This window comes from Gemmatimonadales bacterium (assembly GCA_035502185.1).
GTDB lineage: Bacteria > Gemmatimonadota > Gemmatimonadetes > Gemmatimonadales > JACORV01 > Fen-1245.
Map to the genome: position 1 here is coordinate 1 of DATJUT010000018.1, position 57,671 is coordinate 57,671.

Annotated in this window: 51 protein-coding genes; 28 read left to right on the top strand and 23 right to left on the bottom strand. The window is 72.2% G+C overall.

The window, feature by feature from the left end; translation table 11 throughout:
- Nucleotides 1–213 precede the first annotated feature (213 nt).
- Nucleotides 214–1,203 (bottom strand): AraC family transcriptional regulator, encoded by a 990-nt coding sequence (locus VMF70_02355; protein HTT66847.1) that lies wholly within the window; start codon nt 1,201–1,203, stop codon nt 214–216.
- A gap of 329 nt (nt 1,204–1,532) precedes the next feature.
- Here VMF70_02355 and VMF70_02360 point away from each other — a divergent pair, with 329 nt between their 5' ends.
- The 8 genes from VMF70_02360 to VMF70_02395 all read left to right on the top strand — a co-directional run bounded on the left by VMF70_02360 (nt 1,533) and on the right by VMF70_02395 (nt 10,157).
- Nucleotides 1,533–3,887 carry a PAS domain S-box protein gene (locus tag VMF70_02360; protein ID HTT66848.1) on the top strand — a complete coding sequence of 785 codons (2,355 nt, stop codon included), beginning with the start codon at nt 1,533–1,535 and terminating at the stop codon, nt 3,885–3,887.
- Nucleotides 3,888–3,938: 51 nt separating this feature from the next.
- Nucleotides 3,939–4,307 carry a response regulator gene (locus VMF70_02365; GenBank protein HTT66849.1) on the top strand — a complete coding sequence of 123 codons (369 nt, stop codon included), beginning with the start codon at nt 3,939–3,941 and terminating at the stop codon, nt 4,305–4,307.
- A gap of 510 nt (nt 4,308–4,817) precedes the next feature.
- Nucleotides 4,818–5,063, top strand: coding sequence for a response regulator (locus VMF70_02370; protein HTT66850.1), 246 nt, complete (start codon nt 4,818–4,820; stop codon nt 5,061–5,063).
- A gap of 367 nt (nt 5,064–5,430) precedes the next feature.
- Complete coding sequence (locus VMF70_02375; GenBank protein ID HTT66851.1) at nt 5,431–6,633, top strand: hypothetical protein; 1,203 nt, start codon at nt 5,431–5,433, stop codon at nt 6,631–6,633.
- 45 nt (nt 6,634–6,678) lie between these two features.
- Nucleotides 6,679–7,716 (top strand): cytochrome c peroxidase, encoded by a 1,038-nt coding sequence (locus tag VMF70_02380; GenBank protein HTT66852.1) that lies wholly within the window; start codon nt 6,679–6,681, stop codon nt 7,714–7,716.
- 597 nt (nt 7,717–8,313) lie between these two features.
- Nucleotides 8,314–8,739 (top strand): cupin domain-containing protein, encoded by a 426-nt coding sequence (locus VMF70_02385; GenBank protein HTT66853.1) that lies wholly within the window; start codon nt 8,314–8,316, stop codon nt 8,737–8,739.
- A 96-nt stretch (nt 8,740–8,835) separates the two neighbouring features.
- Complete coding sequence (locus tag VMF70_02390) at nt 8,836–9,825, top strand: SCO family protein (GenBank protein ID HTT66854.1); 990 nt, start codon at nt 8,836–8,838, stop codon at nt 9,823–9,825.
- Nucleotides 9,822–10,157, top strand: a complete 336-nt coding sequence (locus VMF70_02395; GenBank protein HTT66855.1) for a hypothetical protein — start codon at nt 9,822–9,824, stop codon at nt 10,155–10,157. The genes VMF70_02390 and VMF70_02395 overlap by 4 nt, the downstream gene beginning before the upstream one ends.
- A gap of 361 nt (nt 10,158–10,518) precedes the next feature.
- Here VMF70_02395 and VMF70_02400 read toward each other — a convergent pair whose 3' ends face one another.
- From VMF70_02400 to VMF70_02410, 3 genes are all read right to left on the bottom strand, one after another.
- Nucleotides 10,519–12,474 carry a DUF3857 domain-containing protein gene (locus tag VMF70_02400; protein ID HTT66856.1) on the bottom strand — a complete coding sequence of 652 codons (1,956 nt, stop codon included), beginning with the start codon at nt 12,472–12,474 and terminating at the stop codon, nt 10,519–10,521.
- Nucleotides 12,475–12,789: 315 nt separating this feature from the next.
- Nucleotides 12,790–15,030 carry a hypothetical protein gene (locus tag VMF70_02405; GenBank protein HTT66857.1) on the bottom strand — a complete coding sequence of 747 codons (2,241 nt, stop codon included), beginning with the start codon at nt 15,028–15,030 and terminating at the stop codon, nt 12,790–12,792.
- 353 nt (nt 15,031–15,383) lie between these two features.
- Nucleotides 15,384–16,763, bottom strand: a complete 1,380-nt coding sequence (locus tag VMF70_02410) for a hypothetical protein (GenBank protein HTT66858.1) — start codon at nt 16,761–16,763, stop codon at nt 15,384–15,386.
- A gap of 222 nt (nt 16,764–16,985) precedes the next feature.
- Between VMF70_02410 and VMF70_02415 the strand changes: the two genes are divergently transcribed.
- A complete protein-coding gene (locus VMF70_02415) occupies nt 16,986–18,665 on the top strand; it encodes a diguanylate cyclase (protein ID HTT66859.1) in 1,680 nt (559 codons plus the stop codon).
- On the opposite strand, the gene VMF70_02420 is transcribed toward VMF70_02415, so the two are convergent.
- Entirely contained in the window at nt 18,662–19,408 is a 747-nt protein-coding gene (locus VMF70_02420) for an SH3 domain-containing protein (protein ID HTT66860.1), read from the bottom strand. The two genes, VMF70_02415 and VMF70_02420, sit on opposite strands and share 4 nt — an antisense overlap.
- 194 nt (nt 19,409–19,602) lie before the next feature.
- Between VMF70_02420 and VMF70_02425 the strand changes: the two genes are divergently transcribed.
- Entirely contained in the window at nt 19,603–20,982 is a 1,380-nt protein-coding gene (locus VMF70_02425) for a hypothetical protein (protein HTT66861.1), read from the top strand.
- Between the two features lie 72 nt (nt 20,983–21,054).
- Here the strand turns inward: VMF70_02425 and VMF70_02430 are convergent, their stop codons facing one another.
- Entirely contained in the window at nt 21,055–22,359 is a 1,305-nt protein-coding gene (locus VMF70_02430) for a DUF4147 domain-containing protein (protein HTT66862.1), read from the bottom strand.
- A 102-nt stretch (nt 22,360–22,461) separates the two neighbouring features.
- On the opposite strand from VMF70_02430, the gene VMF70_02435 reads away from it, so the two are divergent.
- From VMF70_02435 to VMF70_02445, 3 genes are read left to right on the top strand one after another with little or no spacing between them, the layout of a single operon-like run.
- Nucleotides 22,462–23,331 (top strand): substrate-binding domain-containing protein, encoded by an 870-nt coding sequence (locus tag VMF70_02435; protein HTT66863.1) that lies wholly within the window; start codon nt 22,462–22,464, stop codon nt 23,329–23,331.
- Between the two features lie 27 nt (nt 23,332–23,358).
- Complete coding sequence (locus VMF70_02440; protein HTT66864.1) at nt 23,359–24,003, top strand: ABC transporter permease; 645 nt, start codon at nt 23,359–23,361, stop codon at nt 24,001–24,003.
- A 1-nt stretch (nt 24,004) separates the two neighbouring features.
- Nucleotides 24,005–24,694 (top strand): ATP-binding cassette domain-containing protein, encoded by a 690-nt coding sequence (locus tag VMF70_02445; GenBank protein HTT66865.1) that lies wholly within the window; start codon nt 24,005–24,007, stop codon nt 24,692–24,694.
- Nucleotides 24,695–24,701: 7 nt separating this feature from the next.
- Here VMF70_02445 and VMF70_02450 read toward each other — a convergent pair whose 3' ends face one another.
- Genes VMF70_02450 through VMF70_02465 form a run of 4 tightly spaced genes read right to left on the bottom strand, consistent with a single transcriptional unit; the run spans nt 24,702 to nt 27,828 of the window.
- Nucleotides 24,702–25,775, bottom strand: coding sequence for an ABC transporter ATP-binding protein (locus tag VMF70_02450; GenBank protein HTT66866.1), 1,074 nt, complete (start codon nt 25,773–25,775; stop codon nt 24,702–24,704).
- Complete coding sequence (locus VMF70_02455) at nt 25,753–26,589, bottom strand: ABC transporter permease (GenBank protein ID HTT66867.1); 837 nt, start codon at nt 26,587–26,589, stop codon at nt 25,753–25,755. The genes VMF70_02450 and VMF70_02455 overlap by 23 nt, the downstream gene beginning before the upstream one ends.
- A 20-nt stretch (nt 26,590–26,609) precedes the next feature.
- Entirely contained in the window at nt 26,610–27,440 is an 831-nt protein-coding gene (gene modA / locus VMF70_02460; protein ID HTT66868.1) for a molybdate ABC transporter substrate-binding protein, read from the bottom strand.
- A gap of 4 nt (nt 27,441–27,444) precedes the next feature.
- Nucleotides 27,445–27,828, bottom strand: coding sequence for a TOBE domain-containing protein (locus VMF70_02465; GenBank protein ID HTT66869.1), 384 nt, complete (start codon nt 27,826–27,828; stop codon nt 27,445–27,447).
- A 193-nt stretch (nt 27,829–28,021) separates the two neighbouring features.
- On the opposite strand from VMF70_02465, the gene VMF70_02470 reads away from it, so the two are divergent.
- Nucleotides 28,022–28,408, top strand: coding sequence for a DUF488 family protein (locus VMF70_02470; protein HTT66870.1), 387 nt, complete (start codon nt 28,022–28,024; stop codon nt 28,406–28,408).
- A gap of 30 nt (nt 28,409–28,438) precedes the next feature.
- Here VMF70_02470 and VMF70_02475 read toward each other — a convergent pair whose 3' ends face one another.
- Nucleotides 28,439–29,386, bottom strand: a complete 948-nt coding sequence (locus VMF70_02475) for a M48 family metallopeptidase (protein HTT66871.1) — start codon at nt 29,384–29,386, stop codon at nt 28,439–28,441.
- Nucleotides 29,387–29,650: 264 nt separating this feature from the next.
- Here VMF70_02475 and asnB point away from each other — a divergent pair, with 264 nt between their 5' ends.
- The gene (gene asnB / locus VMF70_02480; protein HTT66872.1) at nt 29,651–31,318 is read left to right on the top strand and encodes an asparagine synthase B; all 1,668 of its coding nucleotides are present in this window, start codon (nt 29,651–29,653) and stop codon (nt 31,316–31,318) included.
- On the opposite strand, the gene VMF70_02485 is transcribed toward asnB, so the two are convergent.
- Entirely contained in the window at nt 31,254–32,315 is a 1,062-nt protein-coding gene (locus tag VMF70_02485) for an alkaline phosphatase family protein (protein ID HTT66873.1), read from the bottom strand. The genes asnB and VMF70_02485 overlap by 65 nt on opposite strands.
- Nucleotides 32,316–32,443: 128 nt before the next feature.
- Nucleotides 32,444–33,220: a response regulator gene (locus VMF70_02490; protein HTT66874.1), complete on the bottom strand. Its 777-nt coding sequence runs from the start codon at nt 33,218–33,220 to the stop codon at nt 32,444–32,446.
- Nucleotides 33,221–33,391: 171 nt separating this feature from the next.
- Between VMF70_02490 and VMF70_02495 the strand changes: the two genes are divergently transcribed.
- Entirely contained in the window at nt 33,392–34,132 is a 741-nt protein-coding gene (locus VMF70_02495; GenBank protein ID HTT66875.1) for a hypothetical protein, read from the top strand.
- A gap of 3 nt (nt 34,133–34,135) precedes the next feature.
- Here VMF70_02495 and VMF70_02500 read toward each other — a convergent pair whose 3' ends face one another.
- The 4 genes from VMF70_02500 to VMF70_02515 form a co-directional block, all read right to left on the bottom strand.
- Nucleotides 34,136–35,917 (bottom strand): FtsX-like permease family protein, encoded by a 1,782-nt coding sequence (locus tag VMF70_02500; GenBank protein HTT66876.1) that lies wholly within the window; start codon nt 35,915–35,917, stop codon nt 34,136–34,138.
- 1 nt (nt 35,918) lies between these two features.
- On the bottom strand, nt 35,919–36,959 hold the full coding sequence (locus tag VMF70_02505) for a DUF933 domain-containing protein (protein ID HTT66877.1): 1,041 nt from the start codon (nt 36,957–36,959) through the stop codon (nt 35,919–35,921).
- A gap of 53 nt (nt 36,960–37,012) precedes the next feature.
- Nucleotides 37,013–38,446 (bottom strand): efflux transporter outer membrane subunit, encoded by a 1,434-nt coding sequence (locus tag VMF70_02510; protein ID HTT66878.1) that lies wholly within the window; start codon nt 38,444–38,446, stop codon nt 37,013–37,015.
- 190 nt (nt 38,447–38,636) lie between these two features.
- The gene (locus VMF70_02515; GenBank protein ID HTT66879.1) at nt 38,637–40,577 is read right to left on the bottom strand and encodes an AMP-binding protein; all 1,941 of its coding nucleotides are present in this window, start codon (nt 40,575–40,577) and stop codon (nt 38,637–38,639) included.
- 201 nt (nt 40,578–40,778) lie between these two features.
- On the opposite strand from VMF70_02515, the gene VMF70_02520 reads away from it, so the two are divergent.
- The 5 genes from VMF70_02520 (at nt 40,779) to VMF70_02540 (ending at nt 45,265) form a co-directional block, all read left to right on the top strand.
- The gene (locus tag VMF70_02520) at nt 40,779–41,564 is read left to right on the top strand and encodes a hypothetical protein (GenBank protein HTT66880.1); all 786 of its coding nucleotides are present in this window, start codon (nt 40,779–40,781) and stop codon (nt 41,562–41,564) included.
- 80 nt (nt 41,565–41,644) lie between these two features.
- Nucleotides 41,645–43,318 (top strand): M1 family metallopeptidase, encoded by a 1,674-nt coding sequence (locus VMF70_02525; protein ID HTT66881.1) that lies wholly within the window; start codon nt 41,645–41,647, stop codon nt 43,316–43,318.
- Between the two features lie 96 nt (nt 43,319–43,414).
- Entirely contained in the window at nt 43,415–44,143 is a 729-nt protein-coding gene (locus VMF70_02530; GenBank protein HTT66882.1) for a HAMP domain-containing sensor histidine kinase, read from the top strand.
- A complete protein-coding gene (locus VMF70_02535; protein HTT66883.1) occupies nt 44,140–44,769 on the top strand; it encodes a response regulator transcription factor in 630 nt (209 codons plus the stop codon). The genes VMF70_02530 and VMF70_02535 overlap by 4 nt, the downstream gene beginning before the upstream one ends.
- Nucleotides 44,770–44,884: 115 nt before the next feature.
- The gene (locus VMF70_02540; GenBank protein ID HTT66884.1) at nt 44,885–45,265 is read left to right on the top strand and encodes a hypothetical protein; all 381 of its coding nucleotides are present in this window, start codon (nt 44,885–44,887) and stop codon (nt 45,263–45,265) included.
- A 207-nt stretch (nt 45,266–45,472) separates the two neighbouring features.
- Here VMF70_02540 and VMF70_02545 read toward each other — a convergent pair whose 3' ends face one another.
- A complete protein-coding gene (locus VMF70_02545; protein ID HTT66885.1) occupies nt 45,473–45,991 on the bottom strand; it encodes a DUF4440 domain-containing protein in 519 nt (172 codons plus the stop codon).
- 276 nt (nt 45,992–46,267) lie between these two features.
- Between VMF70_02545 and VMF70_02550 the strand changes: the two genes are divergently transcribed.
- Complete coding sequence (locus VMF70_02550; protein HTT66886.1) at nt 46,268–47,587, top strand: hypothetical protein; 1,320 nt, start codon at nt 46,268–46,270, stop codon at nt 47,585–47,587.
- Between the two features lie 84 nt (nt 47,588–47,671).
- Here the strand turns inward: VMF70_02550 and VMF70_02555 are convergent, their stop codons facing one another.
- The 5 genes from VMF70_02555 to VMF70_02575 form a co-directional block, all read right to left on the bottom strand.
- The gene (locus tag VMF70_02555; protein HTT66887.1) at nt 47,672–48,595 is read right to left on the bottom strand and encodes an EamA family transporter; all 924 of its coding nucleotides are present in this window, start codon (nt 48,593–48,595) and stop codon (nt 47,672–47,674) included.
- Nucleotides 48,596–48,677: 82 nt separating this feature from the next.
- Nucleotides 48,678–49,277, bottom strand: a complete 600-nt coding sequence (locus tag VMF70_02560; GenBank protein HTT66888.1) for a methyltransferase domain-containing protein — start codon at nt 49,275–49,277, stop codon at nt 48,678–48,680.
- A gap of 155 nt (nt 49,278–49,432) precedes the next feature.
- The gene (locus VMF70_02565) at nt 49,433–50,110 is read right to left on the bottom strand and encodes a hypothetical protein (GenBank protein ID HTT66889.1); all 678 of its coding nucleotides are present in this window, start codon (nt 50,108–50,110) and stop codon (nt 49,433–49,435) included.
- Nucleotides 50,107–50,568: a hypothetical protein gene (locus tag VMF70_02570; GenBank protein HTT66890.1), complete on the bottom strand. Its 462-nt coding sequence runs from the start codon at nt 50,566–50,568 to the stop codon at nt 50,107–50,109. Before VMF70_02570 ends, VMF70_02565 begins: the two co-directional genes overlap by 4 nt.
- Nucleotides 50,565–51,161 carry a sigma-70 family RNA polymerase sigma factor gene (locus tag VMF70_02575; protein ID HTT66891.1) on the bottom strand — a complete coding sequence of 199 codons (597 nt, stop codon included), beginning with the start codon at nt 51,159–51,161 and terminating at the stop codon, nt 50,565–50,567. Before VMF70_02575 ends, VMF70_02570 begins: the two co-directional genes overlap by 4 nt.
- A gap of 112 nt (nt 51,162–51,273) precedes the next feature.
- Here VMF70_02575 and VMF70_02580 point away from each other — a divergent pair, with 112 nt between their 5' ends.
- The 6 genes from VMF70_02580 (at nt 51,274) to VMF70_02605 (ending at nt 57,582) form a co-directional block, all read left to right on the top strand.
- Entirely contained in the window at nt 51,274–52,293 is a 1,020-nt protein-coding gene (locus tag VMF70_02580; protein ID HTT66892.1) for a hypothetical protein, read from the top strand.
- Nucleotides 52,290–52,805, top strand: coding sequence for a hypothetical protein (locus VMF70_02585; protein HTT66893.1), 516 nt, complete (start codon nt 52,290–52,292; stop codon nt 52,803–52,805). Before VMF70_02580 ends, VMF70_02585 begins: the two co-directional genes overlap by 4 nt.
- A 6-nt stretch (nt 52,806–52,811) precedes the next feature.
- Nucleotides 52,812–53,246, top strand: coding sequence for a DUF2784 domain-containing protein (locus VMF70_02590; GenBank protein HTT66894.1), 435 nt, complete (start codon nt 52,812–52,814; stop codon nt 53,244–53,246).
- 52 nt (nt 53,247–53,298) lie between these two features.
- Nucleotides 53,299–54,834, top strand: coding sequence for an aminotransferase class V-fold PLP-dependent enzyme (locus tag VMF70_02595; GenBank protein HTT66895.1), 1,536 nt, complete (start codon nt 53,299–53,301; stop codon nt 54,832–54,834).
- Between the two features lie 10 nt (nt 54,835–54,844).
- Nucleotides 54,845–56,653 carry an FtsX-like permease family protein gene (locus tag VMF70_02600; protein ID HTT66896.1) on the top strand — a complete coding sequence of 603 codons (1,809 nt, stop codon included), beginning with the start codon at nt 54,845–54,847 and terminating at the stop codon, nt 56,651–56,653.
- Nucleotides 56,654–56,760: 107 nt separating this feature from the next.
- Nucleotides 56,761–57,582 (top strand): hypothetical protein, encoded by an 822-nt coding sequence (locus VMF70_02605; protein ID HTT66897.1) that lies wholly within the window; start codon nt 56,761–56,763, stop codon nt 57,580–57,582.
- The last annotated feature ends 89 nt before the right edge of the window (nt 57,583–57,671 follow it).

A 57,671-nucleotide genomic window follows, 5' to 3' on the forward strand; every position in this document is an offset into this window, starting at 1 on the left:
CGCATCATATCCGCTGATCCGCTGTCCGATGTCGGCGGGCGGGAGTGCGCTGAGATCGCCTTGGTGCACCGAGACTTGCGTTTGAACTTCGGGCGGCAGCCTCGACGGGTTGCGGACGAAGACGGTGACCTGCTGCCCGGCCGCCAGCGCCTGGCGAAGCACGTGGCTGCCGAGCGATCCCGTTGCGCCGAAGATGATGAGGCGAGACAGGCGCTATCCTCCGCGCTTGGCCGCCGCGGCGCGGTATTGGCGCGGCGTCTTGCCCGTCCAGCGCCGGAACGAGCGATAGAACGTGCTCGCCTCGGCGTATCCGAGAATGAACGCCACCTCTTCGATCGGCACCGAGCGTTCGCGGAGCGTCGCGATGGCCATGTGCATGCGGATGTGCTCGATCTCGCGGCGCAGGGTCGTGTCCTCCGCAGCGAGGTGTCGCTGGAGCGTCCTCGGCGGCAGGTGAAGAGCCGACGCCGTGCGGCGCAGCGTCGGTGCACCCTCGCTGAGCGCAGCCCAGATGGCCGAGCGAACGCGTTCCTTGACGGACGTTCCGGTGCAGAGTTTTCGAAGTGCACGCTCGGCACTCTCGCTGAGGTATCCTGCCAGCGTCTCGTCCCCGCCCGGGACCGGCAGGTCGAGGTCGCGTTTCGCGAATGTGACCCTCGACTCCGGCTGATCGAAGTGCAGTGGGCAGCGAAAGAAGCGCTGGTACTCGAACGTGCTGTCCGGCTGGGCGAACGTGAACGCGATTTCGGAGGGCACCAGCTCGGCTCGCATGATCCCACGGCATGCGCCCAGAACGGCGGCGAATCGGAAGCTCACCGCGTGGGGAAGTGCCATCCCCACATCGGACAGGCATTGCGCGATGGCGACGTGATGTTGGGCCGTCTCTTCCAGGCGGAACTGGACCGCTTCGTTGAGGATGCGCCAGTACCGCGCGAGGCGGCGAAGCGCTGCGCCGAGGGTCGAGCTGTAGGAGATGGCGTAACCCAGCAGGCCCCACTGGCGCGCTGGCAATCCTGCCGCCATCCGGATGCCGACCCCCGGGTCGGGCTCGCGCTGCGCGACGAGTTGCCAGAGTGCCACTTCGGTCCACGACGGTACGCGGGCGTCCGGATCGCTGAAGTCCACGGCGCCGAGCCCCGCAGCTTCAAGCAAGGCGTCGCGACGCAAGCCCGCATGCGCGGCGCCAGACAGGATGCTGGCCACCACGCGAGCCAGGACCGTGCCTGTCCCACGTCCGCGATCCCGGGCAGCGCGCGCCGTCGGCATGGTTGCTCGCTCCTGGCCTCGGCAGCGAACGTGGACCCCAATGAGGCAGACGTCAAGGCTCAGCCCGCGGCGCAGGAACCCACAGTTCTGGCGCGCGTTGCATGTCTTGAGGCCTCTGGCGCGAGCTGCACGCGAAAGTGGCGCGCGCCGCCTCCATGTCCCGCCGCAGGGAGCTGCATTGTCACGTTGTGCGGCACCCGGCGCGCCGAGTAACACACCCGGCGCGCAGAGGGGCATTGCGCCGCGGAGTCTACTCGGGAGCAGAGATGCGTATCCTGCAGGCGATGGCCGCGTGGATCGGGGCGCGGCTCCGGGGAAACCGGTCGGAGGAGGCTCTCCAGGCCAGTGAGATGCGGTTCCGGGCGCTGACCGAAAACAGCGCCGACATCATCACCATCCTTGATCTGGATGGTCGCCTTCAATACGCGAGCCCTTCAGCGCGGATCCTGGGCTACGAGCCGGGCGAGATCCTCGGGCACTCGACCTTCGACTACCTGCACCACGAGGACGAGGCTCGCGCCCGCCATGCCTTCGGCAGGGCGCTCGCGGGCGACACCGTTGGCATCGTGGAGAAGTTCCGTTTCCGCCACAGGAACGGCTCCTGGCGGACGCTCGAGGCAGTAGTGTCTAATCTCCTGGAGATGCCTGCCGTGAAAGGCATCGTCATCAACAGCCGCGACATCACCGAGCGCGAGCGCACCACCGCGCAGTTGCGGTCCCAGGAGCGCCAGCTGCAGACGATCGTAAACGCGGTCAGCGACGTCGTGTTGGAGCTGGACGGAGACGGTCGCTACCTGAACATATGGGCCGCCGATGAGTCCGACCTTGCCCGGCCTCGAACGGAGCTTCTGGGCAAGCGTGTCGAAGAGGTGCTGGGTCTCGATGCTGCACGGCCCCTCGCCGGGCCCCTGCGGAGAGTTCTGAGCACGGGCGTCCCCGAGAGTCTCGAGTACCGGCTCCCGCTGGCGGACGGCGAGCACTGGTTCCTGGGGAGGCTGACGCGCCTGCCCGGAATCGACGGAGGGCCCGACACCGTGTGCATGGGGGTCACCGACATCACCGAACGGAAGCGGGCCGAGGAGGCGTTGAGGGTCAGCGAGGCTGAGCACCGAGGCCTGATCGAGCGCGCTCCTCTCGGCATCTACCGCACGACCCCCGAGGGCCGAATTCTCGCGGCCAATGCGGCGTTTGCGAGGATGCTGGGCTACGACGACCCGGAAGAACTGACGGGTCTCGACATGGCGCGAGACGTCTACGCAAGTCCCGAGGAGCGGGCTCGACTGCTGTCGCAGCTCGGGCAGCAGGACGACTTCGCGATCGAGGCCCAGTGGAAGCGCAGGGACGGCGCCGCCGTCGTCGCGCGCCTGAACGTCCACGCGGTTCGTGGCCCCGCCCAACGCATCCAGTGCTTCGAAGGGCTGGCTGAGGACGTCACCCAGCAGCGCTCCCTGGAGGCGCAGTATCGCCAGGCTCAGCGACTCGAGGCCGTGGGGCGGCTCGCCGGAGGCGTGGCGCACGACTTCAACAACATCCTGACGGCGATCACCGGCTACAGCGAACTGCTGCTCAGCGATCTGGCCGCCGATGACCGCAGACGCAGCGACGTTGAGGAGATCCGCGCGGCGGCCCAGCGCGCAGCGGTGCTCACCCGGCAGCTCCTGGCGTTCAGTCGCCGGCAGGTCTTCCAAGTCAGCGTGCTGGATCTCAACACGGTCGTGCGGACGCTGGACCGGATGCTGCGCCGGCTGATTGGCGAGGACGTGAGGCTGGAGCTCGCCCTGTCTGAAGGGTTGGGTGCGGTGCGGGCCGACCCCGCGCAGATGGAGCAGGTCGTCATGAACCTCGCGGTCAACGCGCGGGATGCCATGCCAGCCGGAGGCCGCCTCACGATCGAAACCGCCAATGTGGTCCTCGACGAATCCTATGCCCGGGTGCACCGAGGGGCGGCGCCGGGTCGTTTCGTCATGCTCGCGATGAGCGATACGGGGATCGGGATGGATGCCGAAACTCAATCACACATCTTCGAGCCGTTCTTCACGACCAAGGAGCCGAGCAAGGGTACCGGTCTCGGCCTGGCCACCGTGTACGGCATCGTCAAGCAGAGCGGCGGCAACGTCTGGGTCTACAGCGAGCCCGGCAGAGGGGCCACGTTCAGGCTCTACATCCCACGGGTGGACGAGCAGCCCGAGGACCTTGCGCAGCAGGCAGCGGTGGCCGTGGCCGGAGGCCACGAGACGGTGCTCCTGGCGGAGGATGACGCGATGGTCCGCGAGGTGGTGGCGCAGGCCCTGGAGAAGAAGGGCTACCGGGTGCTGCGCGCGTCCGACGGCCCAATGGCGCTCGATCTGGCACGCGGGCACTCGGCACGGATTGCCCTGCTCGCCACCGACTTGGTCATGCCGGGCATGACCGGTCGCGAACTGGCTCTCGCCCTGCTCGCGGAGCGCCCTGACCTGCGCGTGATCTACATGTCCGGTTACGCCGACGATGCCGTAGTTCGGCATGGCGTGCTCGAGAAGGGCCTCCACTACCTCCAGAAGCCCTTTAGCATCGCGGACCTCGCTCGCAAAGTGCGTGAGGTGCTGGACGCGCCTCAAGCCAAGTCACGCGCGAGAGGGTGAGCTCTGGAACGCTGCATACCCAGCGTCCGGGAGAGGAACGTGGCGAACGTCATGGTTGTCGACGACGACAAGACCGCGAGGCGCGCCGTCCGACGGATGCTGACGAATCTGGGCCACGAGGTGCGGGTCGTCGGCGATGGTGCCGAGGCGCTGCAGCTCCTGGACGGCGTCCGCTTCGACCTCGTCATCACGGACGTGTACATGGAGTGTGTGGATGGCATGGAGCTGTTGGTACGGATTCACCAGCGCGGGCTTAACGTGCCGGTGGTGGCCATCTCCGGCGGGGGCTGCATCGCGACCGACGAGATCCTCGCGATGGCGAGGGCGTGCGGGGCCGCGGCCACCCTGGACAAGCCGTTCACGCCGCAGCAGCTGCGCGACACCGTTGAGCCGCTCCTCCGCCAGGCTCCGCGGGCGTAGGCCATGTCCCTCGTGATCTGTCCCGATTGCCGCCAGAGCATCTCTGGCCAAGATCCCTCCTGTCCTCACTGCGGACGGGAAATACGGACCCTCCGACCTGCCAGACCGGCTCCGAGTGAGGTCAGGCAGGGAACGCAGCGGGCGAGGTCGCAGCACCAGGTGGCAAGCGCCACCTTCCCTCGCCGTGCCGACATCCTGCCGCCCTCCGAAACCCCACTTCGGCGGCTCTTAATCAGTAGGTTCCGTGTTCGATTCACGGGCGGCGCACTGCGGGAACTCCGAGAGCGACTTCGCCCTACGCGAGGTCGCTCTTTGTGTGCCCAATGACCCGTGTCAGTTGGTGAGCCAGTTTCAGGCCCCTCAATCACGGCCATCAACGTCTCGGCATCGGGCTGCTGGTAGCAGGTGAGCAACTTATGCACGTAGGCGCGTAGCAGCCAATTCTGAGCTACAGACACCGAGACAGGCTGGCCGAATCTGCGCGGGGCGGGGATGCGATGCCTGGTGGTCGTGGCACGTGTGCTCGTTGCGGACGATGACGCCGAGGTGCGGAACCTGGTTCGCCGAGTGCTCCAGGCCCAAGGTCACGACGTCATTGATGCGCATGACGGGGCCGAGGCCCTCCGCCTCTTGGAAACGATGCCCTGTGACCTCGTGGTGGCCGACGTGTACATGGGCGATGTAGATGGGATGGAATTGCTAGTGCGGATTCAGCAACGCGGTTTGCGGGTGCCCGTGCTGGCGGTATCGGGCTGAGCCTCATCGGCCCTTACAACCCGCCGCGCGGGGTCAGCGCCCCACTTCGCTCACGGTTTCGAACCGCAGAGACGGCCTGTCCCCATCAGGCTCCGTCGCCCGACCTTCCTCGACTTGAGCAGCGAGCCAACATCCTAACTCCTATCATGCATGTCCGAATTGGTGCCCCCCCCGGCGTATCCGGCAGCGGATCAAACGGCTGGTCGGCAATGCACTTGAGCGTTTGAGACCTCGCCAGTTCAAAGAGCGTGGTCTGCGTCTTGCATGATTGGACGGCTGACAGGCTCACGGTCGCGCGCACGGGCTGCCGGCACGGGGCGCCGCACAACGCCGTAAGGCAGGCAAGAGCACGGGCGGAGGGGAAGCGATGGGAGCGAAACGCGCGCTGTCCTGCGTGGCGACCCTGCTCGCCACGCTCGTCCCCGGCGGGCGGGCGGACGCGATCCCCGCGTTCGCGCGGTTGTACGGAGCGAGCTGCAGCATGTGCCACGACCCCATCCCGCGCCTCAGCGCCTTCGGTGAGATGTTCGTGGACAACGGATACCGCTTCTTCCCCGGCCAGCTGCCTCCGGACCGCTTGGCCACGGGCGACCCGTTGCTCTCACTGCCCGGGCGCCTGCGGCTGGCGATGCGCCTGGACGCCTACGCCGTGGCGTACGCCGGTCCCGGCGTCGTGACCGATTTCCAGACGCCCTACGACCTCAAGCTCATCTCGGGCGGCCCGCTGTCGGAGCATCTCTCCTACTACGTCTATTTCATGCTCTCCGAGCAGGGCGAGACCGGTAGCATCGAGGACGCGTACGTGACCTGGAACGAGCTGGCCGGCGCGCCCGTCAGCGTGTCGGTCGGCCAGTTCCAGGTCTCCGACGTCATTTTCGCCCGCGAGCTCCGGCTGGAGCACCAGGATTACGCCATCTACGGCGCGCGCATCGGCGCGTCGCCGGTCAATCTGACCTACGACCGCGGCCTCATGGTCGGCGCGGATCTCGCTGGCTTCACGATCTCCGGCGAGATCGTGAACGGGAATGGCAACGGCGCGGCGTCGGCCAGCGGGCGGTTCGACGACGACCGGAACAAGAGCTTCGTGGGGCACGTGAGCCGCGAACTCTTCGGCGGCGTGACGCTCGGCGCGCTGGGGTACGTGACGCGTCAGGAGGGTGCGGCGTCGGGCGGCCCGGCAGCGCAGAACCGGCTCTGGATGCTGGGCGGTGACGCGAGCGTCGCGCTGGGCCCGGTGGAGCTGCGAGGGCAGTTCATCCACCGCGAGGACAGCAGACCCACGTTCACGCCCGATGAACCGAGGGCCATCACCAACGGCGGCTTCGGCGAGGTGCTGATGCACCGCGCCGGAAGCCGCTGGTACGCGGTCGCCCTCTACAACCTGATCCGCACCAGCCGGCCGCTGCTCGACGTCGGTCTGGGCGCCCCGTCGGGCCAGTCGCGCTACGAAACCGTGAGCGGCGGCGGAGGCTACCTGCTGCAGCGCAATCTCCGGGTGTACGCGGAGGCGACGTGGGATACGGAGCTCCGGGCGACGCAGTGGACGCTCGGGACCACGATGGCCTTCTAGCCCGATGATCCTCGCCGCATGCCGTCCGGGAGGGAGGGTGTGTCCATGAGATACTCCGCCATCGCGCTGCTGCTGGCGAGCGCCTCGGGCTGTCGTGCCGGGATGGGCCTCTCCGGAGGCCCGCACGTGGACCCCGCACAGCTCGAGGCCTTCGGTCAGCTGCCCGCTTCCATGGCGACGGCGCAGCGCCCCGCTTCCCCGGCGAGCGTGGCTCTGGGCCGGATGCTGTACTATGACCCGCGCCTTTCCGTCGACAGCACCGTCTCGTGCAATACCTGCCACCCGCTGGGCGCCTACGGAGTGGATCACCGTCCCGTCAGCTTCGGGGTGAGGGGGCAGCCAGGCCTCCGCAACGCGCCCACCGTGTTCAACGCCGCCGGTCACGTGTCGCAGTTCTGGGACGGCCGCGCACCGACGGTCGAGGAGCAGGCCAAGGGGCCGATCGTCAATCCGGTCGAGATGGCCATGCCCAACGGTGACGCGGTGGCCCAGCGGCTCAGGGCGGTGGCGCAGTACCGCGCGGCGTTCGCCGCGGCGTTCCCGGGAGAGGCCGAGCCGGTGACCTATGACAATGTCGGCTTGGCGATCGGCGCCTTCGAGCGTGGCTTGGTGACGCCCTCACGGTGGGACGCCTTCCAGGCCGGGGACACGGCCGCCCTCGCGGCGGACGAGCGGAGGGGGCTCAGCACCTTCGCCGCGCTGGGGTGCCCGGCCTGCCACCGCGGGACCTACGTGGGCGGCGAGACGTACCAGAAGGCGGGATTGGTGGAGCCGTGGCCGGAGCGGGGAGACTTGGGACGCTACGCCGTGACCCACCGACGCGCCGACCGGATGGTCTTCAAGGTGCCGTCGTTGCGGAACGTCGAGCAGACGGCGCCGTACTTTCACAACGGCCAGGTGGCGACGCTGGAAGACGCCGTGCGGCGGATGGCCCGGTATCAGCTGGGTCGCAAGCTGAGCGACTCGGAGATCGCTGCGGTGGTGACATGGCTCAAGTCGCTGACCGGGACCATTCCCGAGGGCTACATCACGCCGCCCACACTTCCCGGCACGGAGATGTCCCGCGCGGCGCGAGAGCCGTAGAGGCGTGCCCATCGACGCCTCAACCCATCCGACCCAGGCCGGAGTACGCCAACTGGGTTCCGTCCAGGCTGGTGGCGCTCTTTGACTACGGCTGCAACGCCTGTCCGATCGCCGCCTTGACCTGGACGCGGGATTCCTTGCCGTGGCGGTCGAGCAGGGCTGTTTGGCCACCAGGGCTTCGGCTACGTCCACCCGGCGCTGCCGTGGGCTGCCTGATTACCCAATTCCGCGTCAGAGCCACGTTCGTCGAGTGCCGCACGTGTGCCGCAAGACCCCGATTTCCTATCGTGCGGCGGGAAGGACAGTCCGACATGGTGGCGAGGGTGCCGACGCGCGAACCCGTGACCGCCCAGAGAGTTCGCTGGGTTTCCTTCCCTCGCCGTGCCGACATCCTGCCGCCCCCAGAAACCCCACTCAGGCGGCTCTTAATCAGTAGTTTCCGCGTTCGATTCACGGGCGGCGCACTCCCGGTAGGACAACCACTGAGACTAGCGGGCGGCTCGCGGTAGCCGCCCGTCTGTGTTCTATTGTGCGCCGCGCGACTCCAGGGTGTCGTGCCCCGCGCTGCCCGTTCACGCCTTTCGTACCGAGGATTCAGTGACCATCGCCTCACGCCGCGCCGGCCCCATCGCTCGCGCGGCCATCCCGCTGCTCCTCGTCGCCCTCCTCGGCGCGACCAGCGCGGCCGCGCCCCAGCATCCTGTACCCACCGTCATCCAGCTGGACAGCGCGGCCTCCGGCTACACGCCGCTGCTCATTGGCGCTCCCGCCACCGTGACGATGCGGTCCGGCTACGTTGTGCTCGGTCCGGGACAGTCGGTGGGAAGGCACTCGACGGGACGCTACGAGGAGGAGCTCGTCGTGCTCGAAGGCACGGGCCGGCTCATCATACGCGGGGGGCCCGAACTGGCACTCAACGGCCGGAGTGTGGCGTACTCGCCCCCCAATACCGAGCACGATGTGACCAACACCGGCGCGACACCCCTGCGCTACGTCTATGTCGTCGCGGAAGCGATTCGCTAGGCCGGCCTGCCGCGCTGGGGTGCGCCAGCAGCGGGCCGAGGTCATTCCCTGCCAAGCGAGAGACTCGTGCTGCAAGGCCTGTAGGAGGGAGCACCGATGAGCGGTCGTGGTGTAGGGATCTTGGCGGCGGCATACCTCCTGACCGGCGGCGCGTGCGGCCGCTCAGGGACGACGGAGCGGTTTGCGCAGAACGGCATCGTGGTGAGCCGCGTGGTCGCCGCGGAGCCGGTCGCGGCCGGAGCGCCCGCGGACGTGGCCGTGGCGGTCTACCTCTCCATCGCCAACGATGGCGACGCCGCGGACACGCTGGTGGCCGTCGCGTCGCCGCTGGCGGCCCGCGCCCAGATCCATGGCGAGATGCCCAGCGGCGGGATGACGATGATGATGCCGGTGGCCGCCGTGCCCGTGGCCGCGCACGAGAGGGTCCGCCTGGCGCCGGGAGGGCTGCACGTGATGCTGGAGGGCCTCGCCCGGCGCGTGGTGGCGGGTGACACGCTCGCGCTCGTGCTCGTCTTCCGCCGGGCCGGACGGCTGAGCGTGCGGGCGCGCGTCGTCCGGTACGCCGACCTGCAGGGGGCCCTGGGCATGGCCTCGGCCCCGACCGCTCAGGCGCCGCCGTTGCGGCTCGCACGGAGCGACGGCAGCGTCTTCGACCTCGCCGATCAGCGGGGCAAGGTGGTGGTGGTCTTCTTCGGCTACACGCACTGCCCCGATCTGTGTCCCCTGACCCTCGCGAACTTCGCCTGGGCGCGGCGGCGCCTGGGGGCGAAGGCGGATCACGTGAAGTTCGTGTTCGTGACCGTGGATCCCGGCCGCGATAGCCCCGCGGTGGCCATGGCGTACGCCCGCCAGTTTGACTCGTCGTTCATCGGGCTGTCGGGCGACTCCGCCGCCCTCGCGAAAGTCCAGCAGGCCTTTCACGTGGCTTCGTGGGTCAGCCACGATTCGGCGGGCAACGTCCTCGTCGCGCATTCTGCCACTGTTTTCGTGGTCGGCCCGGACGGCGCCCTGGCGCGCATGATTCCGCACTCCGAGGCGGACGTGGAGCGCATCACGGCGGCCATCACCGACGTGCTGGGCACGTGAGGACTCGCGAGCTGGCGACGACGGCCGCGCCGTTCCTGATCCTGGCCTTCGGTTTCACGCTCGGCGCCCTGATCTTCCGCGGCCGCACCGTGGGCGTGACGTTCGAGGCCGGCGGCCGCACGTACCGAACGGGCGACCGGGGCGCGCACCGGCTCCCCGCCACTCTGACGCTGTCCGACGCGGAGCGCGTCCGGCTGCGTGTGGTCAATCGGGATGCGCGGCCCCACGCGCTGGGCGTGCTCTCGGTGGGGCCGGGCGACAGCGTGGAGGTTCGCCCCGATGTGTGCGCGCCGGCGCCACGGGGGCCCCAGCTGGTGTTGCTGGTGCAGTAGCCCCCGCGACATCGAGCGCGCGGCCCGCCGCGGAGACTCTCTGTCGACGCCCTTGACGCCGTGCGTTCCCATGACGATGAGGTCCACCTTCTGCGCCTCCGCGAAGGCGAGGATCGAGCCCGTCACGCCAGGCCGCCGATGCACCCCTGGCCGCTTCGCAAGACGGTGGGGCTAGCGATGAACGCCGGCGGTCACCCTGCTCCGGGGACGCCGGGGACGCGACGCTCTCGGAGTGAGACCGTTCTCGTGGGCCGGAGCTGGCACCTCGTCAGGTCGCGGGCTTCGCCCGGAGGAAGTACGCCCAGCCAAGAGTGAAGAACGACGGATGCCCCGGAGTCGGAGGCGCGCACGCGTGCCGCGGCTACGGGTGCTCGATCACTACGAAACGGGCGTCGTCCCGCGCCACATCTCGAAGGAAGGCGAGCAGGTCGTTCAGGCGATCCGGCGGGTACACCCCCCGGGCCCCAACCGCGCGCCGCACGATGTGCAGGTCGCGGCCCTCTTGAGCGAAAGTGGCGGAGTATGTGCCGAAGACGCTCGACGCACTCACGCTCGACGGTAGCCGCGCCTTCCAACCCTCCGGCAACACGAAATGCAGATCAACCACCCGCTCGCCGGCGCCGAGTACCCGGCTGGCGGCGATGTGATATCGTCGCGGCACGTGAGCGGCGACCGCTGACACCGCCGTCGGGACCATGCTGGCCGGCCCCGGAAGCGTGAGAACCTCCGTGGTGCCGGCGCTGGTTGTGGCCTTTCCGCCGCGGATGACATAGGTGATCCGAGCCTCCGCAGCGAGATCGCGTCCGTCAAACAGTTGCAGGCTGTCTCCCACGGCGCCCTCGAACAACCCTCCAGCCATGGATCGAACCATGTCCGCGCGCTGCGTGGCGGTGTAGTCGCGGCTCATGAGAGCCCGAATCGGGAGCTGCGCTGGGCCCTGGAACGTCTCGGTGACCCTCCCCGCGATGTTGCCGTCCGGCGACACCTCGCCGGTCAGGGTGACCTCCGCGCGATTGGCTTCCACCGAGTCGAGCGGGAGGCTCACCTGCTCACCACTGCCATCCTGGTGCACGACCAGGGCGAACTGCCCCGCTTCCGATGACGGGAGCACCCCGATGGGCGCCGCCTCCAACGTCGGATCCAGGTAGAGATAGGGCTCGTGCCCCGGCGCCCTCACGGCGACGATCATGTGATTGAACGCGCGGATCGACACCAGCGACGAGTCCAACCCGCCACCCGCGCCCAGGAGCACTGGGTAGGCGGGAAAGCCCATGCGTCGAGCGAGAGCGATGAACAGTGTCGCCTTGTCCTTGCAGTCCCCGTAGCGGGTCTCGAGTGTCGCGGCCGGCTCGCGCGGCTGAAACCCAGCCAAGCCGAGTGAGACGGATACGTAGCGGAAGTCCTGCGCAACCCAGCGGTACAGAGCACGCAGCGTATCGGCCCCACTTTTCTGCGCACCGACCAACGCTGACAGTCTTGCGTCGAGGTCGGCGTTCACCGTGTAGCGGTCGCGACTGAGGTTCCAGTACCAGCGCGCCACATCGGCCCACGCTTCGGGGGAGGTAACAGTCACCGTCGCGCCGAAGTCGTTCGAGTCCACACCAAACGGCTCAGGCTCTGGCGCCTTCGGCACGTCCTGAGCGACCCACGCCCACACCCGCCGGCCTCCCGCCTCCATGACCTTTCCGGGGTGCCGCATGTTGTGCTCGACGATCCGCGGCGACAGTGACGCCGGAAGATCGAGGAGGAAGCGCGACCGCCTCGTTAGGTGGCCAACAGTCGTCCGCCAACTCGTGAAGAAATCCCCGGCCATCATTGGGTCCAGCGTTTCGACCGTGTAGCTCCAGTCCACGACGGTACCTTCCGCCACTCCACCGAGCGTAACACGATGTAGACGCGCATCCGAGTACACCGGCGCCGTCAGGGCCGTGGGAGCGTCGCTCTCCTGCTCGTGGGCCGCGGAATCACTCACCACTGACCCGTCCGGCCGCACGACCCGGACCCAGTTGACGGTGAGCTTCTCGCGTGAGCGGGAGTACGAGAAGACCTGCTCCCCGAACTGCGAGGCTGCTTCCTGCTTCAGGACCTGGATGACCTGACGGTACGTTCGTGAGCCACGGCCATCAGCGTCGAAGCGCACCACGCCGTCATCGAGGAGGTAGACGTAGGGTTCGTCGGGGTAGTCTGCCGGATTGACGGCGAGCCGGTAGATCGTGTCGTTCCGCACGGAAGGGTCGCCCGCGGGCGTGATCACCGGGGCCTGAGCGACCGCTGTGGATGCGATGACGACGGTGAGCGGTAGCAGGAGCGTGCGCATTGACGAACTCGTCGCTCGGGGTCAACCAAGCATCGGGAACCGGACAGGGCCTTGGCAACATCAGTCGGGCACCGAGCTGCGGCGGACTCATGGCGGAACCGACAGCCATTTGGGGCACCTGACTGCACATGCGCCTGAGGGGCGGGCGACCTCACGCCAGCCACACAACACCTGTAGTACCTAGACCCCGACCGTCACTCAGGCGTCATTCGAGCACGGGCCCGCCGCTGGAGGCGCTGGTTGGGCAGCTTGCGTCACCGGCACAGCGTGTGGTCAAGGTCCAGCAAGAGCGCTACGACGCCTCCCAGGGGGCGTTCAGCGATGGCTGGACGCCCCTTCTGACTTCATCTCGGTCGCATCAGGGGCTGGGCGACTCATCGGTCGGAACGACCATGGCGTGTGAACGCGCGGCTGATTCCCCGCAGCCGGTCGCGCCGTCGCTGGGTTGTTCTGTGGTGTGACGCGGGCCAGGGGGACGAGCCGCTGCGACACGGTCGCGGGCGCGATCCGGGTGAGGTCCACGATCGCGATGCCGGACGTGCCCAGGGAAGGCACGTAGCCGGCGATCACCATTGCCTTGCCGTTCGGGGACAGCCAGCTGAGGACCGGCCAGTTGGAGCTTGGCAGGATCGGGGGCTTCACCATCACCCGGTCCAGAAGGGCGCCATCGCTCAAGCGGGTCCGAATGATGCCTAATCTTCCGTATTCGACCGAATAGCCGGTCTGACCGTCGGGCGAGAGGGCGGACAGCGTCTCCCAGGTGGAGGAGAACCCTCGCAGGGAGCCGTCGTAGACGCCGGTGCCGATCGCAATGTGACTCCCGTTGCCATCGATCGCAGGGAAGGCCCCCGGCAGGCTGCTCGCCTGCAGCGGTCCGAACGCGTCGGTTGCCGCATCGTACACCTGCGTGAGCGTGGAGTTGATCACCACGACCGACCTGTCGTAGGACCGTCCCATCGGACCTCCGCCGGTCTCGCCCGCGTTGCCGGCGTCGAGACGCCGTTGCAGGACCCCGGTCCGGAGGTTGTACGTGTAGGCGTGTCCGCCGGCTCCTATCTCGAGCAGGAACGCGGCGCCGGTACTCGTCACGCGCAGGTACCACGGTTCCGTTGCCGAGTCCAGGGCGAGGGGGGCCTTCGTCAGAACCAGCGGCGTCTGCCGCAGGTCCACCACGCCGAGCGATCGGGAGGATACCAGGGAGGTGATGATCGAATCTCCGCTGGGGGTCAGATCGAAGTAGCGGGCGGTTTCGCCCAGGGCGATGCTGTCGATGTCGGCCCCGGCAGCCGGCGAGAACACCGCGATCTGGCCGATCTCCGACTCGAGCAGGTAGACCGAGTTGCGCAGCGTGTCGATCGCCACGTCGTAGATGGTCGCGGGGATGGCCGCGACGGTCGCCGGTGCCGTCAAGGTCGGTAGGATCTGCATGGAATTGCGGATCGGCACGCTGACGTTCCCCGACGCGTCGCGTGCGTACACCGTGATACGGTTCGCGCCCACCCAGCTGGCCGCAACGGGAATCTGCACCGTCGCGCCCGTAACGGGACCTTGGACGGCGACCGAGTCCCGGTAGCCGACGGGCTCCAGGTCCCAGACCAGATAGGCGAGGGAGCGATTGTCCGTGGCGGCGAGCACGAGCAGGAGGGTGTCACCCGTGAAGCACGTCGGTGGCATCCCGGTGGTGTACGGGGTGGTGGGACAGTAGGGCCCCTCCACCTCGCTCACCGCCGGAGGCGTCGTATCCACCAGCGGAGGGAGCGTGATGGAACGCGCGCTCGACTGGTAGTTGGCGTCGAGCGCGGCGACACTCGCGACCAGCGAGACTCCAGGGTCGCAGCTCGACGGGACGGGCATGCGCACGACGCGGGCGAGGCTGTGCTCGAGCGAATCGTCGAGGACCACCATTGCCGTGTCGCAGGGGCCCGCCAGCTGAATCGCGGTCTGCCACAGCCCCACCGCACTGCTGATCCCAAAGTCGAGGGCGACGGCCTTGCCGGGCTCCGGATCGCTGGAGGGATCGCTGGCCAGATTGGTGATGGTCGGCGCGCCACCGGCGGGCACGTTGAACCTGCACGGGACGGTGACCTCGGTCGAGTCGCGCGGCCCGTCGAACACCTCCCAGCGGTATCGAATCGCGACGCTGAAGGGGACCTCGGCGGACAACTGCCATCGGGATCGCTCCACCGAGTCTGCCGAGATGGCGGAGTTGCCCCAGGAATCGCCAATCGTCGTATCCGGAACCTCGGCGCTGTCCATCGCCGTCGTCCGGCTCGGCACGTAGAAGAAGAACTCCGCGCTCCGCCACGCCGCGATGCCCTTCCCGACGCCGTGGGCCACGAGCGCGACGCTGCAGGTCACCAGCCGCTGCCCGGAGGGGCCGGTCGCGAGCTGCGGCCCCAGGATGTCGGTGATTTCGACGTCGAGCGTGAAACGCGGACCCGTCGCCTCGCGGCAGGTGGTCGTCACGCTTGCGATCACGGCGGCAGCCGCGATGGCGGCCCGCCGCCCGAAGGCCGGCCGCGTGGCGAACCGGTGACCCACTGGTGCCCCGTCCATGCCCTGCCGCTCCGGATCCGGGTTCAGATCGGTACGAGCAGCGACGGCGACGTTCCGACGCGCCCCGCCCAAGGACCACGCTGTCGAGGTGTAGCGTAGCGCGACAGCGTTAGGGGGGCGTCACTCGGAGGGATTTGGCCTGAGAGGGCCGCCGCAGCGCCCAGCCGGCCCGGGGTGACGGTCTCGTGCCCGTCTGGAGTCCGCCGGTGTCGGGGGGCAAGCGCTGACTGCTGACCAGCAAGTCCGTATTCGGTGCACGACGGAGCACTGCAGGAAGTGCCTGAGCGGCCTCGCGACGAGCGGGGCCGCTCTCTCCTTGCACGAGCGGCCCCCCTAGCGACGCGCGCCCCTTCTCACTCGTGGCGGGTGACTCTCCCGCGCCGCTCCCCGGCGGCCGGCGGCTCCGGCGGCCCGTTGAAGAACACGCTCGAATCGGCCGCCTCCCGGAGGATCGCCGCGGCCCCCAACGCCCCGCCCCGGATGTCCGCGCGGCGCTGCAGCTCCGCCATGTACGCCGTGTCCAGCACGGCTCGAGCCGGAATGGGATCGTTCAGCAGCTGATCGCCGGGGCCGAGGTAGAGATAGCCGTCCACCCGCGCCGAGATCCGGCCCCCGCGCTCGTCCGGGAAGAAGTACCGGTACGCCAGATCGTCCAGCCACGCGCCCCTGAAGGGCACCAGCGACGGAACCGGCCACGCCGCCATCCGCCGCTCCAGCTCGCCGTTGTACCGGGCGAGCGGTGTGCCGTTGCCGAAGCCGTTGTGAGCAATGACGACGAACGTGACGTTCGGATACCCACCGGCCTCGTACCTGCCGACCGCGCCACCGCCGCCGTGCATCAGGTGGCGCGCCCCGAAGATCATCAGGGCCTTGCGGTGCTTCGCCAGGACCTCCTTCTCCATCACCGAGGCGATGTTGGCATCCCGGTCCTCGAACGCTCGCCCGTCCTCGAGCGTCTTCACCCTGCTCCAGTCCACCGGCGGATCGCCCGCCAGCACGCGCAGCTGCTTCCCCGGCGCGAGTCCGCGGTTGATCCGGCGCACCAGCGGAAACAGCTCTTCGTAGAAAGTCGTCACGCCGCAGAACGGCTGCGTGGTGTTGCGCCAGGCCCGCCGCACCTCGGAGAGCGGCACGTCCTCGCCCGCGATGTAGCGGTCCAGGACCGGCTGGTAGAGCGAGTTGCCGCACTCGACGACGATGTCGTTCACTTTGTCCGGGAAGGCGGGATTGCGGATCAGCGCGAGGATGAAGTCGTCGAAATCGCGGTTGGCGTAGGACAGGATCCCCAGCCCCACGACCTCGTACCTGGTGAACGCGGCCAGCGTGGCCGCCTGGGCATCCTGCGGCGTCGGGTTGCTGCCATGAAGGTCCGGTGGCTGGGTGTCGTCGGCCGGGGCGGCCCGCGCTGCCTGGACCGACGAGCTGGTCCTGGTCGCCGTGAACGGGACGCTCATCCCTTCCGCGACCTTGGACACGGTACCCTGCATCCGGTCGCCGGCGACCGTGACGGCGAAGGCGAACGTCGAGGTGCTGCCGTCGGGACGCTTCAGGCCGATCTCGAAGGTCACCCGGTCGCCCGCGATCCTGCCCCTCTCGATGGCCGGCGCCGCTTCCAGCCCCCCCGGGCCGGCGACCGTGCCCGTCAGCGTGTCGCCTCGCGCTCGCAGGCTGAGCGTGAGGACGGAGGAACCGCCATGCGGATCCGTCGCGTGCCCCGACCACGTCCCGGTCACGCCACCGGAGGGGGCCGAGCAGGCGCACACGGCGAGGAGCAGGAGAGGCAGACGCGCGGCAAGGCGGACCATGGCCGGACCTCGAGGAGGATAGGCGTAAGGACGGACGAAGCACGTGGAGGTTTCAGGTGGAGCACCGCTCCCGTCAGCCGGTTGCGGTCCGGCCCGGGCCGCCGACCCCGCCCATTGGTGCTGGCGCACCCGGCCGCGCATCTTACTGGCGTGCGCCGCTCCTCCGTGCTCTCGGCCCCTGCGATCCTGCAGGACATCTGGGAAACCCGCGTGGGCCGGGTCCTCGCCTCCCTGGGCCTCGGCAGCGTCCGCGTCACCATTCTCACCCTGGCCGTCCTGGCGACGCTGATCCCGGCGCTCGCCACCAGCGCCATCTCCTACCGGCAGAACCGCAGGGCCATCCGGGCGAAGCTGGACGAGCAGCTGTCCCACGCGAGCAGCCGGGCCGCCCGGGAGATGGGCCTGTGGCTCAAGGAACGCGTCTACGACCTGCGCGTGTTCGCCTCGTCGTACGAGGTCACCGAGAACATCGAGGGCTCGACGCCGCAGACCCGCCGGCGGCTCGTGGACTACCTCGCCTCGGTCAAGGAACGGGTCGCGGACTACGTCGAGCTGATGGTGGTGGGGTCCGACCTCAAGATCGTGGCCAGCAGCCAGCGGGTGCCCGGCCGGCTGCATTTCACCGGCAGCTGGCTCCGCCAGGCGAGTCTCGGCGACGCCGTGCTCGGCGACCCGGTGTTCGGCGACGCGTCCGCGCCGACGACCATCGAGATCGCCGTGCCCATCCAGAGCCCCGGCGGCCAGTTCCTCGGCGTGCTCGCCGGCCGGCTCAACTTCCAGGGCGCCGAGCGGCTGCTGCAGGAGGAAGTGGACGGCAGCGAATCGCGCGCCGCCGTCGTGCAGGCCGGGGGCCGGGTGATCGCGGCGGCCGGCGGCAGCTTCACGACGCTCCCCGAGGAGACCCTGCGGCAGCTCCAGCACGCCGACAGCACTGCGGCCTCGTACCGGTCCCCGGACGGGGTCTCCGTCCTCGGCGTCTCGGCGCCCGTCCCGAGCTCGGAGTGGAGCGCCGTCGTCGAGATCCCCGCGTCGTCGGCCTTCAAGGACATCCGGCGGATGCGCGACGCGACCATCCTGCTCGTGCTGGTGCTGCTGGCGGTGGTCGGCTCGCTGGCCTACGCCCTGGGCCTGCTCATCGTCCACCCGCTCGACCGGCTCAGCCTCGCGGCCAACCGCGTCGCCGGCGGCGACCTGAACGTGGCCGTCCCGGCGTCCGGCGGCGGCGAGCTGTCCCACCTCACCGGCGTGTTCAACGATATGGTGCGCCGGCTGCGCGAGGGTCGCGTGGAGCTGGAGCGGCTGTCCGACACCGACGAGCTGACCGGCCTGGCCAACCGGCGGCGGCTGATGGCGGAGCTGGAGCGCGAGGTGCGGCGCAGCGACCGGCACGGGCACCCCTTCGGGATCCTGATGCTGGACGTGGACCGCTTCAAGAAGTTCAACGACACCTGGGGCCATCCGGCGGGCGACGCCGCCCTGAAGCGCGTCGCCGACACGCTGCGCGAGCAGGTGCGCGACGTGGATACGGTGGCGCGCTACGGCGGCGAGGAGTTCACGGTGATCCTGCCGGAAACGCCGGCCGCGGAAGCGGCGCGAGTCGCGGAGCGGATCCGCGCCGCCACCGAGAAGGACCGCTTCACGCCCGAGGGCGGCGGGACCGAGCTCACCATCACGGTGTCCGTCGGCTATGCGGAGTTCCCCGAGCACGCCGGGAGCCCGGACGCCCTCATCGAGGCCGCGGACCGGGCCCTGTACCGCTCCAAGCAGTCGGGCCGCAACCGCGTGAGCGCCGCCGAGCGCTCGCGGGCCAACACCAAGGCCGGCGGCTAGGGTCCCCCGGGCGCCACGCCCCGCACCAGTGCCTGGTGCACCCACGCGACGCGCCCGTCGGGCAAGGTCACCCGCATCCAGTCCTGCGCCCAGGCGTACGCCGTGAGCGTCGTGCCGGCCGCCACCGTGGTGACCAGGTCGGCGTTGGCGCGGGGCGCCGAGCGGAGATTGGCGCGCGCGGTGGTCGTGATCTGCACCGGCACCACGAAGGTCCGCTCGCCGGCGCGCGACACCGACCCGCCCTGGGCCAGCCGCCCGCGGCCGGCGGTCGCCACGCGCTTGGCCTGCGTCGCCAGGTAGACGGCGCCGCCGTAGTTCGCGGCGTCGAACGCCCCGCTCGCGGCGCGCAGGGCCGCCTCGGCCTGCCGCGCTTCCGGCGGCGCCTGCCCGCCGGCGCCGCCCCGGAGCTGCTGGATCGTGACCTCGGCTTCGGCGATCGCGGAGGCCGCCTCCGCCCGGGTCGCGACGCTCCTGAGCCGCGCCATCGCCCGCACCACGTCCGTGGTCGCCTGGTCGAGCTGCCGCGTCGCGTCCGCCAGCTGGGCGGAGCGCTCGAGCAGGCTCATCTTGAGCCGGGCTGCCTCGCGCTCGAGATCCGGATCGCGCACGGTCACGGTCTCGGTCACGACCCGCACGATCGCCGGCGGCGGCGGGGCGGAGACCGGCGCCGGATCGGCCGGCGGCGGCTGCCTGGCGCCACAGGCGGTCAGTGCGACCGCGAGCAGGACGAGCGTGAAACGCATGCGGTATCCCCGTTCGATCGGCGAGGCGGCCGGCGGCGGCCGCCTAAGCAAACTGCAGCGCCGGGGGCGCGACGGCTAGGCGGGGCGTCCTGGGAACACCCCCTGCGGCGCGTACCACGGAACCGGCGCGGCCCGGCGGGGGATGCGTCCCGTCCCCCGCGCCGGTACTGTTCCGCCATGACACCGCGCCGGCCGTGACCGCCGCCTCCGGACGCGCCGGTACCGCGACGAGCCTTCGCCTCGCGCAGCGCCATCTGCCGCTCCTCCTCGTAGTCGCCGTGTTCCTGTTCCAGCTCGACCGGCTCCTGTCCTTCACCCTCAGGAACGCGGTGAACGTCCTGTACTGGGACCAGTGGGATTTCTACACGCCGTTCTTCGAGCACGCCTCCGCGTGGCGCATCTTCGCCTGGCAGCACGGTCCGCCGCGGCTCGGCCTCGGCTCCCTGCTTGCCTGGCTGGTCGCCGACCTCACGCGCTGGAACGTCAGGGCGGAGGCGGTGGCGATCGTCGCCATCGTCGCCGTCGCCGCCGTGGCGGCGCTCGTCCTCAAGCGTGCGCTCTTCGGCCCGCTGGCCCTCAGCGACGTGGTCATCCCGCTGCTGCTGCTCAGCTGCGCGCAGCACGAGGTGCTCGTCGGCGTCACCGATCCCTCGCACGGACCCTTCCCGCTGCTGCTGGCCGTGCTCGTCTGCCTCGCCTGGCTGCAGCACGACCGGCGGGTGCGCTACGCGCTGGTCCTGGCCGTCAACTTCCTGATGATCTACACCGCCTTCGGATGGTTCATGGGGCTCGTCACGCCGGCGCTGCTGGCGCTCGACTGCGTCCACGCCGCCCGCGCGGGACGGAGGGGCGCCCTCGCCGGCGGCATCACGGCGCTGGCCGCGGCGCTGCTCTCGCTCGCCTCCTTCTTCGTCGGCTACACCTTCGTGCCCGGGGTCGAGGCGTTCCACTTCCCGTATCGCAACGTGCTGGCCTATCCGTGGTACGCCGGACTGGTGTTCGCCAACGTCGTCGGGCTCAAGGCGCACGACGGCGCGCTGGCCTCCGTCGCCGGGCTGGCGCTCCTGGCCTGCGTGGCGGGCGCACTGGTCGGCCAGCTCCGCGTCCCGGCCGGGGGGGACGGGAACGGGGAGCGGGCGAGCCGGGTCGCCGTGATCCTGCTCGGATTCAGTCTGCTGTTCGGCCTCGGCGCGGCCGTCGGCCGCGTGCATCTCGGTGCGGACAGCGCCGACAGCTCCCGTTACTACCTCTATGCCGTGGCCGGCGTCCTCGGGCTGTACTTCCATCTCCTCACCGTGAGGAGAACGGCAGTGCGGCGCGCCGGCCTGGGGCTGCTGGTGGCCGGCTCGCTCGTCGCCGGACTCCACCTGACGCGCCTGGACCGGGACACGGTCAACCGCGAGGCCAACGGGAAGCGGGAGTGGAAAGCCTGCTACCTCGCGACCGCGGACATCGCCGGCTGCGACCGGGCCGCGGCGTTCGCGATCTACCCGCATCCGGAGGCGACGGCGCTGCAGGCCAAGCTGGATTATCTCAAGCGCAACCAGCTGAATCTCTTCGCCGGCGATCCCTAGCGCCGAGCGCCCCGGCCGGCCGCCGGCCGGCCCGGGACCGGGTCCAGGGCAGCGCTCCCGGCTCGGAAGCGGCTACCGGGCGGCGCTCCGCACGGCGACGACGAGGTCGGCGACGTTGGCGCCCGTGCTTCCCGTCTCGAGAGCGTGGGGCACGCGCGCGAAGAAGCCGTAGGAGTCGTTGGCCACGAGATGCGCGGCGGGGTCGGCGCCGGCCCGCCGCGCATCGCGCCGCGTGACCGCGTCGGCGATCGCCCCGGCCAGCTCGCCGTTGTCGCGGCCGTCGCTCGCCAGGGTGAGCACCAGCTCGTCGTCGTGCACCTCGGGCAGCGCGGCCAGCGCCAGCTCGAGGTTCCGGCCGCCGCGGCCCCGGCCGCGAACCGTGACCGTGGTCTCGCCGCCGTAGAGGTGCGCCGTGCCGGGTGGCGCCGCACGCAGCTCTCGCACCACCCGCGCGGCGGCCTCGCGCGCCTCGCCCGCCAGCGTCGCGGTCCGCACCTCCGCCACCAGGCCCTCTCGCCCGGCGGCCGCCGCCATCGCGTTCAAGGCCAGCCGGTTCGACACCAGCTCCACGTTCTTCACGCCGTCGAAGCTCGCAGCGTCCTTCGGCGTCTCGACCAGCCGGAAGCGCTCGAGCCCGGCCGACGCCGGCAGGCCGTAGCGCGCCAGCACCCGCTCCGCGTCCCCCACGGTGCTCGGGTCGCGCACCGTCGGCCCCGACGCCACGAGGTCGGGCGTGCCGCCCGGGACGTCGGAGAAGACGAGGCCCAGCACGCGCGCGGGCCGCGCCGACGTCGCCAGCTGTCCGCCCCGCGCCAGGGACGCGTGCTTGCGGACCGTGTTGACCTCCCGGATGGTCGCCCCCGAGCGGACCAGCGCGTCGAGCACGGCGCGCTCGTCCTCGACGGATCCTCCCTCGGGCGGGAGGCACAGGAGGGTGGATCCGCCGCCGGACACCACGCACAGGACGACGTCGTCGGGGCGGCCGCCCGCGAGGAAGCGCAGGATCTCCCGCGTGGCCGCGACGTTCGCGGCGGACGGCAGCGGGTGCGTCCCGCTGAGGACGCGGAGGCCGGGCAGCCGGTGCGGGCCCGCCTCCGCGACGTCGAGCACGATGCCGTCGGTGAGCCGCCGGCCGAGCGTCGCGACCAGGGCGCCGGCGGCCGCGGTCGCGCACTTGCCGACGGCGACCAGCCGCAGCCGGCCGGCCGGCCCGAGCCGCAGGGCCTCGCCCGCGACGCGGAGCAGATCGCCTTCGAGAGTCACTTCACGCCGGATGACGGGGGCGGTGTCGATCGCCGCGAGCGCGGCCTCGGCGATGGCGAGCGCCGCACGACGGGCGGGTGTGACGGCGAGCGCGGCGCGGTTGCGGATGGGCACGCCCTAGTCTAGCGCGCGCGGCGGCGCGGGCCAACGTGGCGACGCGCGCGGAGCGGGGCGAGTCTCGGCATGCTGCGAATCCCGACTGTATTATAGGAACCCATGAGTCTTCGCCGCGTCGCACTGGCGCTGCTCACCGCCATCGGTGCCTGCAGGGCCGACGGCCGCTCGACGAGGGCCGGCCAGGGCAAGCCCGGGTCCCCGGCCACGGGTGGCTCGATCATTCTGGCCACGACCACGAGCACGCAGGACAGCGGACTGCTGGACTCGCTCGTCCCGTTGTTCACCGCCGCGACCGGGATCGACGTCAAGGTGATCGCGGTGGGCTCCGGTGCCGCGCTCGAGCTGGGTCGCCGGGGCGACGCGGACGTGGTCCTCAGCCACGCGCCGGACGCCGAGCGCGGGTACGTCGCCAGCGGCGACCTGATCGAGCGCCGGCTGGTCATGCACAACGACTTTCTCGTGGTGGGACCGGCGGCGGATCCCGCACGCGCGGAGGGCCACCCGTTGCGCGAGGGCCTGGCGCTGATCGCGCGCACCGGTCCGGTCATTTCCCGGGCCGACGGCTCCGGCACCGACAAGAAGGAGCTCGCCCTCTGGCACCAGGGGGGCATCGATCCCGCTCGCGTGGCCGGACGCGAGATGACCGGTCAGGGCATGGGCGCGACCCTGCAGGTCGCCGAGCAGCGCCAGGGCTACGCGCTCACGGACCGGGCCACGTATCTGGCGCTGCGGCCGCGGCTGACGCTGGTCCCCGTCCTCAGCGGCGATCCCGGGCTCATGAACGTGTACCACGTCTACGTCGTGAACCCCGCCCGCCATTCCCGGGTGCACCTGGCCGAGGCGCGGGCGTTCGTGGATTTCCTGGTGGGCGCCGGCGCGCAGGAGCTGATCGGCGCGTTCGGGCGCGCCCGCTACGGCGAGCCCCTGTTCGTGGCGGATGCCGGGAAAGCGGACCCGACCGGGAACTGACCGGCAACCTCGAGGGCAGCGACGGCTATGGACGCTCAGCTGTGGCCGATCATCGGCCGGACGATCCTGATATCGGGTGTCGCCACCGTCCTGGCCGTGCTCGCCGGAGCGCCGCTGGGCTACCTGATGGCGCGCAGCCGATTCCGCGGACGCACGCTGCTCCTGGCGCTGGTCAACACCGGCATGGGCCTGCCGCCGGTGGTCGTGGGGCTCGTGGTCTGGCTGCTGCTCGCCCGGTCCGGTCCCCTGGGCGCGCTCGACCTGATCTACACCAAGCAGGCCATGATCGCGGCGCAGTTCGTCATCGGCCTGCCGCTGGTGGTGGGCGTCACGGCCGCGGCCGTGCAGGCCCTGCCGCGCGAGCTGCCCGACCTGCTGCTGTCGCTGGGCGCCGGACCGTGGCGGACGATGCTGCTCATCGCCCGGGAGGCGCGGCTGGGTCTCCTGGCGGCGCTGATGGCGGGATTCGGTGCGGTCATCTCCGAGGTGGGCGCCGCCATGACCGTGGGCGGCAACCTCCAGGGGAGCACCCGGGTGCTGGCCACCGCGATCGTCACGCTCACCGGCCGCGGCGAGATCGCCGCGGCGCTGATTCTCGGCGGACTGCTGCTGCTGATCGCGTTCGCCACGAACCTGGTGCTCACCGTCGTTCAGCAGCGCTCGGACCGGTAGCGTGGACGTGGAGCTTCAGGGCCTGCGCTTCGAGCGGGATCACCGGCTGGTGCTCGACATTCCCTTCGCCAGGTTCGCATCGGGAAGGACGAGTGCCGTGCTGGGGCCGAACGGCGCCGGGAAGACCACGCTGCTCCGGCTGATCGCGGGCGTGGAGCAGCCGACGGCGGGAGTCATCCGCATCGGCGGCCGGCCGCTGTCGCGGCCGAGCGGGTCGCGCACGCCGACAGCCCTCTCCTTCCAGAGGCCGACGTTCGTGCGCGGCACCGTCCGGGACAACCTCGATCTCGCGCTGCGACTGCGGGGCGTCCCGGCCGCCGAGCGGCGGACCAGGATCGGCGACGTGGCCGCGCGCTGCGGCCTCGAGCGGCTGCTGGACCGGCCGGCGGGCAGGCTGTCGGGCGGCGAAGCGCAGCGCACCGGTCTCGCCCGGGCCCTGGTGCTGCGGGCGCCCGTCACGCTGCTGGACGAGCCGCTCAGTGGAGTGGACGCGGCGGGCCGCGCGCGCCTGCTGGCCGAGCTGCCCGCGCTCCTTTCGGAGTACGCCAGCACCACGATCGTGGTCACGCATCAACGCGACGAGGCGCTCGCGCTGGCGAGCACGATGAGCGTCCTGACCGACGGCCACCTCGAAGACGGCGCCCCGGCGGGGAGCGCGGACCAGCTCCGGGGCACGACTCCAACCGACTGACCGGGCGCTAGCGGTAGGCCTTCACGCCCGTGGCCTTGAAGCCGGCGTACACCGGCAGGCCTGCGCGCAGGCCGAGGCCGGCGACCGCCTGGCGGGTGACCTCGGCCACGAGCGGAGGACTGGTGCCCAGCGCGACGCGGACCCGGTCGCCGGCCGGGGGCTCGGGCACGATCTCCACGACGGGGCCGCGGAACACGTTCTGCGCGCTGCCGGCGGGCGGCTCCGGGTAGAGCGTGATCTCCTGCGGATTGACCGTCAGGAACACGTCGCCGTCCACGCCGGGATCGGCCACCGCCAGCATCCCGTCGGCCGTGCGGACGTGGGCCACGCCGCCGGCATCGCGGCTCACCACCGAACCCCGCAGCAGGTTCACCCCGAGCAGGGTCGCGACGTAGGCGGAGCGCGGGTGCCGCAGCAGCTCGTCGCGGCCGCCCACCTGCGTGAGGCTCCCGTCCTCGATCACGGCGATGGTGTCGCCGAACACCGTGGCGTCCAGCGGGCTGTGGGTGACGAAGACGGTGGCCCCGGACAGCTCCGCCAGCAGCGAGCACAGCTCGCCGCGCACGGCTTGGCGGGTGCCGAGGTCCAGCGCCGAGAGCGGCTCGTCCAGCAGCAGCAGCCGTGGCTCGGTGACCGTCGCCCGCGCGAGCGCGACGCGCTGCTGCTGCCCGCCCGACAGCTCCGCCGGACGGCGGCGCGCCAGGGCCGTGATGCCCAGCCGGTCCAGCGCCGCGTCCACGCGCTCGCGCGCGGCGCCGCGCGGGAGGCCCCGGGCCCGCAGGCCGAACGCCACGTTCTCGTGGACCGTGAGGTGCGGGAACAGCGCGTAGTCCTGGGCGACGTAGCCCACCTCGCGCTCCCAGGCCGGCAGCTCGACTCCGGCCTCCGCGTCGAAGTACACGCGGTCGCCCACCGCGATGCGGCCGGCGTCGGGCCGGTCCAGGCCCGCGAGCAGGCGGAGCAGCGTCGTCTTGCCGGCGCCGCTCTCGCCCACCACGACGAGCGTGGCGCCTTCCGGCGTCTCGACGGCGACGTCGAGCGCGAAGCCGCCGCGCCGCTTAGCGAGCGTCGCCCGGAGCACGACCCACCCAGGGCACCCGGGGCGGCCGGCGAGCCAGCCGGAGCCCGAGCAGCACGGTGAACGACAGGACGAGCAGGATCACCGACAGCGCGACCGCGCTCTGGAGGTCGGTCTGCAGCCCGATGTACACCGCCAGCGGCAGCGTCTGCGTCCTGCCGGGGAGGTTGCCGGCGAACATGATCGTCGCGCCGAACTCGCCGAGCGCGCGCGCCCAGCTCATCGCGCCGCCGGCGACGAGCGACGGCAGCGCCAGCGGCATCAGCACCCGCCGGAACGCGTACCCCGGAGTCGCGCGGAGCGTCGCCGCGGCGTCGGCGTAGCGCGATTCGACCTCCCGGAGGCCGGCGGTGGCCGCCGAGATGAAGAAGGGACAGGCGACGAACACCTGCGCCAGCACGACGGCGAGGGTGGTGAAGGGGATGGAGAGACCGACGGCGCCGAGCGCGCGGCCCGCGAGCCCCGCCCGGCCGAAGGCCAGCAGCAGGCCGACGCCCGCCACCGTGGGTGGCAGCACCATCGGCAGCTCGACCAGCACTTCGAGCACGCGCTTGCCGCGGAACCGCTTGGTGGCGAGGACGTAGGCGGCGGGAAGACCGAGGCCCGCCACTGCGAGCGTGGCGCACACGCTGGTTTCCAGGCTGAGGCGCAGCGCCGTCAACGAGGCCCGCGTGGCGAGGCGAGCCCACAGCTCGGCGGGAGGCACGCGCACCAGCAGGCTCACGAGCGGCAGGCCGAGAAAGGCGAGCAGCACGCCGACGGCCGCCAGCACGCCGACCTCCCACAGCACCGGACCCACGCGGCGCCCGGCCGTCACCCGCGCCGCGGGGTCCGTGGTCAGTCGCCCACGGCGGCGAGGAGCCCGTTCGCCCGCAGCACGGCCTGCCCGGGGGGCGAGAGCAGCAGCGCGACGAATGCGCGCGCGTCCTCCGGGTCGGGCGCGTGGCGTAGCACCGCGACCGGGTAGTCGGCGACGACGTTCGCCGCATCGGGCACCTCGATCCGCCTCACGCGAGGCGCGACCTCCGCGGTGACGTCGGAGACGTACACGATGCCGGCGTCGGCCTCGCCGAGCTGCACCTTGGCGACCACCGCCTTCACGTTCTCCTCGTTCGAGACCACGTTGGCCAGCGCGCGCCGGCCGAACTCCGCCGTGAACCCGGGCAGCCTCGAGAGGTTGAGCAGCGCTGCCCGGGCGTACCGCCCGGCCGGGACCGCGTCGGCCGCGAGCACCAGCTTGAGGCCGGGCCGCGCCAGGTCCCGCAGGCCCGCGATCGGCGCCGCCGCCGGCGTGATCACCACCAGGCGGTTGTGGGCGAAGACCCGCGGCGTGCCCTCCACCAGGCCGCTGTCGCGCACGTCGGCCATCCAGCGCTGGTCCGCGGACGCGAACACGTCCGCGGCCGCGCCCTGCTCGATCTGGAGCGCCAGCTGCTGGGAGCCTGCGAAGTTGAACCTGACCTCGAGACCCGGAGTCCGCCGCTCGAGCGAGTCGCCGAGGTCGGAGAACGCCCGGGTGAGCGATGCCGCCGCGAAGACCGTCAGCGTGCGGCTCGGTGCCGCCGGAAGCCGGACCAGGGGGCGAGGCCGTCCCCCGGGATGGACGGCAACGGCCAGCGCCAGGCAGGCCGGCGCCCCGAGCCACGAACCCCGCTTCAGGACGCGCACGGCGTCAGCCCTTGCCTATCATCACTTCGGTGGACTTGATCACGGCGAACACGTCGTCGCCGGCCCTGAGCCGCAGCCGCCTCGCCGAGCCGCTCGTGATGACGGACACCAGCTCCTGGTCGCCGATCCGCACCCGCACCTCGGCCATGACGCCGTCCAGCTTCACCGACCGGATCGTGCCGCGGAGCTGGTTGCGGGCGCTCAGCTCGACCGGCGCGCTCGCCATCGGACCGGGCGCGCCCAGCAGTCGGTCCAGCTCCTCCCGCCGGAACAGCCACTTTCGGCCGACCCGGACGGCGGGGAGCTTGCCCGCCCGCGACAGGCGCTGCACGCGCTTGACGCTGAGGTGCAGGACGGCCGCCGCTTCCTCGGCGTTCAATGTGTTCATAGATGTCTCTAGATATCCTAACGTGTCCTCAATGGAAGCGGCAGGGCCGGGTGCCCGTCGCCGGGGCACCCGGCGCGGCCGTGCCGCGGCACGGCGCGGCGGGCGCGATCTCGCCGTCCGCGGCCGGGGCGGCCGGCGGCGGCGGCGCGTGTGCTAGGTTATTGCTCGATCACGGACGGGGAGGGACGGAGCGATGGCCGTACGGATCGTTCGACTCGGAAGCGCGCGGGGCCGCGGCGAGGGCCTCCGGATCGGCACCGTGCGGCATCCGCCGCGGGGCGTGCCGAAGGCTCAGCACGCGGCGCAGAACTGGTACGACGTGTGGCTCCCGGAGCTGGCGCCGAGCGCCCAGCTGGTGAAGCTCGCGCAGGCCGCGGACACGCCGGGCGCGTGGGTCCGGTTCGTCAAGCGCTACCGCTCCGAGATGGCGGCGCCGGAGAAGGCCCGGCTGCTGCGGCTCCTGGCCGCGCTGTCGCGCGAGTCCAACTTCTCGGTGGGCTGCTACTGCGCGGACGAGGCTCGCTGCCACCGCTCGGTGCTGCGCCGGCTGCTCGAGGAGCAGGGCGCCGAGGTCGCGTAGCGGCGGGCGACCGCCGGCGCGGTCGGCTCGCTAGCGCCCCTCGCTCGTGCCGAGCGGCGGCGCGCTCTCCTGCTCCTGGAGGACGGCCGGGCGCCGGGCCTCGCGCAGCGCGCGCGACCACACCCCCACCAGCAGCGCGCTCCCGACCACGACGACGGCCACGAAAGCCGCGATGATGGCGAGCGCGCGCACCCGGCCGCTCACCGGCACGGTCGAGCCTTCCACCAGGGCGGGGTCGAGCGCGGCGATGCGCTTGGAGAGCGGGGGATGGGTCCCGAACCACTCGCCGATGGTGAGCCAGCCGGTGGCGAGGTCCTCGCGCTGCCGGGCGAGCGCGCGCCGGTTCACGGCCGGGGCGTGCTTCCCGCCCGCCGCCAGGATCGTGAGCCCGAGGAGGGCGCCGCTCCGATCGCCGGCGCCGGCCAGGCCGTAGCGGTCGCAGGTGTATTCGCGCGCCCGCGACAGGGCGGTGCCGAGGAAGGGGACGAACATCGCCGGGGCCATGAGCCAGCGCACCTTCACGTGGCCGGCTTTGAGGTGGCCCAGCTCGTGGGCGATGATCATGTCCCGCGCCGCCTCGTCGTCGCCGCACGCCTCGAGCAGGTCCGAATACAGCACGATCAGGTTGAGGCCGAGGAACCGGGTGGCGAACGCGTTGAGCGCGCCGCCCGCCTGCATCAGGTACGCGTCGGGGAGGTCGTCGAGGCCGATGCGGGTCGCGATGTCCAGCACGCGGCGATAGAGCTCGGGGAACTGGTCGGGCCCCAGGCGCACCGCGCTGCCGCGCACCTGGGCGACCAGGATCGCGTGCGCGACGAAGAAGAACAGCCCGAACGCCAGGGCGTAGACCGCGCCCACCACCGTGACGACCAGCAGCAGGTAGATCCCCAGCGACACGAGGATGCACAGGGCCTGGAGCGGCAGCTCGGTCGGCCAGCGCTCGACCGCGGCGCCCGGCGCGTTCATGGTGGCAGTCATCGGTTCCCTCCGCGGGTGGGTGGCCGGCTCGTGGGACCAGACTACGGGTCGTGCGTCAGCGGAGCGTTAGGGCGAGCGCGAAACAGGGTCGGAGCCCCGGCCGCACGCCGCGCGGGGCTCGCCGGGGAGCGGGCGGAGCCCGGTGCCCGACCCGGGCGCGGAGGTGAATACGGGACCGCCCAACGGTATGTTCCGATAGACCGTCGGTTTCCCCCGATCCAGATCGCTCGGCTCACCCGTCACGAGAAAGGCCGCGGCAGGGCAATGTGCGGATTCGTCGGAGTGTTCGATCTCAAGAAGGATGCGGACTCGCTGAGGACCCAGGTCCTCACGATGTCGAAGAAGGTCCGCCATCGCGGACCCGACTGGTCGGGGGTGTTCCTGTCGGAGAAGGCCATCCTCGCCCACGAGCGCCTCGCCATCGTGGATCCGCAGTCCGGCCGCCAGCCGCTGTACAGCAAGGACGGCAACCTCGTCCTCGCGGTGAACGGCGAGATCTACAACCACGAGGACATCCGGGGCGGGCTCAACGGCTCGTACGAGTTCCTCACCCACTCCGACTGCGAGGTGATCCTCGCGCTGTACCGCCAGAAGGGGGTCGGCTTCCTCGAGGACCTGAACGGCATCTTCGCGTTCGCGCTGTACGACAAGGCCGAGGACGCGTACCTCATCGCCCGGGACCACATGGGCGTCGTGCCGCTGTACATGGGCTGGGACCAGTACGGGAACTTCTACGTGGCCTCGGAGCTGAAGGCGCTGGAAGGGGTGTGCCGCAAGTTCGAGGAGTTCCCGCCCGGCCACTACCTGTGGAGCAAGGAAGGCAAGCTGCACCGCTGGTACGAGCGCGACTGGATGGCGTACGCGGCGGTGGAGCACAACGCGACCGACCGGAGCCTGCTGCGGCGCGCGCTGGAGCAGGCGGTGCACCGGCAGCTGATGTCCGACGTGCCCTACGGTGTGCTGCTGTCGGGCGGGCTGGACTCGTCCATCATCTCGGCCACGGCCAAGCGCTTCGCCTCGCGGCGCGTCGAGTCGCACGACACGCAGGAGGCGTGGTGGCCGCAGCTGCACTCGTTCGCCGTCGGGCTCGAGGGCTCGCCCGACCTGGCGGCGGCCCGGCAGGTGGCCGAGCACATCGGGACGGTCCACCACGAGATCCACTTCACCATCCAGGAGGGCCTCGACGCCCTCCGCGACGTGATCTTCCACCTCGAGACCTACGACGTCACCACGGTGCGCGCCTCGACGCCGATGTACCTGATGGCGCGGGTGATCAAGTCGATGGGCGTGAAGATGGTGCTCTCCGGCGAGGGGGCGGACGAGGTGTTCGGCGGGTACCTCTACTTCCACAAGGCGCCCGACGCCCGGGCGTTCCACGAGGAGACCGTCCGCAAGCTGAGCAAGCTGCACCTGTACGACTGCCTGCGGGCCAACAAGTCGCTCGCGGCGTGGGGCGTCGAAGGCCGGGTGCCGTTCCTCGACAAGGACTTCCTCGACGTCGCGATGCGGCTCAACCCCGCGGACAAGATGGTCCGCGAGGGGCACATCGAGAAGTGGGTGCTGCGGAAGACCTTCGAGGACACGCTGCCGGCGACCGTGGCGTGGCGGCAGAAGGAGCAGTTTTCCGACGGCGTGGGCTACAGCTGGATCGACACCCTCAAGCAGATGACCGCGCGGGCCGTGACCGACGACGAGCTGGCGCACGCCCGGTTCCGGTTCCCGATCAACCCGCCGTTGTCGAAGGAGGAGTACTTCTACCGCTCCCTGTTCCACGAGCACTTCCCGTCCGACTCGGCGGCCGCGTGCGTGCCGTCGGTGCCGTCGGTGGCGTGCAGCACGCCGGAGGCGCTGGCCTGGGACGCCGCATTCAGGAACGCGAACGACCCGTCGGGTCGCGCCGTGAAGGCGGTGCACCAGCAGGCGTACCGCTAGCGCCGTACACGTCGGCGCCGAAGGCCGCCAGGCCCGGACGTCCGGCGTAGCCGAGGTAGGGCAGGGCGAAGATCTGCTCGAGGCTCTCGAGCAGCGCGTAGTGGTTGTAGGGCACGTCGGAGACGGTGCCCGCCCTGACGAACGGCGAGACCAGCACCGCCCCGGTGCGCCCGCCTCCCGGCCCGGAGATCCCGGGCCGGTCCGTGTTCGGTCCGGTGGGCTCGTCGCAGCACGCCGACGCGTCGTCGGATCCCGCCTCGTCGAACGTCACGATCAGGAGCCCGTCGCGGAACGCCGGTGCGTGCGTGATCACGGGCACCAGGCGCGCGAGGAACCGGTCGGCGGATCCCAGTCCGCCGGGCCGCTCGCCGTCCGCGCACCGCGCGTCGTGCCCGTCGTGGCAGAGATTGGGCGAGATGAACGCGAGGTTGGGCGTGCGCCCGGCCGTCGCGAGGTCGGCTGCGAGAGCGGACAGCGGCACGACGTTCGCCCGGCACGACGCCGAGTCGATGATGGCATGGAAGTACACGAACGGGTCGTGCTTGGCGGCGTACTGGTCCCGGCGATGCGCGGTCTGGGTGCGGTCCCGCGCGCCGACGCGCGGGTGGCCGCACGCGGCGGCCTCCCGCCTGGGTTCGTTCCCCATGTCCTCCATGTACGCCTTCCAGGACAGGTGCGCGGCTGCGAGCTGGTTGGCGATCGTGCGCACGTGGGCCGGGTAGATGCAGCCGCGGCCGACGGGCTGGCCGTCGGGCGCGACGCCGGTCTCCCGGAACTCCTCGTAGACGCGGCAGTCCGCCTGGGTCGCCATGTCGGGGGCGATCCCGCTGATCATCGCGAGGTAGTTGTCGAGGCTGTTGTGGCCGGTCGCGTAGTACTGGCGCAGCAGGGCGCCCGAGGGGGCCAGGGTGTCGGCGAGGTAGGGGGCGGCCGTGCCCGGCCCGAAGGTGGTGGCGTAGCCCTCGTTCTCCAGCACGATCACGAACACGTGGCGCACGGGAGGCGGCGCGCCGACCCGCGCCGCGGCGGGCGCGGCCGCCCCGCCTCGGGTCGTGCGTTCCCGCCCGCCACCGCAGGCCAGCGCGAGGAGCGCCGTGAGTGCCGCGGCGGACGGGAGAAGCCTCGCTACGGGCGTACCTCCTCCACCGTTTGCAGGATCTTGTCGCGGGTGACCGGCATCCGCATCGTGCGCGCCGCGCCCAGGCCCTGCATCACGGCCAGCAGGTCCACGCCGCTGAAGGTCGGCCGGCCGGCCATCGCCACCACGCGGGCGTCCGGGTAGCGGCGCCGCAGCTGGCGCAGGAAGTCGGTCGGGTCCATGCGTCCCGTCGTGAGCACGTCGAGGAAGACGACGTCCGCCGGCACCGTCTCGTAGGCGACGAGGCCGATGCTGGCGTCGCCCGCCTCCACCACCTCGTGGCCGGCGCCGGCGAGCATCGTGGCCATGTGGCCGCGGACCGCCTCGTTCTGGTCGATGAGGAGGATCCGGGCCGCGCGGGAGTTGGGCACCACGGCGGCGCGGCCGCAGCCGAGGCAGACCACCCGGCGCGCGATCTCGGCGCCGCGCCGCCGCGCCGGGCCGAGCGTGAACGAGCCGCCGCAGGCCGGGCAGGTGACGGGTCCGGGCGTGGCGAACCGCGTCCGCAGCTGGTCCATGTGCTCGATGGTGTACGGCGTGGGGGTGTCGCGCCGCCGACGTCCGAGCCGGCGCGAGAGCTGCATCCGGCGGTCCGGGACCAGGCGGCGGGCGGCCTGGCGGCGGTCGGGCCGGCCGCGCCGCTCGGAGTGAAACTGCTGCGCCGCGCTGCGGCGGTCGCGGCGCCGCCGGTCGGCGTCGGTGCGTCGCGCCAGCGGCGAGCGCCTGTCCCACAGCCGCCGGCGCTCCGCCCGCCGGCGCCGCACGGAGGTTGTCTCCACTCGGCCCCTATCCCGTTCGTGCCGGCACCAAGATAATCGTCCCGCGCGCCATGGCCATCGTCTCTACCGCGGGCTGCGCCATTTCGCGATATTCAGGGTCCCTCAGCATTCACGCAGCCACCGAGCCGCACGCACCGCAGCCGCGGAGGGCCCCTCGTGTACGCCTCGATCTCCTTGCTCGCGCTGACGCTCGGCCTGTCCGGGGCGCCCCGGGACGGGCGGGAGCTGATCCGCGCGATGCACGACCGGTATGCCGGATCCTGGTATCGCACCCTCGCGTTCACGCAGCACAACACCGCCACCGACACCGCCGGCAAGGAGACGTACTCCACCTGGCGGGAGTGCGCGACGTTTCCGGGCAACCTCCGGATCGACTTTCTCCCCGCAGACAGCGGCGGCGGCGTCCTGTTCCGCAGCGACTCCGAGTTCGTGTTCGCGCACGACACGCTGGCCCGGACGGTGCCCCTGATCCACTCGCTCCTGGTGCTCGGCTTCGACGTGTACGTCCAGCCGGCGGACACGACGCTCGCCAAGCTCGCGCGGCTCGGCATCGACCTCGGCGCGATGCACGAGGACACCTGGCAGGGACGGCCGGTGTACGTGGTGGGCGCCGCGGCCGGCGACACGACCCACGTGCAGTTCTGGGTGGACCGGGAGCGGCTGGTGTTCGTCCGGATGCTGCAGCAGGTGGGCCGGCCCGGCGCGACCCGGCTGGCCGACACCCGGTTCGAGGACTACCGCCCGGTGGGCCAGGCGTGGCTCTCGGCCCGGGTGGTCTTCGTGGTCGGCGGCCGGCCCGTGTGGCGCGAGGAGTACGTGGACATCCAGACCGGCCAGCCGCTCGACGCGAGCCTGTTCGACCCCCGGCAATTCGCCGCCGCGCGCCCGAAGAGCTGACGCTCAGCCCTCGCCCGCCATGAGCGCTGCCGGCCGCTCGCGCGCGGCGCGCCAGGCCGGGACGTAGGCGCCGGCCAGCGCGGCGGCGCCGAGCAGCACGCTCGACCGCACCACCGCGCCCGGATCCCACGCCGGCAGCGTCTCCGCGAGCCGGTGCACGGCGTCCCACACCATCATCCCCACCCAGGCGCCGACGGCCGTGCCCCACGCGGCCACCGCCGCGGCGCGCGCGAGCACGTAGCGCCGCACCTGGGGCCGGCGGGCTCCGGCCGCGCGCCGGAGGCCCAGCTCGCCCAGGAGCGAGGCCACCCACAGCCACATCACGGCGAAGGTCCCGAACGTCGCGAGGGCCAGCATGGCCCAGCCCTCCACCCCGAACGCGCGGGAGAACCAGCGGAGCGGCGCCGCCTCGGCGTCGAACAGCGCCGCGGCGGTGACGGGCCCGTCCGCGGAGACCCCGGGCCCGAGCGCGGCGCCGATCGCGGCGCGCAGCCCGGCCGCGTCCGGCGCGCCGCGTGAGCGCACCAGCAACTCGGCATCGGCGGCCGGATGCTGGAGCACGCTGGTGTAGACGACGAACCGCGGCGCGAGCGTCGCCCCCAGCCCCACGGCCCGCGCGTCGTCCACGACGCCCACCACGGTGTGCCGCGCATCCGGGCCGTAGCCCAGGAACAGCGTCCCGCCGACGCCGCCGAAGTGCATGGCGAACGAGCGGTTGACGACGGCCGCGCGCGGCGCCGCCGGGCCATCGGCGTCGGCGAGCCACCGGCCGGCGAGGAGGCGCAGCCCCATCGCGTGGAAGCTGTCCGCCGACAGGACGCAGTGCACGGAGTAGAAGGCGCTCTCCGCGGTCACGTCGACCGCCGCGGCGACGCTCCCGAGCCCGACGAGGGCGCCGGGGCTCGACAGGCTGGCCAGCGCCACGGCGTGGTCCGAGCGGAGCCGGTGCAGCAGCCCGCCGTAGCCCGCGGCGCGCTGCGCCGCCGGCATCCCCGCCGCGTGGATCTCGAACACCAGGTCGCCGGCGCCCGCGGCGGTCCCGGCGGGCGCGACCCGCTCCGCCCCGCGGCGCAGCATCGCGGCCGCCGCCAGCACGGTGAGGCTGAGCCCCAGCTGCAGCGCGGGCACGACCAGGCCGAGCGACGTGGGATCCACCGCGCTGCTCTTCGCCGGCCGGCGTACGAGCGCGACCGGCAGCAACGAGCCCAGCACCAGCGCGCCGGCCACGGCGAGAGCCACCGCCAGGCCGGGGTGGCCCGCCGGCGGCGCCAGGCTCCCGGGCCACGCCGCACCGAGGGCGCGCCCGGCCGCCAGTCCGACGGCTCCGCCCGCGAGCAGCGCGGCGGCGCCGATCATCGCGCCCTCGACCAGGTGCGTCACCAGCAGCGCGCGGCTCGACGCGCCGACCGCGCGGCGGATCGCGATCTCCCGCCCACGGGCGGAGGCGCGGGCGGCGAACAGCGCGACGAGCGTCAGCAGCGCCACCACCACCAGCCCCACGGTCACCGCGGCCAGCAGCCCGAACAGCGACCCCACGGCGTCGCGCCGCAGATCCGCGGGCCCCGTCGCCGCGCGGATCCACTCGAAGCCGGCGTCGAGCAGCCCCCCGGCCGGCAGGCGGAGGCGCGTGCCGATGCCCGCGCTCCACGTGGCGAGCTGCGTCACCGGCAGGGAAGCCCCCAGGGCGACCGTGCCCGCCGCTACGGCGAGCAGCGCGGTGCCCCAGTACGCCCGGAGGCCACGGAGCGCCGAGCCGGCGAGGCGGGCTGCCGCGCGGCCTCGCACGCTACACGTTGAACCGGATGTGGAGGATGTCGCCGTCGGCGACCGGGTGATCCTTGCCGCCGAGCTGCAGCTTGCCCGCCTCGCGCACCGCGTGCTCGGAGCCGTACTCCATGAACACGGAGTAGGGAATCACCTCGGCCCTGATGAAGCCGCGCTCGAGATCGCTGTGGATCTTCCCCGCGGCCTGCTTCGCGTTGCTCCCCCGGCGCACCGGCCACGCCCGCACCTCGTCGGGACCGACGGTGAAGAACGAGATGAGGTCGAGCAGGGCGTAGGCCGTGTGGATGAACCGGGTCAGCGCGGACTCCGCAAGGCCGAGATCCGCCAGGAACGCGGCCTGGTCGGCGGCGTCCATCTTCGCGATCTCCGCCTCCACGCTGGCCGAGAGGACCAGGCCCGCCGCGCGAATGGCCTCGAGCCGCGCGGCCATCCCGGCGGGCAGCGGCACGGCGGCCTCGTCCTCGCTGCGGTTCAGGACGACCATCAGCGGCCGGTCGGTGAGGAACCCGTAGCCGGTGAGCTTGCTGCGGTCGAGCGCCTGCGCCGTCAGCGAGCGGAGCGGCAGCTCCTGCTCCAGCGTCTGCCGCATCAGCTCGAACGCCGCCACCTCGAGCGGGTCAATCTTCTCCTTCTTGGACCGGTCCAGCCGCCGCTCCACCATCGCCAGGTCGGTGAGGATGCACTCGGCGTGGAACGCCTCGAGGTCCGCCGCGGGGTCGGGCGTGGCGTCGAGGGCCGGGTTGTCGAAGGCGCGCAGCACGAGGCACAACACGTCCTGGTCGCGGATCTGCTGCAGGGCCTTCGGGGAGAGGCCCTTCTTCTCCGCGCCGTGCTCGCCCGGGATGTCGCTGAAGACGATCTCGGCGTAGGTGGTCTTCTTGGGGCTGAAGATCTTCGACAGTTTGTCGATCCGCTCGTCGGGCACCTTGACCGTGCCGAGGTGCAGCTCGCCGCCGAAGCCGACCGGCACGTCGAGCCCGGTCAGCGTGTTGAACACCGTGGTCTTCCCCGAACCCGCGAAACCCACCAGGCCGATTTTCATGGCCCAAAACTACAGCGCCGACGCTCCGGTCGCCTCCCGATGTCGCCGTCCGTTCAGCGGGGAGGTCCGGCGGCCGTCGAGTCCTCCTGCCATCCGCCCCCAAGGGCCTTGTAGAGCCCGATCACCGCGTCCGCCTGCCTCACGCGCGCGACGACGGCGCCCATGGCGGCACTGAGCTGAGTCCGCTGCGCGTCCAGGACCTCGAGGAACGGCGACGTGCCGGCCGCGTAACGGTCCTCGGCCGCCCTGAGCGCCGCGGCCGCGTAGACGGCCTGCGAGTCGGCCGACGTGCGCCGCTCGCCCGCGAACCGCGTCGCGGCGAGCTGGTTCTCCGCATCCTGGAGGGCGCTCAGCACCGTGCCCTCGTACGCGATCAGCGCCTGGCGCCGCCGCGACTCCGCCGCGCGCACGTCCGCGAGCAGGCGTCCTCCCATGAACAGGGGTTGGGAGATCGACGCGGCGACGTTCCAGCCTGTTTCGGTGGTCGTCGGGGCGGCCATCGTGAACCCCTGGATGGTCGTGGTGGTTCCCGGCGTTCGGGACCACTGGAGCTCGGCGGTGAGGTTCAGGTGCGGAAAGAGCTGCGCCCGGGCCGCGCCGACGTCCGCGCCGGCCGCGGCCAGCGCCCGCTCCGCCGCGCGGACGTCGGGCCGCCGGGTCACGAGCGACGCTGGCAGGCCTGCCGGGACGGCTGCGAGCAGTTGGTCGCCCGGCGAGCCCGTGCGGGGAATCGCTCCCGGCGCGCGGCCCAGGAGGGTGCTCAGGGCGTTCTCCGCGTCGGCGGCCGCCTCCCTCAGGTCGATGGCCGTCTCGCGGGCAGCCTCGTAGAGGGCCTGCGCCTGGCGATGGTCCAGCTCCGCCGCGGGAGTGCCGTCGAAACGGCGCTTCGTCGTGTCCAGGTAGCCGCGGCGCGCCTCGAGCGCGCGGTTCACGACCTGCAGCTCCTGGTCCGTCGCCTGCAGATCCACGTAGGCCGACGCGACGGAAGCGACGAGCAACAGCGCGACCCCGCGCCTCTGCTCCTCGCTGGCCTGGAGCGAAGCGGCGGCACTGCGTGCGTAGCTCCGCTGAGTGCCGAAGACGTCCGGTTCCCAGCCCGCCGCGAGCTGCGCCGAGTAGTATGCCGAGGGGTAGGTGGTGCTCTCGCCCTCCTGCCGCACGCGCGCTTCGCCGCGGGTGTACGAGCCGCCGACCATGAGCGTGGGCAGGCGCGCGCCTTCGGCTGCGGCCAGCAGGGCGCGAGCCTCGGTCACCCGCTCCAGCGCCGCCCCCAGGTCGGTGTTCTGCGCCAGTGCGGTCCTGACCAGCCGCTCCAGCGTGGTGTCGCGGTAGATGCGCCACCAGGGCGTGTCGGCGGCGGTGGTCTCCGGCATGGCCGGTCCCTCCCGCCAGACCGAAGGGACGGCTTGCGGCGGAGGCTGATAGCGCGACGCGGTCGCGCAGGCGCACAGCGCGACGGCCGCGGCGGCGAGAGCCCGAGCACCCATCGTGACCCCCCGGGAACGAAATGCGAGACGGCCGGCACGGCCTGTCCCCGTCAGTGCCGGCAACGCCTCACGCTATGGGGGGGGCGTCAATCGAGCGTGAATGCGGTGTGAATCCCGCGCAGCCGGGCGCGTGGGCCGGCACCGGACGGTGCGGTTCGCGCGGCGAGCGGGATGCGCGCCATTCTCGGCCTCACGAGCCGCCGCTCTGCCACAACCGCCGGATCGCCTCCCGGTTGGCCGCGCTCGTGACGCGCGCGCCATCCGCGCGGTGCAGCCCGGCGATGCGGTCGGCGTAGGCCGCCTCGATCCGGCCCCGCACCATCTTGAGCGTGATGTTGAGCATCCGGTTCTGCTCGGTGAACGGCTCGTCGAGGACCGCGAAGGTCGAGGGCAGCCACCGCTCCGGGAACATCCCGGCGTGCCGCCCGCCGGCGCGGTACGCGTCGATCTCCGCCTCCAGGAGGCGCAGGGCCGCGTCCTGGCTCTCCACGCGGTCGGGCGCCAGGCCGTGATGCTCCCGCCACGCCGCCAGCGCCTCGCGGTTCGGGACGAGCAGCGCGACCGTCGCCGGCGACTGGTTGTTGTGCAGCATGATCTGGTCGATGAACCGGGAGCGGTCCACGACGGTCTCCTCGATGCCCTCCGGGCTGTACTTCTCGCCGTCGGGCCCGATCAGCAGGCTCTTCTCCCGCCCGAGCACGTACAGGAACCCGTCGGAGTCGAGGTAGCCGAGGTCGCCGGTGTGGAGCCAGCCGTCCCTGAGCGTCTCGGCGGTGGCCTTTTCGTTCTTCCAGTAGCCGAGCATCACGTTCTCGCCGCGGACCACGATCTCGCCTTTCCCGCCCACCGGCAGGTCGTGCCCGGCCTCGTCGCAGATCCTCACCTCGAGGTCGGGGGCGAGCACGCCGGAGGAGCCCAGCTTGTGGCGGCGGGGCGTGTTGGACGAGATGACCGGCGCGGCCTCGGTGAGGCCGTAGCCCTGGAAGACCGGGATGCCGATGGCGTAGAAGAACCGCTGCAGCTCGAGGTCGAGCAGCGCGGCGCCGCCGACGAAGTACTCGAGCCGACCCCCGAAGTTCTCGCGGACCTTGCGGAACAGCACCGCGTCGAACAGCGCCACGAGCGGCCGCAGCAGCGCGCGCGGCCCGCGCCCGCGGTCGAACCCGAGGCCGTTGTACGCCTTCGCCACACCCACGCCGGCGCGGAACAGCGCCCACGACAACGCGCCCCTGGCGCGCACGCCCTTCTCGATGCCCTTGCGGAGGGTCTTCGACAGCGCCGGCGCGCTGAGGAGCAGCGTGGGGCGCGTCTCCCGGATGTTCGCCGGGATGTTGCGCAAGGTCTCCATCGGGGTCTTGCCGGTCTGCACGCAGGCGAACGCGCCGCCGGTCGAGCCGAGGGCATAGATGCCGCAGGTGTGGGCGAAGGCGTGATCCCAGGGGAGGATCAGCAGGGTCACGGCGTGGGGCGGGAGCGGATAGAGGGCCGTGCCCTGCGCGATGTTCGCCGTGTAGTTGCGATGGCTCAGGACGATGCCCTTGGGGTCGGCGGTCGTGCCGCTCGTGTAGCAGATGTTGGCCGCGTCGGATCCCCGCACGGCGCGCCAGGAGGCGGCGACGCGGCCGGGCTGGGCCGCCAGCGCCGCCTCGCCGCGGGCGAGCAGGTCGGCGAACCGGACGACGCCCGGCACCGCCTCGCCCGGGTCGTCGAGCAGGACGACCGTCTCGAGCTCGGGCAGCTCGGCGCGCAGGCCCATCACCTTGCGCGCCTGGGATCCCGATACGACCGCCATCCGGCACCCGGAGTGGCTGAGGCGGAAGCGCAGCTCGGGCAGCTCCTCGACCTTGACCGAGATCGGGACGTCCACCGCGCCCGTGTAGAGGATCCCCAGCTCGGCGATCACCCACTCGCGGCGGCCCTCCGAGATCAGGGCCACGCGCTCGCCCTTCCCGAGGCCGAGGTCCAGGAAGCCGGCCGCGCAGCGGTGCACCAGCGTCCGCGCCTCGGCGTAGGTGGTCCCGTGCCAGGTCCCGTCCCGCTTCTCGAGGACCAGCGTGTTGCCGGCGAACCGCTCGGCGGCCGCTTCGAACAGCGCGGGCAGGGTCGGCGGGATCGAGGGATCGGAGCTCATCGCGTCCTCCTCCGGCGTCGCCGCACAACGACCCGGCGGCGTGATGTCCATCGCTGCGATGCGGCCGTCAAGCGGGCGTCAACCGGACCGAAGAGAGGATGTTCGCGCGCGCGGGGCCGTCAAGGAGGGTGACCGCACAATCACCGCGGGATGCGTCGCAGTTGCCCGTGGCGCGGGCGGAGCATTATGGTATGCGGACCGATGGCCATTCGCGTCTCGCCGAGCCGGACGGTCGGCCTCCTCGCCGCCGTGACGGGCGCCGCCATCGCCTGCGGCGGCTGCGAGATGGCGAGCCTGCCGGACCAGGGCGGCATCCACCCCGCCTCGCTGGCCTTCAGCGTCCAGCCGGAGTACGCCACGGCCGGCTTTCCCCTGGAGCCCGGGGTGTCGGTCACGGTGATCGAGAGCAACGGCGACACGGCCTACGAGTCGACGGCGAGCATCGGACTGTCGATCGCCAGCGGCACCGGGACGCCGGGGGCGCATCTCGGCGGCGTCACCCAGGTGGCTGCCGTGAACGGGACTGCCAACTTCCCGCAGGTGACCATCGATTCGGCCGGAACCGGCTACCGGCTGCTGGCGGTCGCGACCGCCCTCGGCGGCGCCGCGAGCGACACGTTCGACGTGACGGCCGGCGTGCCGACCCGGCTCGCGTTCCTGAGGCAGCCCTCGGGGGCCCCGGCCGGCGACACGATCAGCCCCGCGGTCCAGGTCGTGGTGCAGGACGTGCTCGGCAACATCGTGCTCGTCGCGTCCGACTCCATCGCGCTCGCCATCGCCGCGAATCCGGGTGCGGCCTCGCTCGGCGGGACCGCGGTCCGGCGGGCCGATGCCGGCGTGGCGACGTTCCCGGGACTCTCGATCAGTGCGGCGGGGGTCGGCTACACGCTCGCGGCCACGGCGCGCGGCTTCGCTGCGGATACCTCCGCGCCGTTCACCATCACCGCGGTGATCCCGCCCCAGCCCGGCGTCCAGCCGCGCCACTAGCGCACCTTGCCGTTTGCGCGCGCCGGCGGCATCCTCCGGCGGCCCGCACACCCTACACCTCCACCCTCCACCCTACTCCCATGCGCCCCATCCCGCTGCTTGCCGCACTGGTCATCTGTCCGCTCGCCGGCGCTCTCGCCCAGGACTCCACTTTCACCCACGCGGATACGCTGCGCGGCTCCAACGGGCCGGCGCGCGCGTGGTGGGACGCGGCGTTCTACGATCTGCACGTGCGGGTGAACCCCGCCGACAGCAGCATCGTGGGCTGGAACGGCATCACCTACCGCATCCTCCAGCCCGCGCGCGAGATGCAGATCGACCTGCAGGTGCCCCTGGAGATCGACAGCGTGGTGCAGGACCGCCACCGGCTGGCCTTCCGGCGGGACGGCGACGCCTTCTTCGTGACGCTCGCCGCGCGCCAGCGCGCGGGCGAGGTGAAGACGGTCACCGTGTGGTATCACGGCAAGCCGCGGGTCGCCCGGCGGCCGCCGTGGGACGGCGGCTTCACGTGGGCCCGGGACAGCGTGGGCAACCTGTGGATCGCCACGACGTGCGAGGGCCTGGGGGCCAGCGTATGGTGGCCGCTCAAGGACTACCTCGCCGACGAGCCCGACAGCCAGCGCATCGCGATCACCGTCCCGGACTCGCTGGCGGACGTCTCGAACGGCCGGCTGCGCAGCACCGTGCGCAACGCCGACGGCACGACCACCTACGAGTGGTTCGTCGCCGACCCGATCAACAGCTACGACGTCGTCGTCAACGCGGGCGTCTACGGGCACTTCGCCGACACGCTCGACGGCGCGGCCGGCCGGCTCACGCGCGACTTCTGGCCGCTCGCCTACCACCTCGACGTGGCGAGGCGGGAGTGGCAGCAGGCGACGCCGATGCTGAAGTGCTTCGAGCACTGGTTCGGCCCGTACCCGTGGTACGCCGACGGCTACAAGCTCGTCGAGGCGCCGCACCTGGGGATGGAGCACCAGAGCGCCGTCGCCTACGGCAACCACTTCCTCAACGGGTATCTCGGCCGGGACCTCTCGCGCACCGGCATCGGGCTCCAGTGGGACTTCATCATCGTGCACGAGAGCGCCCACGAGTGGTTCGGCAACAACATCTCCGTGCAGGATCACGCGGACATGTGGGTGCACGAGGGGTTCGCGGCCTACGCGGAGGGGCTCTACACGGAGTGTCAGCTCGGCCCGACGGCGGGCGCGGCGTACCTGATCGGCGTGCGCAAGGCGATCCGCAACGACCGGCCGGTGATCGGTCCCTACGGGGTCAACGGCACCGGGTCCGGCGACATGTACCCCAAGGGCGCCAACCTGCTGCACACCATCCGCCAGATCGTGGACGACGACGCGAAGTGGCGCGGAGTCCTGAGCGGGCTCAACCACGAGTTCTGGCATCAGACGGTCACCAGCCGGCAGGTCGAGGACTACATCAGCCGCCAGGCGGGCATCGACCTGGGCAGGGTGTTCGACCAGTACCTGCGGACGACCCGGATCCCGGAGCTCGACTACAAGGTCGAGGGCGGGACGCTCTCCTACCGCTGGGCGAACGTGGTGCCCGGGTTTGCGATGCCGGTCCGGGTCCAGGTGCCGGGGCTCGGCACCCGCGTGCTGCACCCCACCGAGGCCTGGCAGACGCTGGCGGTCTCCTCGCCGCAGGCCGCCGAGGTCGAGGTGGACGAGAGCTGGTACGTGACGGCGCGCGACGTGGGCGGCTCCGCGGCCGCGGGCAGCGGCGGGGGGCGGTGACGGGCGCGCCGCTGCGCCTTGCCGGCGCCGCGGGCAACGACGACCTTAGTGCCGACGCCGGCGCGCGCCCGGCCGGGTCGCAACCGCGAGCTGATCATGGAGATTCCGCCGGCACGTGAGGAGTGGGTTCGCGCGCAGCGCATGGACGCCGCGTCGCGGACCGCGCGCGTGCTCGCGCACGAGATCGCCAACTACCTCGGATCCACGAGATCCATGCTGTATCTCCTGGCCGAGGAGATCGGCCCCGATCCGCGCAGCCGGGCGGACCTCGACAGCGTGGTGCGCACGGTGGACAGCGCCACCAGGCTGGTGGCGGCGCTGCGCGGATTCGCCCACGCGCCCACGCTGGGCAACGGATCGGCGGACCTGAACGACGTCGTCGCCGAGGTCGAGGCCGAGCTGCAGGGCCTGATGCCGGCGGGCAAGACGCTCACGGTCGAGCGGGCGCCCGGCCCGCTGATCGTGAAGGCCGACGCGCCCAGGCTGCGGCAGCTGGTGCTGGACCTCGTGGCGGGCGCCAACCACGCGCTGCCGGTCGGCGGCCTCGTCGAGGTCGAGACGGGGCTCGTGCCGGACCCGGGCGGCGGCTCCGCGTCGCTCGTGGTGCGCGACGACGCGCCCGGCCTCGAGCCCGACGCGGCTGCCCGCATCTTCGAGCCGTACGTCTTCGATCCCGCCTACGACACCGGCCTCAGGCTCCCCACCATCTACGCCACCGTGGCACGGAGCGGCGGGACCATCAGCGGCGATTCGGCGCCGGGCACGGGGACGACGATCCGCGTCACGCTCCCGCTCGCCGCGGCCGCCCGGGCGGGGCGCTCGTGACCAAGGTCCTCATCGCCGACGACCACCCGGTCGTGCGGGAGGGCGTGCGCCGCATCCTCCAGGGTGCCAGCGAGGTCGAGGTGGTCGGTGAAGTCGGCCGATCGGACGAGGTGCTGGACGCGGCGCGGCGGCTGAAGCCCGACGTGCTGATCCTCGACATCGCCATGCCGGGACCGAGCCACCTGGAGGTGCTGGCCGCGCTCCCCGCGGCGTGCCCGGGCACGCGCACGCTCATCCTCAGCGCCCAGCCCGAGGAGGAGTACGCGGTCCGCGCGCTCAAGAGCGGCGCCACCGGCTACCTCACCAAGGACTACGCGCCGCCCGACCTCATCGAGGCGGTGCGCCGGATCGCGGCCGGCGGCCGCTACGTCACCGACGCGCTGGCCGAGCGGCTGGCCATGGGCCTGGGCAGCGACGGCGCGACGGAGCCGCACGAGCGCCTGTCCAACCGCGAGCTGGAGGTGCTGCGCCTGCTGGCCGCCGGCCTCAGCCTGAAGGAGATCGCGGCCCGTCTCGACATCAGCCCCAAGACCGTGAGCAGCTTCCGCGCGCGCGTGCTCGAGAAGATGGAGCTGCGCACCAACGCCGACCTGGTGCGCTACACGCTGGAGCATCACCTCATCTAAGTGACCTGCATCGCCTCCCGTAGGCCGCAGCCTACGGGGTGGCGGGCGAGCCTCACGCGCAACTTCCTGTCAATCCGATGTTTGCGATCGACCTCGGAGCCGATCTTACGCTCCGATGGCAGCGACGTCCCTTCCTCGACTCGCCGGCGAATCGGCGCCCGGCATCCGCCTCGCGGCGGCGCTTCGCGTCGCGGTGCTGACCGCGGCGCTGGCCGGCGCACCGTGCTTCGCGCCGGGCGTCGTGGCGCAGCACGCCGCCTCGATCCGGGCCAGTGCCGACGTCACCCGCTCGCTGATCGGCGCGCGCCTGGTGGCCGACGGCCCGGCGGCGTCCCGCGCCGTGTCCCTTCCCGTCGTCCGGCAGGTTCGGATCGCGGAGCTGGGGACCGTAGGCGTCGAGGCCGGGCCGCGCGAGGAGATCGCGGTGGCGCGGCGCCTCGAGCGAGTGCAGGGCCGGTCCACGATGCTCGTGCTCGTCGCCTGCGTGGGCAGCTAGCCCGTCCGATCGCGCCCCGAAGCTCGAAGCCCGCGGCCGGTGCCGCGGGCTGTTTCGTCTGGGGCTCGACCGGCCCGCGGTCGGGGCGCACGCCCGCGATGCGCCAGGCGGCGGCCGCGCGGGCCAGCACCACGGTCACGGAGCGGCGCGCATGCCGGCCCGGGGCGCCCGCCAGCGTGCCGGGCGCCCCGGGTCGGGGATGTCACCCTACTTCGCCCGGTGCGCTGCCGGCTTCGCGGGAGCGGCCGCGGCGGGCGCCATCGGGGCGGGTGGAGCATTGGGGCTCCAGCTCTCCGCGACGAGCATCCACTTGCCGTCGGCGCCACGGCGGAAGACCTCCAGGTACTTGCCGTCCTCCGACGGGCCGGTCTCCGCCGGCATCTGCTGGTAGTGGTAGCGGCCGGTGGTGTACATGAAGTCGCCCGAACCGTCCGCCGTCTCCTGCGTGAGCTGGATGGTGACCTTCACGCTCGACATGGCCTGGTAGAACTGGCGGATCGCCTGCATCCCCTTGACCATCGGCATGCTGGGCGGCTGCACCATCGCGTCGGGAGAGTAGCCCGCCGTCATACCCGCCACGTCGCCGACGGCGACGGCCGCGGAGTACGCGGAGTCCATCGCCTGCGCGGCTGCGTGGTCGGCGGCGGTGAGGGGGGCCGGCGCGGACTTGCATCCGCCCAGCACCGCGAAGGTGAGCAGGCACGCTCCCGCGGCGACTCGACGCATCTCAGGCTCCATTGGGTGTGGGGGCGAGTAGTCTGCCTGCGGCAGGCCGGGCGCGCAAGCGAGGCCGCTCACGCGGTCATGTGTCACGTCCTCGGGACGTCGGGCGGCCATCCGTCTCACGACGGTGACGGTGTGTCGTTCGTGGGACGACGACGGTCAACGAGCTGCTGGAACCACGCCGGCACGCAAGTGTTGCAGAAGCGAATATCCGACTAAGTTTCTAGGACTCACTTTCATTGGTTATTGAAGGACACTCCACTCGCGAGGGAGGGTGCCATGCGCCTGAAATCCGTTCACGTGTTCCTCGGGTTGTCGGCGGCGATCGCGCCGTTCGTGGCCCTGGGCTGCAGCAGCAGCGGCGACTCGACGACGCCCCCGGCGCCGGTGATCGCCCAGACGGCGACGGCGAGTGGGGACGGCCAGACCGCGCAGGTGGGCACGCTGCTGCCGAACGCGCTGCGCGTGATCGTCACGCTGAGCGGCGTGCCGCAGCAGGGCACGACCGTTTCGTGGGCGGCGGCGGGGACCGGGGCGAGCGTGAACCCGGCCACGTCGCTGACCGACGCCAGCGGGGTCGCGACCACGAGCTGGACGCTGGGCTCGACGGCCGGCACGCAGCACGTGACGGCGACGCTGTCCGGCGCGACGGGCTCCCCGGTGACCTTCTCGGCCACGGCCAGCGCGGCACCGGTGCCGGTGATCGCGATGACGTTGGCCGCCAACGGCAACGGCCAGACCGGCACCGTGGCCACCGCGCTGGCCAACCCGCTGCGCGTGGTGGTGACGTTGAGCGGCGCCGTGCAGCAGGGCGTCACGGTCACGTGGGCGGCGGCCGGCACGGGGGCGTCGGTCAATCCGCTCACGTCCCAGACCGACGCGAGCGGCATCGCGACGACGACCTGGACGCTGGGCCAGACGGCGGGCAGCCAGTCCGCCACGGCCACGCTGGCCGGCGCCACCGGCTCGCCGGTGACGTTCAACGCGACCGCGACGCCGGGGGCCGCGACGCAGCTCAGCCTGTCGAGCGGCAACAACCAGTCGGCCAACCTGAGCACGCCGTTCGGCGGCCTGCTGGTCGTGAAGGTGGGCGATCAGTTCAACAACGGGGTCGCCGGTGACACGGTGGCCTGGGCCGTGACGAGCGGCCCTGCGAGCGTCGTGTCGAGCAAGTCGGCGAGCGCTGCCGGGGGCCTCGCGCAGGACTCGCTCATCGCCGGCGGCACCGCCGGCGCGGTGACGGTCACGGCCACCGAGCCGGCCCTCAGCGGCTCGCCGGTGACCTTCAGCGAAACGGTCGCCACCCTGCCGACGACGGCCTCGGTGGCCGTGGGTCCCGGCGTCGTGTTCACCAGCGTGAGGAACGGCAGCGCGAACCCGGCCGTCGACACCGTCGCCGCCGGCGGAACGGTGACCTTCACCTGGGGCAGCGGATCGCTCTCCCACGGCGTGGGGTCGACCGGGACGCCGAGCTTCACCGGCCAGACGAGCCCGCAGACCAGCGGTACGTTCCAGGTCACCTTCAACACGGCCGGCACGTACGCGTACGATTGCATCGTGCACGGCATCGCGATGAACGGGGTGATCGTCGTGAAGTAGTCCGGCGCCGACGCCCGAAGGCTCGAGCGGCCCCGGGGGAATCCGGGGCCGCTCGTTCGTACGGGGCACCGCGTCCGGGCCGCGTCACTCGCTGGCCGGCGCCTGCGCTTCCCGCCGCACGGCGGCGGCGTGGGAGACCTGGATCCAGAGCACCGCGCCGAGGATCAGCGCCATCGCGGCGAACGTCCGCGGGCCGACGTGCTCCCCCAGCAGCAGCCACCCGAGCAGGACGGCGATCAGCGGGTTCACGTAGGCGTAGGTGCCGACGATCGTCGCCGGCGCGTGGTGCAGCGCGTAGGCGTAGGCGGTGTAGCCGACGATCGAGCCGAACACCACCAGGTACGCGAGCGCTCCCAGCCCCCGGGCCGTGAGGTGCACGGCCTGCGCCTCGCCCGTGACGAGCCCCAGCACGATGACGACGACGCCGCCGGCGACCATCTCGATCGCGGCGCCGACGTACGGGCCGGCCTCGGGCTGCCGGCGCCGGTAGTAGACCGAGCCGAGCGCCCAGGAGGCGCTCGCACCGGTGAGCGCGATGGGGCCCCGCAGATCGGCGTGCACGAGGGAGCGCGGGTCGGCCTCGACCAGCAGCGCGGTGCCCACCAGCCCGAGCAGCAGCCCGGCGACCACGCGCCAGGACAGCCGGCCCGAGCCCCCGGGCAGGAGCGCATCGAACACCGCCATCCACAGGGCGACGGTGACCACGAACAGGCTGGCCACGCCCGACGGCGTGAACTGCTCGGCCCACACCACGAACGTGTTGCCTCCGGCCAGGAGGAGCAGGCCGACGACGGCGAGAACCCCCCAGTCGCGGGCGCGGCGCGGGAGCCGCTCCCCGAAGGCGAGCGCTCCGCCGAGGAGGAGCAGCCCGGCCACGAGGAACCGGGTGCCGGCGAACAGGAACGGCGGCAGCGCGGCGACGCCGATCCGGATCGCGAGGTAGGTCGAGCCCCAGAACACGCAGACCAGCAGGTAGGCCACCAGCGCCTTGCCGCGCAACGCCGCCATTCGGTCGCTCTCCGCTCTCGGGTGCATCGGTGTGACACCGCGCCGGGTTCCGGCGTGAGACGCCCGCGGGCGGGCGGCCGCGCTAGTGCAGGAGGGCGATGCGGTACGGCATCTGGATGGCGATGCCCTGGCGGCCCCGCAGCTCCGCGATGCGGCCGAGCGTGGGCTCGCCCCGCGCGCCCACCGCCGCCAGCAGCTCGTCGTAGTCGTGGAACTGTTCGGCGCCCATCAGCGTCTCGTCGCGTGCGACGGCGAGCCGGCCGACCGCCTGCCAGGCCCGCTCGACCCCGGCTTCCTCTCCGCGGTACCAGGACCAGCGGGACCCGGGCGCGTGGTCCACCACCAGCGTCTCGGGCGCCAGCGTCCGCGCGTGCTGCAGCGCCGCGCCGGGCTCGGCCGTCTCGTGCAGGCAGAACTCGAAGAAGACCACGTCCGCCCGGGCGCGGACCGACGCAAGCTCGCCCTTGAAGACGATGAAGCGGCTGACGAGGCCCTGCTCGCGCAGCGCGACGCCCAGCCGCCGCACCGCCTCGGCATCCGAGTCCACGGCGAGGACGCTCCGGGCGTCGCGCGCGTAGCCGGCGAGCCGGCCGCCGCCGGCGCCGACGTGGATGACCGACTTGTCCCGGAAGTCGTAGCGGGAGGCGATGTTCTCCATCAGGGCGCGGACGTCGGTCGCCATGGTCGCCCTCCCGACCCGTCGCGAGTGCCCCACGCCGTGCCCCCACCCCGTATTCCGCCGCGGCCGGGCGCGCTCACACGTTAATGCCCGCGCGCCCGGGCGCAACGAGGGGGCGGCCGCCGCCGGCCGCCGCCCCCCCTCGATCCCGCGGCCCGTCAGTTGGCGACGAGCTCGGGCCGGACGGTGAGGATCAGCGCGGAATTCGGCTCCGCCCCCCCCACGTTGCCGAGCACCGCCGTCTTGCCGACCGGGATGCCGACGTGCGTCTCGAAGGAGCCGCCTTGGCGATACATGGTCAGCCTGACGCTCAGGCCGACCACGGTGCTGTCGCCGGTGCCGGCGACCCGGTCGAGGAGCGTCTCGAGATGGTAGGGGCCGCCGCTGCCGGCCAGCGTCTGCTCGCTGCGCGAGTTGCTGGCCGCGGTCACGACGCCTTCGGCCACCAGCGCGTAGCCCTTGAAGCGGAACAGCGAGCGGAGTGCGGCCTCGACGTCGCGGATGCTGGAGTCGGCCCGCGCCGCGCCGTCGGCCCGGATGACCTTGAAGGTCAGCCGCACGCTCGGCTGCGGCCGATCGAACTGCGCCAGCACGCGGCCGATGCGATCGAGATTGTCCGGTGTCTCGCGCACCGTCAGCGTGCTCTGGCTGATGCTGATGGCCCCCTGGGCGCCGGGGCGGTCCTGGTACACGTAGGGCTGGACGATCTTCTGCACCTCGTCGCTCGACAGGTAGTGCAGGGCGAAGGTGCGGGTCTCGAGCCGCGTGGGCGACCGGCCGCACGCCGAGAGGAGCGGAAGCAGAACCAGGAGCGCGAACGAAGCACGCGCCTTCATGACGACCTCCGTGAGGTGAGATACCAGACGACCACGATGTTGGAATCGGCGGGCTGGAGCACGACGAGGCTCTGCGCGGGCGACGCGGTCACCGAGAAACCGACCGGCGCCGCGGGTCCGACGGCCGGCAGCGAAGGTCTCGACACCTGCCGGGCCGGCAGCAGGAGGATGCCGGCCGCCGCCGCCGCCGCGGCCAGCGTCCCGAACCCGATCCGTCGCACCGTGGCGCGGCGCCGGGCGGCGGCCACGGCCCGGGCGACGGCGGCGGACTCCTCCAGCGTCGGCCGCACGGCCGCCAGGCGCCGCGCCAGCGCGCCTTCCACGCCGACGATCCGGGCCGCGGCCCTCCGGCACGCGGTGCAGGTCTCGAGGTGGGCCGCCAGCTCGGAGCCGGCGCCCGGCGCCAGGTCGGCCAGGTCCGCCTCGAGCAGCAGGTCTCGCGCTTCCCGACAATTCATCGTCCCTCCTCGGCGGCCAGCTCCGGCCAGCGTTCCAGAATGCCGGCCCGCACGGCCCGGCGGGCGTGGAACAGGTGCACTCTCGCGGTGACGGGGCTCGTCCCCAGCCGCTCGGCGATCTCCGCCACGGTGCAGCCCTCGAGATCCGCGAGGTGGAACACCTCCCGCTGGCGGCGGGGCAGGCTCCGCATCAGCCCCTCGGCGAAGGCGGCGACTCGCGCGGCGTGGACCCGATCCGCCGGGTCGTCGGTGGTCACGGGCTCCGCCTCCGCCTCCCTGGTCGCGGCCTCGGCCAGCCGGCGCCGGCTCCCGAGCCGGCGGCGCAGGTTCGACGCCTCGTTGCGGGTCACCTGGAAGAGCCAGGTGGTGAAGCGCGAGCGCCCGGCGAACCGGTGCAGGGAGCCGTGCAGCCGGATCAGGACCTCCTGCGTGACGTCCTCGGCGTCCGCGGCCTCGCCCGTCTGGACGAGGGCCCACTGGAACACCGTTCCGCGGCATCGCCCGAGCAGCTGCTCGAGAGCGCCCGCGTCGCCTCGCCGCGCCCTCGGGACCAGGTCGGCGGCCGCTGCTTCCAGGCTGCTGGCTTCGCTCACCGCCGCTCCGGTGCTCCCACTGCAGGTGAGACGTTGCGGATCGAAACCGCGTTTAGCGGTGTAGGGCCGTTCGGCCTATTGTTCAATGCCCATCCCAAGGAGCCCGGTCAACATGCGAACCCACGTGCTCGCGACGGTCTCGCTGCTGCTGGGCGCGGCCGCCGCGCCGGCCCTCGCCCAGTCCTACCACGTCACGCACACCTACACGCTCGGTGGCGACGGCGGCTGGGACTACCTCGCCCTCGACACCGCCGGCCACCGGCTGTTCATCGCCCGGCAGGACCGGGTGATGGTGGTCAACCCGGAGACGGGTGCCCTCCTGGGCGAGATCCCCGGGCTCAATCGCGCGCACGGCGTGGCGTTCGACTACGCGACCGGCCACGGCTTCGCGACCTCCGGCGCGGACAGCACGGTCACGATGTTCGACCTCAAGACCCTGGCCGTGCTGGGGCGGACGGTCGCCGCGATCGACGACGACGGCGTCCTGTTCGACCCCGCCACCGGGCACGTCTTCACGATGAACGGCGACGCGGGTAGCGAGACGGCGATCGACGGCGCCACGGGACAGCGCCTCGGCAGCGTGGACCTCGGCGGCAAGCCCGAGTTCGGCGTGAGCGCGGGCGACGGGATGCTGTACGTCAACCTCGAGGACAAGAGCGAGGTGGCCGAGGTGGACGCGCGCGCGATGCGCGTCACGCGGCACTGGTCCATCCGTCCCTGCGAGGGGCCCAGCGGCCTCGCCGTCGACCGCGAGCACCACCTGCTGTTCAGCGGCTGCCGCAGCGGCGTGATGGGCGTCTCCGACGCGCGGGCCGGCAGGTTGATCACCACCGTGCCGATCGGCCGCGGCGTGGACGCGTGCCGGTTCGACGCCGCGAGGCGCCTCGCCTTCGCGTCCAACGGCGACGGCACCATCACGGTGATCCGCGAGGACTCGCCGACCGCGTTCAGCGTGGCGGCGAACGTCTCCACCAAGGCCGGCGCGCGCACCATGGAGCTGGACGAGGCGACAGGCCGCCTCTACACCGTCACCGCGGACTTCGGCCCCGCGCCCGCCCCCACGCCGGAGCGCCCGCGCCCCCGGCCGCCGGTGCTGCCGGGCACGTTCGCGCTGCTGGTGCTCGAGCCGTGACGCGCGGACCGGCCCTCGTCGCCGTCCTCGCGCTCGTCCTGCTTCCCGGCGGGCTGGCGGCGCAGCGCCCGGAGCTGGCGCCCCTGGGTGCGTTCCTCGGCAGGTGGCGCAGCGTCGGCGAGTCGCACGCGACCAGGTTCTCCACGGCGGGCCGCTCGGAGGCGGATCTCGAGTGCGTGTGGTCGGCCGGGTTCCGGTTCCTCGCCTGCGACCAGCAGATCCTCTCGGGCGGCGACTCGATCGAGCAGCTCAGCGCCTACGGGCCGGCGGACTCGGGCCGGTTCGTCCTCTACGCCGTGACGCCGGGCGGGCGGCCCGCCTACTCCGCACGGGTCACCATCGCCGGGCATACGTGGACCTACGAGAACCCGAACGCGCCCGCGACCGGCACGCGCTGGCGCACGATCAACGAGTGGGTGAGTCCCGGCGAGATGCACTGGCGCGCCCAGTTCTCCGAGGACGGCGAGCACTGGACCACGACCAACGAGGGTGTGACGACGAAAGTCGGGTAGCCGGCGGTGCCGTACGGGTGGCTGGCGGACCTGGTGCTGGCGGCGCACCTCGCGTTCGTGGGGTTCGTCGTGGCGGGCGGGCTGCTGGTCCTCCGGCGACCCACGCTCGCCTGGGTTCACCTGCCGTGTACGGCCTGGGCCGTGGTCGTCGAGTTCGCCGGCATCGTCTGTCCGCTGACGCCGCTCGAAGTCCGGCTGCGGATGTCGGGCGGCGAAGCCGGCTACGCGGGCGACTTCGTCGGCCACTACGTCACGGCCCTGCTGTACCCCGCGGGTCTCACCAGGGGGTTGCAGGTGGCGCTCGGTGGCATCGTCCTCCTCCTCAACGTCGCGGTCTACGGACTGCTGCTCGCCCGGCGGCGCCGTGCCCCGGCCCGCGTGCACGCGGAGGCGCAGTCGTCGGCCCAAGACCGGGGTCCCGGCGACCGCGGACTGGCCTGAGCGAGCAATTCCCATCAGATTGCTCCGGTTAGCTGCACGCTGAGGAGCGTCCTTGGCCGCACCGCTGCGCCGCGCCCCGGAGCCCGCGCCGGCACCCGCCGACGCGCTCGAAGCCTACTTCGAGCCGTTCCGCGCCAACACGATCGGTCACGACCAGGTGTTCCGCTCGCCCTACGGTGAGCAGCGGATCGTGTACGCGGACTGGACGGCGAGCGGCCGGCTGTACGGGCCGATCGAACGGCGGCTGCTCGAGGACTTCGGGCCCTTCGTCGGCAATACCCACTCGGAGTCGAGCGCCACCGGCTCGGCGATGACCGTCGCCTACCACGAGGCGCACCGCGTTCTCAAGGCGCACGTGCACGCGGGGCCGGAGGACCTGATCCTCACCACCGGGTCGGGGATGACCGGCGGGATCAACAAGTTCCAGCGCCTGCTCGGGCTCAAGGCGCCCGAGGCGCTGCGGCGCCACATCCAGCTCGCGGAAGCGGAGCGGCCGGTGGTGTTCGTGACGCACCTGGAGCACCACTCCAACCACACTTCCTGGTACGAGACGATCGCCGATGTGGTGGTGATCCCGCCCGACGCCCGGGGGATCGTGGACCTCGCCGCGCTGGAGGAGCTGCTCCACCGCTACCGGCACCGGCCGTTCAGGATCGGGGCGTTCAGCGCCTGCTCGAACGTGACCGGCGTCGAGACGCCCTACCACGCGATGGCGAAGCTGATGCACCGCGCGGGTGGCGTCGCGTTCGTGGACTGGGCCGCCTCCGCGCCCTACGTCTCGCTGGACATGCACCCGGCGGACCCCGAGGAGCGGCTCGACGCCGTGCTGTTCTCGCCGCACAAGTTCCTCGGCGGGCCCGGGTCGGCAGGCGTGCTGATCTTCGCCCGCGATCTCTACCACAACCGGGTGCCGGACGAATCCGGCGGCGGCACGGTGGCCTGGACCAACCCGTGGGGAAAGTACGCCTTCCTCGACGATCCCCAGGCGCGGGAGGACGCCGGCACGCCGGGGTTCCTGCAGGCGATCAAGGCCGCACTGGCGGTGCGGCTCAAGGAGGCGATGGGCGTCGAGGCGATGACCCGCCGCGAGCGGTTCCTCGTGCCCTTCGTCCTGGATCAGCTGGAGGCGATCCCGGGCGTGCACGTCCTGGCCCGGGGGTGCCGCGAGCGCCTCGCGATCGTTTCGTTCTACGTCGAGGACCTGCACTACAACCTGGTCGTCCGGCTGTTGAACGACCGGTTCGGCGTGCAGTCGCGCGGCGGCTGCTCCTGCGCGGGCACCTACGGGCACTACCTCCTGAACGTGGATCCCTCTCGGTCGAAGCACATCACGGACCGCATTGACGCCGGCGATTTCTCGGAGAAGCCGGGCTGGGTGCGGCTGTCGTTCCACCCCACGACCACGATGGCCGACGTGGACCACTGCCTCGGCGCGGTGGCGGAGATCGTGCGCCACGCCGAGGACTGGTCCAGGGATTACCGCTACTCCTCCACCACCAACGAGTACGCGCACCGGGACGGCGACGCCGAGGCGCACACGCGCGTCAGCCGGTGGTTCGCCCTGGAGCCCCCGGGCCGGGACGCGTAGCTTCGGCGGCATGCACCCCCGCCGCATCCTGGTTCCCGTTCGACAATCCCTGAAGGCGTATTGGGGCACCGCGGTGCTGCTGGCCGCGACCGGCGCCGCCGCCCTGGCGGTGCTGGTGCCCGCGGCCGCGCTGGTGGGGCCGGGCGCCGGCCTCCCGGTGCGGCTGGGCGTGCCGGTCACCGGCGGCGCGGACTTCGGCGTGGTGTGGGGCGCGTTCGTGCAGACGCCCGACGCCATCCGGGCGTCGGCGCTGGGCAGCCTGGCGCACCTCCTGTTCGGCGTGGCCGCGGGCGTGGTGGCGGTGGCGTGGCTCACCACGATGTCGCTCTCGACCGCGCGCGCGACGGCCCGCGCCGGCGAGGTGGTGATCCGGCGGTCGGTCGGGGCCAGGCGGCTCGACCTCCTGGCGTCGGCGCTGCTCGAGGGCGGCGCCATCGCGGCGGTCGCGCTGGTGATCGGCGGCGTGACGGGACTCGCGGCCGCGCGCGTGGCGCTCGGCGCGTGGCCGGGGGCGGCCGGGCCGGCGGCGGCGGGGCCCGGCGTCCTGGCGGTGGGCGTGACGCTGGCCGGCATCGTGCTCGGGGCCCTGTTGTCGCTGGCGGCCGCGCGTCCGGGCGCCCGGCTCGTCGTGGCGGAGGAGGCGCCGCTCGGCCTCGCGGTGCCGGTGGTGCAGCTGGGGCTGAGCCTCACCGTGCTCGTCGTCGGCTCGCTGCTGAGCCGAGGCGCCGCCGCGACGAGCGGCGCCGCGGGGACCGGCGCGAACGGCCAGGTGCTCGAGGTCACGACGGCCGACACGCCGCCCGAGCAGCGCGCCGCCGCGTACGCCGCGGCGCTGGCGGACCTCTCGCGCGACCCGACGGTGGCGGTGGCGAGCCTGGGGAGCCGGGGCCTGATCACGGGGCTCGGCCCGATCGACGTCACCGAGACCGACTGCGGGCAGTGCCGCTGGAGCAACGGTTGGCTGGAGTTCCACACCTTCTTCGCGGCCCATTTCCTGGTCAGCGCCGACAGCTTCCGCGCCCTCGGCCTTCCGCTGCTCTCGGGCCGCGGCTTCACGAGCGCGGATCGCTGGGGCGGTCCGCGGGTGGCCGTGGTGAGCCGGACGCTCGAGCGTCTGCACTTCCAGCCGTCGGGTGCGCTGGGGCGGACGCTGCACCTGGGACACGATCCCGACGGCAACTACACGGTGGTCGGCGTGGTCGCGGACCGGCGGCCGGTCGGGCTCGGCGGCGCGAGCGTGCCGCTCGAGGCGGTCTACCTCAGCGTGCTCCAGCATCCGGCGCCCGCGGTCGAGCTGCTGGTGCGGGCGGCGCGGCCCGGGGGCGAGGCGGCCGGGAGCCGGGCGCTGCGGGGCGCGCTGGGATCGCGGCTCGCCGCCGTGACGCGGATGAGCGAGGCGGGGCTCCTCGCGGGCGAGGCCGCGCCGCTCCGCTGGTTCGCGCGGCTCGTGGGCGCCACGGGATGGGCGCTGCTCCTGATGGCGGTGATCGGCACGTTCGCCGTCATGTGGCTGTGGGTGACGGCGCTCCTCCGGGAGCTGGGCGTGCGGCGCGCGCTCGGCGCGCGGCGCCGCGACGTGCTCGGCTTCGTGCTCGCGCGCGCGGCGGTGGTCGCGGTGGCCGGCGTGGCATTCGGCGCCTGGGCGGGCCTGATGGCCTGGGACGCCTTGACCGCCGCGGTCGCCGGCCTGCCCGCCTGGGATCCGCGGGCGGTCGCCGGCTACGGCGCGCTGCTCGTGGCCGCGACCCTCGCCGGCACGTTGCTTCCCGCCTGGCGCGCCGCGCGCGCCGCGCCGGCGCGCCTCCTCGCGACGCCGTAGCCCGCCCCGCCTCCTCGGGCGCTCCGGCGGCGTCCGGCTCTCCTCGCGCCCGCCTGCGGGGACGGATACATTTCGCCCCCCTCTCACCATCACAGGAGACCGTCGAGATGAGCATTCGCGCAGGCAAGGTAGTGATGTTCGGCACCGCGGCACTCGCGCTCGCCGGCTGCTCGACCGTCCGCAGCGCCATGGGCGGCGCGATGGGCGGCGTCAACACCGGCGTCTCGAACGCGGCCGGGAACGCCGTCGCCGGCCAGTTCCGCGGCCCGTCCGTGCCGGGCGCGCCGGCCGGCGGCGCGGGCGGGGCGGGGATGTCGGGCCCGCAGTCGGCCCAGATGATGACCTACTACGCCAACTGGATGTTCACCCTGGGCTTCAACTCGGGCGGGTACGGCCTGCCGAACACCGACCTGCAGCCCGGACAGTCGGTGACCTTCGAGTTCACGCAGGGCAGCAACACGCAGCGGATGGAGCACGCCTACCTGACCAAGCTGCCCGACGGCACGCAGTGGTACCGCGTGAAGTGGTACAACCTGTCGGACAAGCCGGACACGGTGGTCTTCGAGGCCCTCTTCAACGCCGACCGCTCCCAGGTCCTGCGGATGCGCGGCAAGACCAGCGGCCAGCAGGCCGGCGAGATCCCGGTCGAGCAGAACACCGGCTTCGCGTGGCGCGAGCCCACGTACCTGACGCAGCAGAGCCTGACGGCGGCGACCGTGGGCACCGAGACCGTCACGACGCCGGCGGGGAACTTCAGCGCCAAGCACATCCGCTACACGATGATGGGCGGCGGCACCTACGAGTGGTGGACCGCCGACAACGTGCCGGGCGGCATCGTCAAGCAGGTGGTCGGCTACCAGAGCAACATGTACACGCAGACCCTGGTCGCGATGGCCAACAACGCCACCACGGAGCTGGGCAGCTACTGATCCGGGCAGTCACCAGGCAGACGAACGGGCGGCCGCTGCGTGGCCGCCCGTCGCGTTGCCGGGAGCAGGGTAGCGCCCAAGCGCGCCCG

What these genes read in the sequence shown, in the direction of transcription:
- VMF70_02360 (HTT66848.1), top strand. Translation starts at nt 1,533, where the DNA reads ATGCGTATCCTGCAGGCGATGGCCGCGTGGATCGGGGCGCGGCTCCGG.
- VMF70_02365 (HTT66849.1), top strand. Translation starts at nt 3,939, where the DNA reads ATGGTTGTCGACGACGACAAGACCGCGAGGCGCGCCGTCCGACGGATG.
- VMF70_02375 (HTT66851.1), top strand. Translation starts at nt 5,431, where the DNA reads ATGGGAGCGAAACGCGCGCTGTCCTGCGTGGCGACCCTGCTCGCCACG.
- VMF70_02380 (HTT66852.1), top strand. Translation starts at nt 6,679, where the DNA reads ATGAGATACTCCGCCATCGCGCTGCTGCTGGCGAGCGCCTCGGGCTGT.
- VMF70_02390 (HTT66854.1), top strand. Translation starts at nt 8,836, where the DNA reads ATGAGCGGTCGTGGTGTAGGGATCTTGGCGGCGGCATACCTCCTGACC.
- VMF70_02400 (HTT66856.1), bottom strand. Translation starts at nt 12,474, where the DNA reads ATGCGCACGCTCCTGCTACCGCTCACCGTCGTCATCGCATCCACAGCG.
- VMF70_02405 (HTT66857.1), bottom strand. Translation starts at nt 15,030, where the DNA reads ATGGACGGGGCACCAGTGGGTCACCGGTTCGCCACGCGGCCGGCCTTC.
- VMF70_02420 (HTT66860.1), bottom strand. Translation starts at nt 19,408, where the DNA reads ATGCGTTTCACGCTCGTCCTGCTCGCGGTCGCACTGACCGCCTGTGGC.
- VMF70_02435 (HTT66863.1), top strand. Translation starts at nt 22,462, where the DNA reads ATGAGTCTTCGCCGCGTCGCACTGGCGCTGCTCACCGCCATCGGTGCC.
- VMF70_02440 (HTT66864.1), top strand. Translation starts at nt 23,359, where the DNA reads ATGGACGCTCAGCTGTGGCCGATCATCGGCCGGACGATCCTGATATCG.
- VMF70_02465 (HTT66869.1), bottom strand. Translation starts at nt 27,828, where the DNA reads ATGAACACATTGAACGCCGAGGAAGCGGCGGCCGTCCTGCACCTCAGC.
- VMF70_02470 (HTT66870.1), top strand. Translation starts at nt 28,022, where the DNA reads ATGGCCGTACGGATCGTTCGACTCGGAAGCGCGCGGGGCCGCGGCGAG.
- VMF70_02475 (HTT66871.1), bottom strand. Translation starts at nt 29,386, where the DNA reads ATGACTGCCACCATGAACGCGCCGGGCGCCGCGGTCGAGCGCTGGCCG.
- asnB (HTT66872.1), top strand. Translation starts at nt 29,651, where the DNA reads ATGTGCGGATTCGTCGGAGTGTTCGATCTCAAGAAGGATGCGGACTCG.
- VMF70_02505 (HTT66877.1), bottom strand. Translation starts at nt 36,959, where the DNA reads ATGAAAATCGGCCTGGTGGGTTTCGCGGGTTCGGGGAAGACCACGGTG.
- VMF70_02510 (HTT66878.1), bottom strand. Translation starts at nt 38,446, where the DNA reads ATGGGTGCTCGGGCTCTCGCCGCCGCGGCCGTCGCGCTGTGCGCCTGC.
- VMF70_02515 (HTT66879.1), bottom strand. Translation starts at nt 40,577, where the DNA reads ATGAGCTCCGATCCCTCGATCCCGCCGACCCTGCCCGCGCTGTTCGAA.
- VMF70_02520 (HTT66880.1), top strand. Translation starts at nt 40,779, where the DNA reads ATGGCCATTCGCGTCTCGCCGAGCCGGACGGTCGGCCTCCTCGCCGCC.
- VMF70_02525 (HTT66881.1), top strand. Translation starts at nt 41,645, where the DNA reads ATGCGCCCCATCCCGCTGCTTGCCGCACTGGTCATCTGTCCGCTCGCC.
- VMF70_02530 (HTT66882.1), top strand. Translation starts at nt 43,415, where the DNA reads ATGGAGATTCCGCCGGCACGTGAGGAGTGGGTTCGCGCGCAGCGCATG.
- VMF70_02540 (HTT66884.1), top strand. Translation starts at nt 44,885, where the DNA reads ATGGCAGCGACGTCCCTTCCTCGACTCGCCGGCGAATCGGCGCCCGGC.
- VMF70_02545 (HTT66885.1), bottom strand. Translation starts at nt 45,991, where the DNA reads ATGCGTCGAGTCGCCGCGGGAGCGTGCCTGCTCACCTTCGCGGTGCTG.
- VMF70_02550 (HTT66886.1), top strand. Translation starts at nt 46,268, where the DNA reads ATGCGCCTGAAATCCGTTCACGTGTTCCTCGGGTTGTCGGCGGCGATC.
- VMF70_02555 (HTT66887.1), bottom strand. Translation starts at nt 48,595, where the DNA reads ATGGCGGCGTTGCGCGGCAAGGCGCTGGTGGCCTACCTGCTGGTCTGC.
- VMF70_02560 (HTT66888.1), bottom strand. Translation starts at nt 49,277, where the DNA reads ATGGCGACCGACGTCCGCGCCCTGATGGAGAACATCGCCTCCCGCTAC.
- VMF70_02565 (HTT66889.1), bottom strand. Translation starts at nt 50,110, where the DNA reads ATGAAGGCGCGTGCTTCGTTCGCGCTCCTGGTTCTGCTTCCGCTCCTC.
- VMF70_02570 (HTT66890.1), bottom strand. Translation starts at nt 50,568, where the DNA reads ATGAATTGTCGGGAAGCGCGAGACCTGCTGCTCGAGGCGGACCTGGCC.
- VMF70_02580 (HTT66892.1), top strand. Translation starts at nt 51,274, where the DNA reads ATGCGAACCCACGTGCTCGCGACGGTCTCGCTGCTGCTGGGCGCGGCC.
- VMF70_02600 (HTT66896.1), top strand. Translation starts at nt 54,845, where the DNA reads ATGCACCCCCGCCGCATCCTGGTTCCCGTTCGACAATCCCTGAAGGCG.
- VMF70_02605 (HTT66897.1), top strand. Translation starts at nt 56,761, where the DNA reads ATGAGCATTCGCGCAGGCAAGGTAGTGATGTTCGGCACCGCGGCACTC.